The sequence below is a fragment of the Bradyrhizobium sp. B039 genome, from assembly GCF_038965675.1.
Taxonomy (GTDB): Bacteria; Pseudomonadota; Alphaproteobacteria; order Rhizobiales; family Xanthobacteraceae; genus Bradyrhizobium; species Bradyrhizobium diazoefficiens.
In genome coordinates this window covers 6,710,282-6,766,411 of sequence record NZ_CP152416.1, presented here as the reverse complement: position 1 = coordinate 6,766,411, position 56,130 = coordinate 6,710,282, and the positions used below count along the sequence as shown (strand labels likewise).

Annotated in this window: 53 protein-coding genes and 1 pseudogene (2 of these 54 only partly in view); 42 read left to right on the top strand and 12 right to left on the bottom strand. The window is 64.8% G+C overall.

Annotated elements, in window-relative coordinates:
- From hflK to AAFG50_RS32125, 4 genes are all read left to right on the top strand, one after another.
- On the top strand, positions 1 to 930 hold the 3' portion of the coding sequence (hflK, locus tag AAFG50_RS32140; RefSeq protein ID WP_028176174.1) for an FtsH protease activity modulator HflK. Its footprint begins 213 nt before the window's first position; only the last 930 of its 1,143 coding nucleotides appear in the window; the start codon falls outside the window, past its left edge; its stop codon occupies positions 928 to 930.
- Positions 927 to 1,823, top strand: a complete 897-nt coding sequence (locus tag AAFG50_RS32135; protein WP_011089248.1) for a protease modulator HflC — start codon at positions 927 to 929, stop codon at positions 1,821 to 1,823. The genes hflK and AAFG50_RS32135 overlap by 4 nt, the downstream gene beginning before the upstream one ends.
- A gap of 74 nt (positions 1,824 to 1,897) precedes the next feature.
- Positions 1,898 to 2,104, top strand: a complete 207-nt coding sequence (locus tag AAFG50_RS32130) for a DUF2065 domain-containing protein (RefSeq protein WP_011089247.1) — start codon at positions 1,898 to 1,900, stop codon at positions 2,102 to 2,104.
- Between the two features lie 143 nt (positions 2,105 to 2,247).
- The gene (locus AAFG50_RS32125) at positions 2,248 to 3,771 is read left to right on the top strand and encodes a Do family serine endopeptidase (RefSeq protein ID WP_011089246.1); all 1,524 of its coding nucleotides are present in this window, start codon (positions 2,248 to 2,250) and stop codon (positions 3,769 to 3,771) included.
- Between the two features lie 140 nt (positions 3,772 to 3,911).
- Here AAFG50_RS32125 and serB read toward each other — a convergent pair whose 3' ends face one another.
- The gene (gene serB / locus AAFG50_RS32120; RefSeq protein ID WP_011089245.1) at positions 3,912 to 4,817 is read right to left on the bottom strand and encodes a phosphoserine phosphatase SerB; all 906 of its coding nucleotides are present in this window, start codon (positions 4,815 to 4,817) and stop codon (positions 3,912 to 3,914) included.
- A gap of 11 nt (positions 4,818 to 4,828) precedes the next feature.
- Between serB and miaA the strand changes: the two genes are divergently transcribed.
- The 11 genes and pseudogenes from miaA (at position 4,829) to AAFG50_RS32065 (ending at position 19,085) form a co-directional block, all read left to right on the top strand.
- Positions 4,829 to 5,785 carry a tRNA (adenosine(37)-N6)-dimethylallyltransferase MiaA gene (gene miaA / locus AAFG50_RS32115; RefSeq protein ID WP_028176173.1) on the top strand — a complete coding sequence of 319 codons (957 nt, stop codon included), beginning with the start codon at positions 4,829 to 4,831 and terminating at the stop codon, positions 5,783 to 5,785.
- Positions 5,786 to 6,218: 433 nt separating this feature from the next.
- The gene (locus tag AAFG50_RS32110; RefSeq protein ID WP_011089243.1) at positions 6,219 to 7,994 is read left to right on the top strand and encodes an acetolactate synthase 3 large subunit; all 1,776 of its coding nucleotides are present in this window, start codon (positions 6,219 to 6,221) and stop codon (positions 7,992 to 7,994) included.
- A 4-nt stretch (positions 7,995 to 7,998) separates the two neighbouring features.
- Positions 7,999 to 8,979 (top strand): threonine dehydratase, encoded by a 981-nt coding sequence (locus AAFG50_RS32105; protein ID WP_028176172.1) that lies wholly within the window; start codon positions 7,999 to 8,001, stop codon positions 8,977 to 8,979.
- Between the two features lie 151 nt (positions 8,980 to 9,130).
- The gene (ilvN, locus tag AAFG50_RS32100; protein WP_011089241.1) at positions 9,131 to 9,673 is read left to right on the top strand and encodes an acetolactate synthase small subunit; all 543 of its coding nucleotides are present in this window, start codon (positions 9,131 to 9,133) and stop codon (positions 9,671 to 9,673) included.
- 3 nt (positions 9,674 to 9,676) lie between these two features.
- Positions 9,677 to 10,386: pseudogene (locus tag AAFG50_RS32095) on the top strand (class I SAM-dependent methyltransferase).
- A gap of 49 nt (positions 10,387 to 10,435) precedes the next feature.
- Positions 10,436 to 11,311 carry an EamA family transporter gene (locus AAFG50_RS32090; RefSeq protein WP_028176171.1) on the top strand — a complete coding sequence of 292 codons (876 nt, stop codon included), beginning with the start codon at positions 10,436 to 10,438 and terminating at the stop codon, positions 11,309 to 11,311.
- Positions 11,312 to 11,318: 7 nt separating this feature from the next.
- The gene (locus tag AAFG50_RS32085) at positions 11,319 to 11,921 is read left to right on the top strand and encodes a LysE family translocator (RefSeq protein ID WP_028176170.1); all 603 of its coding nucleotides are present in this window, start codon (positions 11,319 to 11,321) and stop codon (positions 11,919 to 11,921) included.
- A gap of 133 nt (positions 11,922 to 12,054) precedes the next feature.
- Positions 12,055 to 13,074 (top strand): ketol-acid reductoisomerase, encoded by a 1,020-nt coding sequence (gene ilvC / locus AAFG50_RS32080; RefSeq protein WP_011089237.1) that lies wholly within the window; start codon positions 12,055 to 12,057, stop codon positions 13,072 to 13,074.
- Positions 13,075 to 13,430: 356 nt separating this feature from the next.
- Positions 13,431 to 16,814 (top strand): PAS-domain containing protein, encoded by a 3,384-nt coding sequence (locus tag AAFG50_RS32075; RefSeq protein ID WP_231166562.1) that lies wholly within the window; start codon positions 13,431 to 13,433, stop codon positions 16,812 to 16,814.
- A gap of 51 nt (positions 16,815 to 16,865) precedes the next feature.
- A complete protein-coding gene (locus tag AAFG50_RS32070; RefSeq protein WP_028176168.1) occupies positions 16,866 to 17,966 on the top strand; it encodes a DUF2336 domain-containing protein in 1,101 nt (366 codons plus the stop codon).
- Between the two features lie 267 nt (positions 17,967 to 18,233).
- Positions 18,234 to 19,085 (top strand): SDR family oxidoreductase, encoded by an 852-nt coding sequence (locus AAFG50_RS32065; protein WP_028176167.1) that lies wholly within the window; start codon positions 18,234 to 18,236, stop codon positions 19,083 to 19,085.
- Between the two features lie 7 nt (positions 19,086 to 19,092).
- Here the strand turns inward: AAFG50_RS32065 and AAFG50_RS32060 are convergent, their stop codons facing one another.
- Complete coding sequence (locus AAFG50_RS32060) at positions 19,093 to 19,713, bottom strand: hypothetical protein (protein ID WP_039185779.1); 621 nt, start codon at positions 19,711 to 19,713, stop codon at positions 19,093 to 19,095.
- Positions 19,714 to 19,819: 106 nt separating this feature from the next.
- Between AAFG50_RS32060 and AAFG50_RS32055 the strand changes: the two genes are divergently transcribed.
- Positions 19,820 to 20,473: a TetR/AcrR family transcriptional regulator gene (locus tag AAFG50_RS32055; RefSeq protein WP_039185776.1), complete on the top strand. Its 654-nt coding sequence runs from the start codon at positions 19,820 to 19,822 to the stop codon at positions 20,471 to 20,473.
- Between the two features lie 180 nt (positions 20,474 to 20,653).
- The gene (locus AAFG50_RS32050; protein WP_028176164.1) at positions 20,654 to 22,366 is read left to right on the top strand and encodes a sulfatase-like hydrolase/transferase; all 1,713 of its coding nucleotides are present in this window, start codon (positions 20,654 to 20,656) and stop codon (positions 22,364 to 22,366) included.
- A gap of 190 nt (positions 22,367 to 22,556) precedes the next feature.
- Here AAFG50_RS32050 and AAFG50_RS32045 read toward each other — a convergent pair whose 3' ends face one another.
- The gene (locus AAFG50_RS32045) at positions 22,557 to 24,116 is read right to left on the bottom strand and encodes a glycine betaine ABC transporter substrate-binding protein (protein WP_028176163.1); all 1,560 of its coding nucleotides are present in this window, start codon (positions 24,114 to 24,116) and stop codon (positions 22,557 to 22,559) included.
- The gene (locus tag AAFG50_RS32040; protein ID WP_028176162.1) at positions 24,113 to 24,895 is read right to left on the bottom strand and encodes an ABC transporter ATP-binding protein; all 783 of its coding nucleotides are present in this window, start codon (positions 24,893 to 24,895) and stop codon (positions 24,113 to 24,115) included. The genes AAFG50_RS32045 and AAFG50_RS32040 overlap by 4 nt, the downstream gene beginning before the upstream one ends.
- 144 nt (positions 24,896 to 25,039) lie before the next feature.
- Between AAFG50_RS32040 and AAFG50_RS32035 the strand changes: the two genes are divergently transcribed.
- From AAFG50_RS32035 to AAFG50_RS32010, 6 genes are all read left to right on the top strand, one after another.
- Positions 25,040 to 25,858 (top strand): ABC transporter ATP-binding protein, encoded by an 819-nt coding sequence (locus tag AAFG50_RS32035; protein ID WP_011089228.1) that lies wholly within the window; start codon positions 25,040 to 25,042, stop codon positions 25,856 to 25,858.
- Positions 25,858 to 26,646 carry an ABC transporter permease gene (locus tag AAFG50_RS32030; protein ID WP_011089227.1) on the top strand — a complete coding sequence of 263 codons (789 nt, stop codon included), beginning with the start codon at positions 25,858 to 25,860 and terminating at the stop codon, positions 26,644 to 26,646. Before AAFG50_RS32035 ends, AAFG50_RS32030 begins: the two co-directional genes overlap by 1 nt.
- A 176-nt stretch (positions 26,647 to 26,822) precedes the next feature.
- Positions 26,823 to 27,284, top strand: coding sequence for a DUF305 domain-containing protein (locus AAFG50_RS32025; protein ID WP_049832629.1), 462 nt, complete (start codon positions 26,823 to 26,825; stop codon positions 27,282 to 27,284).
- 9 nt (positions 27,285 to 27,293) lie between these two features.
- The gene (locus AAFG50_RS32020; RefSeq protein WP_028176161.1) at positions 27,294 to 28,763 is read left to right on the top strand and encodes a YncE family protein; all 1,470 of its coding nucleotides are present in this window, start codon (positions 27,294 to 27,296) and stop codon (positions 28,761 to 28,763) included.
- A 40-nt stretch (positions 28,764 to 28,803) separates the two neighbouring features.
- Positions 28,804 to 29,322 (top strand): sigma-70 family RNA polymerase sigma factor, encoded by a 519-nt coding sequence (locus AAFG50_RS32015; protein WP_011089224.1) that lies wholly within the window; start codon positions 28,804 to 28,806, stop codon positions 29,320 to 29,322.
- Positions 29,319 to 30,092: an anti-sigma factor gene (locus tag AAFG50_RS32010; protein ID WP_028176160.1), complete on the top strand. Its 774-nt coding sequence runs from the start codon at positions 29,319 to 29,321 to the stop codon at positions 30,090 to 30,092. The genes AAFG50_RS32015 and AAFG50_RS32010 overlap by 4 nt, the downstream gene beginning before the upstream one ends.
- 56 nt (positions 30,093 to 30,148) lie before the next feature.
- On the opposite strand, the gene AAFG50_RS32005 is transcribed toward AAFG50_RS32010, so the two are convergent.
- Positions 30,149 to 30,598, bottom strand: a complete 450-nt coding sequence (locus AAFG50_RS32005) for a cupin domain-containing protein (protein WP_028176159.1) — start codon at positions 30,596 to 30,598, stop codon at positions 30,149 to 30,151.
- Positions 30,599 to 30,737: 139 nt separating this feature from the next.
- Between AAFG50_RS32005 and AAFG50_RS32000 the strand changes: the two genes are divergently transcribed.
- From AAFG50_RS32000 to AAFG50_RS31960, 9 genes are all read left to right on the top strand, one after another.
- Positions 30,738 to 31,763: an ABC transporter substrate-binding protein gene (locus AAFG50_RS32000; protein WP_028176158.1), complete on the top strand. Its 1,026-nt coding sequence runs from the start codon at positions 30,738 to 30,740 to the stop codon at positions 31,761 to 31,763.
- A gap of 29 nt (positions 31,764 to 31,792) precedes the next feature.
- The gene (locus AAFG50_RS31995) at positions 31,793 to 32,497 is read left to right on the top strand and encodes a hypothetical protein (RefSeq protein ID WP_028176157.1); all 705 of its coding nucleotides are present in this window, start codon (positions 31,793 to 31,795) and stop codon (positions 32,495 to 32,497) included.
- Between the two features lie 95 nt (positions 32,498 to 32,592).
- Complete coding sequence (locus tag AAFG50_RS31990; protein ID WP_028176156.1) at positions 32,593 to 33,903, top strand: ABC transporter substrate-binding protein; 1,311 nt, start codon at positions 32,593 to 32,595, stop codon at positions 33,901 to 33,903.
- Between the two features lie 29 nt (positions 33,904 to 33,932).
- A complete protein-coding gene (locus tag AAFG50_RS31985; RefSeq protein ID WP_028176155.1) occupies positions 33,933 to 34,700 on the top strand; it encodes an ABC transporter ATP-binding protein in 768 nt (255 codons plus the stop codon).
- Between the two features lie 3 nt (positions 34,701 to 34,703).
- Positions 34,704 to 35,408, top strand: a complete 705-nt coding sequence (locus tag AAFG50_RS31980; protein WP_028176154.1) for an ABC transporter ATP-binding protein — start codon at positions 34,704 to 34,706, stop codon at positions 35,406 to 35,408.
- A 15-nt stretch (positions 35,409 to 35,423) separates the two neighbouring features.
- The gene (locus AAFG50_RS31975) at positions 35,424 to 36,305 is read left to right on the top strand and encodes a branched-chain amino acid ABC transporter permease (protein ID WP_028176153.1); all 882 of its coding nucleotides are present in this window, start codon (positions 35,424 to 35,426) and stop codon (positions 36,303 to 36,305) included.
- A complete protein-coding gene (locus AAFG50_RS31970) occupies positions 36,302 to 37,321 on the top strand; it encodes a branched-chain amino acid ABC transporter permease (RefSeq protein WP_028176152.1) in 1,020 nt (339 codons plus the stop codon). The genes AAFG50_RS31975 and AAFG50_RS31970 overlap by 4 nt, the downstream gene beginning before the upstream one ends.
- Positions 37,281 to 38,210 carry a polyphosphate kinase 2 family protein gene (locus AAFG50_RS31965; protein WP_011089214.1) on the top strand — a complete coding sequence of 310 codons (930 nt, stop codon included), beginning with the start codon at positions 37,281 to 37,283 and terminating at the stop codon, positions 38,208 to 38,210. Before AAFG50_RS31970 ends, AAFG50_RS31965 begins: the two co-directional genes overlap by 41 nt.
- Positions 38,207 to 39,244: a patatin-like phospholipase family protein gene (locus AAFG50_RS31960; RefSeq protein WP_028176151.1), complete on the top strand. Its 1,038-nt coding sequence runs from the start codon at positions 38,207 to 38,209 to the stop codon at positions 39,242 to 39,244. The genes AAFG50_RS31965 and AAFG50_RS31960 overlap by 4 nt, the downstream gene beginning before the upstream one ends.
- 361 nt (positions 39,245 to 39,605) lie before the next feature.
- On the opposite strand, the gene AAFG50_RS31955 is transcribed toward AAFG50_RS31960, so the two are convergent.
- A complete protein-coding gene (locus AAFG50_RS31955; RefSeq protein ID WP_028176150.1) occupies positions 39,606 to 40,490 on the bottom strand; it encodes an MBL fold metallo-hydrolase in 885 nt (294 codons plus the stop codon).
- Between the two features lie 704 nt (positions 40,491 to 41,194).
- Here AAFG50_RS31955 and AAFG50_RS31950 point away from each other — a divergent pair.
- The 6 genes from AAFG50_RS31950 to AAFG50_RS31925 all read left to right on the top strand — a co-directional run bounded on the left by AAFG50_RS31950 (position 41,195) and on the right by AAFG50_RS31925 (position 47,909).
- On the top strand, positions 41,195 to 43,534 hold the full coding sequence (locus AAFG50_RS31950; RefSeq protein ID WP_028176149.1) for a mechanosensitive ion channel domain-containing protein: 2,340 nt from the start codon (positions 41,195 to 41,197) through the stop codon (positions 43,532 to 43,534).
- A gap of 102 nt (positions 43,535 to 43,636) precedes the next feature.
- Positions 43,637 to 44,635, top strand: coding sequence for a tripartite tricarboxylate transporter substrate-binding protein (locus AAFG50_RS31945; RefSeq protein ID WP_011089210.1), 999 nt, complete (start codon positions 43,637 to 43,639; stop codon positions 44,633 to 44,635).
- Between the two features lie 381 nt (positions 44,636 to 45,016).
- Positions 45,017 to 46,612, top strand: coding sequence for an NAD-dependent malic enzyme (locus AAFG50_RS31940; protein WP_011089209.1), 1,596 nt, complete (start codon positions 45,017 to 45,019; stop codon positions 46,610 to 46,612).
- Between the two features lie 332 nt (positions 46,613 to 46,944).
- Positions 46,945 to 47,463, top strand: coding sequence for a septal ring lytic transglycosylase RlpA family protein (locus tag AAFG50_RS31935; protein ID WP_011089208.1), 519 nt, complete (start codon positions 46,945 to 46,947; stop codon positions 47,461 to 47,463).
- Between the two features lie 101 nt (positions 47,464 to 47,564).
- The gene (locus tag AAFG50_RS31930) at positions 47,565 to 47,729 is read left to right on the top strand and encodes a hypothetical protein (RefSeq protein ID WP_166466032.1); all 165 of its coding nucleotides are present in this window, start codon (positions 47,565 to 47,567) and stop codon (positions 47,727 to 47,729) included.
- 51 nt (positions 47,730 to 47,780) lie between these two features.
- Positions 47,781 to 47,909 carry a hypothetical protein gene (locus AAFG50_RS31925; RefSeq protein ID WP_256380424.1) on the top strand — a complete coding sequence of 43 codons (129 nt, stop codon included), beginning with the start codon at positions 47,781 to 47,783 and terminating at the stop codon, positions 47,907 to 47,909.
- Between the two features lie 84 nt (positions 47,910 to 47,993).
- Here the strand turns inward: AAFG50_RS31925 and AAFG50_RS31920 are convergent, their stop codons facing one another.
- From AAFG50_RS31920 to AAFG50_RS31910, 3 genes are all read right to left on the bottom strand, one after another.
- Positions 47,994 to 48,299 (bottom strand): hypothetical protein, encoded by a 306-nt coding sequence (locus AAFG50_RS31920; RefSeq protein WP_028176148.1) that lies wholly within the window; start codon positions 48,297 to 48,299, stop codon positions 47,994 to 47,996.
- A gap of 143 nt (positions 48,300 to 48,442) precedes the next feature.
- Positions 48,443 to 48,715, bottom strand: coding sequence for a hypothetical protein (locus AAFG50_RS31915; RefSeq protein ID WP_011089206.1), 273 nt, complete (start codon positions 48,713 to 48,715; stop codon positions 48,443 to 48,445).
- A gap of 130 nt (positions 48,716 to 48,845) precedes the next feature.
- Positions 48,846 to 51,536: an alpha/beta hydrolase fold domain-containing protein gene (locus AAFG50_RS31910; RefSeq protein WP_028176147.1), complete on the bottom strand. Its 2,691-nt coding sequence runs from the start codon at positions 51,534 to 51,536 to the stop codon at positions 48,846 to 48,848.
- A 262-nt stretch (positions 51,537 to 51,798) separates the two neighbouring features.
- On the opposite strand from AAFG50_RS31910, the gene AAFG50_RS31905 reads away from it, so the two are divergent.
- Both AAFG50_RS31905 and AAFG50_RS31900 read left to right on the top strand, forming a co-directional pair.
- Entirely contained in the window at positions 51,799 to 51,975 is a 177-nt protein-coding gene (locus AAFG50_RS31905) for a hypothetical protein (RefSeq protein WP_231166561.1), read from the top strand.
- Positions 51,976 to 52,126: 151 nt separating this feature from the next.
- Positions 52,127 to 53,608 carry a carboxylesterase family protein gene (locus AAFG50_RS31900; RefSeq protein ID WP_028176146.1) on the top strand — a complete coding sequence of 494 codons (1,482 nt, stop codon included), beginning with the start codon at positions 52,127 to 52,129 and terminating at the stop codon, positions 53,606 to 53,608.
- Between the two features lie 7 nt (positions 53,609 to 53,615).
- Here the strand turns inward: AAFG50_RS31900 and AAFG50_RS31895 are convergent, their stop codons facing one another.
- Positions 53,616 to 53,795, bottom strand: a complete 180-nt coding sequence (locus AAFG50_RS31895; protein WP_028176145.1) for a hypothetical protein — start codon at positions 53,793 to 53,795, stop codon at positions 53,616 to 53,618.
- Positions 53,796 to 53,953: 158 nt separating this feature from the next.
- Here AAFG50_RS31895 and AAFG50_RS31890 point away from each other — a divergent pair, with 158 nt between their 5' ends.
- Both AAFG50_RS31890 and AAFG50_RS31885 read left to right on the top strand, forming a co-directional pair.
- Entirely contained in the window at positions 53,954 to 54,757 is an 804-nt protein-coding gene (locus tag AAFG50_RS31890) for a class III extradiol ring-cleavage dioxygenase (protein ID WP_028176144.1), read from the top strand.
- 474 nt (positions 54,758 to 55,231) lie between these two features.
- Positions 55,232 to 55,489, top strand: coding sequence for a helix-turn-helix domain-containing protein (locus tag AAFG50_RS31885; RefSeq protein ID WP_074076694.1), 258 nt, complete (start codon positions 55,232 to 55,234; stop codon positions 55,487 to 55,489).
- A gap of 25 nt (positions 55,490 to 55,514) precedes the next feature.
- Here the strand turns inward: AAFG50_RS31885 and AAFG50_RS31880 are convergent, their stop codons facing one another.
- Positions 55,515 to 55,775: a SemiSWEET transporter gene (locus AAFG50_RS31880; RefSeq protein WP_011089200.1), complete on the bottom strand. Its 261-nt coding sequence runs from the start codon at positions 55,773 to 55,775 to the stop codon at positions 55,515 to 55,517.
- Positions 55,776 to 55,820: 45 nt separating this feature from the next.
- Positions 55,821 to 56,130 carry the 3' end of a glycogen synthase GlgA gene (glgA, locus tag AAFG50_RS31875; RefSeq protein ID WP_028176141.1) on the bottom strand. The gene runs 1,148 nt beyond the window's last position, so the window shows 310 of its 1,458 coding nt (coding positions 1,149-1,458); its start codon lies off the right edge, out of view; its stop codon occupies positions 55,821 to 55,823.

Genomic DNA, 56,130 nt, shown 5'->3' with positions numbered 1-56,130 from the left:
TCGGGCTTCTTCCGCGTGCAGTCCGAGGAGCGCGGCGTCGTGCTGCGCTTCGGCAAGCATGTCCGCACCGTGGATCCGGGCCTGAACTATCATCTGCCCTATCCGATCGAGACAGTGCTGCTGCCCAAGGCGCTGCGCGTCAACACCATCTCCATCGGCATGACGCTGATCGACGATCCGGCACGGCGCGGCCGCTCCATTCGCGACGTGCCCGAAGAGAGCCTGATGCTCACCGGTGACGAGAACATCGTCGACGTCGACTTCACCGTGCTATGGCGCATCAAGCCCGACACCGGCGGCGTCGGCGACTTCCTCTTCAACATCCAGAACCCCGAAGGCACCGTGAAGGCGGTCGCCGAGAGCGCGATGCGCGAGGTGATCGGCCGCTCGCAGATCCAGCCGATCCTCACCGGCGCGCGCAACGTCACTGAACAGGGCGTGCAGGAACTGATCCAGAAGACTCTGGACAGCTACGGCGCCGGCATTCAGATCAGCCAGGTGCAGATGCAGAAGGTCGATCCGCCGGCGCAAGTGATCGACGCCTTCCGCGACGTGCAGGCGGCACGCGCCAATCTCGAGCAGCTGCAGAACGAAGCACAGACCTACGCCAACCAGGTGGTGCCGCAGGCGCGCGGACGTGCGGCGCAGATCATGCAGGCCGCCGAAGGCTACAAGGAGCAGGCGGTTGCCGAGGCCAAGGGCCAGAGCTCGCGCTTCCTGAAGGTTTACGAGGAATACAAGAAGGCGCCCGAAGTGACGCGTGAACGGATCTATCTGGAGACGATGGAGCGCGTGCTTGGCGGCGCGGACAAGCTCGTCTATGACGGCGGCCCCTCGGGCCAGGGCGTTGTGCCCTATCTGCCGCTGGGCGAATTGACGACGAAGCGGCCGCCCGTCGCCGGTCAGCAATCGAGCGGAGGCAGCCGATGAGGTCTCCGGTCACAGGTATCGTCACCCTCCTCGGGCTCCTGCTCGTCGTGATCGTCGGCTACATGTCGCTATTCACGGTGCAGCAGACCGAGCAGACCATCGTGCTTCAGTTCGGCAAGCCCGTCGACGTCGTCACCGATCCTGGTCTGCACTTCAAGGCGCCGTGGAATTCGGTGATCAACATCGACAAGCGGATCCTCGATCTGGAGAACCCGTCGCAGGAAGCGATCGCATCCGACCAGAAGCGGCTCGTGGTCGACGCCTTCGCGCGCTACCGCATCAAGGACGCGCTGCGCTTCTATCAGAGTGTCGGCTCGATCCAGGCTGCCAACATCCAGCTCACCACGCTCCTGAACGCGGCGCTGCGCCGCGTGCTCGGCGAGGTCACCTTCATCAACGTGGTGCGCGACGACCGCGAGAAGCTGATGCTGCGTATCCGCGACCAGCTCGATCGCGAGGCCGACGGTTACGGCATCCAGGTCGTCGACGTCCGGATTCGCCGCGCCGACCTGCCGGAGCAGAACAGCCAGGCGGTCTACCAGCGCATGAAGACGGAACGCGAGCGGGAAGCCGCCGAGTTCCGGGCGCAGGGCGGCCAGAAGGCGCAGGAGATCCGCTCCAAGGCCGACCGCGAGGCGACCGTGATCGAGGCGGAAGCCAGATCGCTGGCTGAGCAGACCCGCGGCGTCGGCGACGCCGAGCGCAACCGCCTGTTTGCGGAAGCCTACGGCAAGGATGCCGACTTCTTCGCCTTCTACCGGTCGATGACGGCCTATGAGAACGGGCTGAAGTCGAACGACACCCGCTTCCTGCTGCGGCCGGACTCGGATTTCTTCCGGTTCTTTGGTAACCCGTCCGGCAAGGCGGCGACCGCGACGCCGGCAAAGCCGTAAGCTAGACAAGGGCGGCGGCAGGTCTGGCCGCCCTTCGTCCAGACAAGAACAGCACCACGGGAGGTTCCAATCCGATGAGGTCCATTGCGTTCGCCGACTTCCTCATCGGCTTAGGCATCCTGTTCGTGCTGGAAGGCTTGATGTTCGCGGCGAGTCCGAACTGGATGCGCAAGGCCATGAAGAGCGCCATCGCCACGCCGGACAACGTCCTGCGGGCGGTCGGGATCGGTTCGGCTGTGGTCGGCCTGATCCTGATCTGGGTGATGCGGCGCCCGATTTAGGCCTCGCGCCAACGCCAAAGTGAAGGCAAGGGACCGGTTTTCGCCGTATTATCCGGGTCTTGAGGCCCGTGAAGCTCCGCGCTTGCGCCGTCCCCCCGTTCGAGCGCAGTCTTGACGCCGAATCCCTTTTTCTGGAGATCACAATGACCGCTGCCATCATTGCCCCGTCCCGCTTGCGCCATCGTGCGCGACTTGGCGTGAGAATTGGGCTGGCCGCGCTCGCCGTCAGTGCTTTCGGCGCGTTCGGCACGCCAGCTCAGGCGCGCGGACCGGAGGGCATCGCCGACGTCGCCGAGAAGGTGATCGACGCGGTCGTCAACATTTCGACCTCGCAGACCGTCGAAGCCAAGGGCGGCGGCAGCAACACCATGCCGCAACTGCCGCCCGGCTCGCCCTTCGAGGAGTTCTTCGACGACTTCTTCAAGAACCGCAGGGGTCCCGGCGGCCCCGGTGGCGGCAAGGGCGGCGACAACGGCCCGCCCCGCAAGACCAACTCGCTCGGCTCCGGCTTCATCATCGACACATCAGGCGTCGTCGTCACCAACAACCACGTCATTGCGGACGCCGACGAGATCAACGTCATCCTCAACGATGGCACCAAGATCAAGGCCGAGCTGGTCGGCGTCGACAAGAAGACCGATTTGGCCGTGTTGAAGTTCAAGCCGACGAAGCCGCTGGTCGCGGTGAAGTTCGGCGATTCCGACAAGCTGCGTCTCGGCGACTGGGTGGTCGCGATCGGCAACCCGTTCAGCCTGGGCGGCACGGTGACGGCCGGCATCGTCTCGGCCAAGAACCGCGACATCTCCTCGGGTCCCTATGACAGCTACATCCAGACCGACGCCGCCATCAACCGCGGCAATTCCGGCGGTCCGCTGTTCAATCTCGATGGCGACGTCATCGGCGTCAACACGCTGATCATCTCGCCATCCGGCGGCTCGATCGGCATCGGCTTCGCCGTGCCGTCGAAGACGGTCATGGGCGTCGTCGACCAGCTCCGCCAGTTCGGCGAATTGCGCCGCGGCTGGCTGGGGGTGCGCATCCAGAGCGTCACCGATGAGATTGCCGAGAGCCTCAACATTAAGCCGCCGCGCGGCGCGCTGGTTGCCGGCGTCGACGACAAGGGCCCGGCCAAGCCGGCCGGCATCGAGCCCGGCGACGTCGTCGTCAAGTTTGACGGCAAGGACGTCAAGGACCCGAAGGATCTCTCCCGCGTCGTCGCCGACACAGCGGTCGGCAAGGAGGTCGACGTCATCATCATCCGCAAAGGCCAGGAGGAGACCAAGAAGGTCACGCTCGGCCGCCTCCAGGATCCCGACAAAGTGCAGGCCGCGGTGAAGACCGACGAGCCCGCGCCCGAGAAGCCGGTGACGCAGAAGGCGCTCGGCCTCGATCTCGCCGTGCTGAACAAGGACCTGCGCACGCGCTACAAGATCAAGGACAGCGTCAAGGGCGTGGTCGTCACCAATGTCGACGCCAATTCCGACGCCGCCGAGAAGCGCCTGTCCGCCGGCGACGTCATCGTCGAGGTGGCACAGGAGGTCGTCTCCAGCGGCGCCGACATCCAGAAGCGGGTCGACCAGCTCAAGAAGGACGGCAAGAAGTCGGTGCTGCTGCTGGTCTCCAACGCCGACGGCGAGCTGCGGTTCGTGGCGCTGAGCGTGCAGTAAGGGGCGATACGCCCCGCACTCAACTGTCATGCCCCCGCGAAGGCGGGGCATCCAGTACGCCGCGGCCTCTCGGTTCTAGCCGCACTGTCTCTGGAATACTGGATCGCCCGCCTGCGCGGGCGATGACAGCGGGGAGGAGGCTACCCCTCGACAAACTCCTCGCGCCGATACCCCTGCGCATAGAGCAGCGCGGTGAGATCGCCGTGGTCGATCTTTGCAGCAGCCGCAGCGGCCACCGCCGGCTTGGCATGATAGGCCACGCCCAGTCCCGCCGCCTGGATCATCGCCAGATCGTTGGCGCCGTCGCCGACCACGACCGAGTCGACGTCGTCGAGATCGAACGACTCCATCAAATCCACCAGCGTCGCGAGCTTGGCCGCGCGGCCCAGGATCGGCTCCTTGACCTCGCCGGTGAACTTGCCGTCGCGCACGATCAGCTCGTTGGCGCGGTTCTCCTGGAAACCGATCCTGGCGGCGACCGCGCTCGTGAACAGGGTGAAGCCGCCGGAGACGAGGCAGGTATAGGCGCCGTGCGCCCGCATGGTCGCGACCAGTGTGCGGCCGCCCGGGGTCAGCGTGATGCGCTTTTCCAGCACCTCGTCGACGACACTGGCGGGAAGGTCCTTCAAAAGCGCTACGCGCTCGCGCAGCGCCGGCTCGAACTCGATTTCGCCGCGCATCGCGCGTTCGGTGATGGCGGCGACATGGGCCTTCATCCCGACGAGATCGGCGAGCTCGTCGATGCATTCCTGGCCGATCATGGTGGAATCCATGTCGGCCAGAAAAAGCTTCTTGCGCCGGACGCCGGCTGGCTGCACGACGATGTCGATCGGCAGGTCGCCGCGAAGCTCGCGCAACCGCTGTTCGATGGCGTGACGGTCGCCTTCGAGGTTACTGTCGGCGCCGAAGGGAATGTCGACCGCAACCCCGTCGAACAGCCAGTGCGCAGGCGTCGCTTGAGGCAGCACGGCGCGGGCGCCGTCGACGATGGTAGAGTCGAGCGCGGGACTATCGGGATTGCAGATCAGCGTGGCGACCAGGGACATTTGAGGTTTTCGTGAGCGAGGGGCAAGTCGGCAGAAGGCCTATTGGCAAGGCCGTGCTTATCGCAGGCCCGACCGCCAGCGGCAAGTCGGCGCTGGCGCTCGAGCTGGCGCTCGCCGCCGGTGGCGTCGTCATCAATGCCGATTCCATGCAGGTCTACCGCGACCTGCGCATCATCACGGCGCGCCCCACACGGGCAGACGAGGCGCTCGTGCCGCATTACCTCTACGGCCATGTCGATGCCGCCGTGAATTTCTCGGCCGGTGCCTGGGTGAGCGATGCAGCCAAGGCGCTCGAAGGGGCGCGAGCCGAAGGCCGCCTGCCGATCTTCATCGGCGGCACCGGACTTTATTTCAAGGCGCTGACCGCGGGCCTCTCTGTGGTGCCGCCGATCCCTGCCGAGGTGCGCGAAGACGTGCGCGCGCGGCTGGAGCGGAACGGCGTCGAGGCGCTGCATGCGGAACTCGCGGCCCGCGATCCGCGTGCGGCCGGGCGATTGAACCTGCGTGACCGCACGCGGATCGCGCGCGCGCTCGAAGTGATCGAGGCGACCGGGCGCTCGCTGCTGGACTGGCATCAGGAGGGCCAGCCGCCGCTGTTGCCCAGGGACAGTTTTCACGCGGTATTTCTCGCCCCCGGGCGCGACGAGCTCTATGCCCGCATCGATGCCCGATTCGACGCCATGCTCGGCGCCGGCGCCTTGAGGGAGGTCGAGCGCCTCGCCGCCCGGCAGCTCGATCCGCTGCTGCCGGCGATGAAGGCCCATGGCGTGCCGGCCCTGATCCGGCATTTGCGCGGTGAACTCAGCCTGGACGAGGCGGCCACGATCGGCCGCGCCGACACCCGCCATTACGCCAAACGGCAATTCACCTGGTTCCGGCACCAATTGCCGGAGTTCGAATGGGTGAAGCCGGAGGAGGCGAGGGGCTGGCTCGCGGCGATCGCGAATGCGGCGCAGGACGAGGGTTGAGGCCTCCTATGCGCTGTCATTCCGGGGCTCGCGAAGCGAGAACCCGGAATCTCGGGATTCCGGGTCTGGTCCTGCGGACCATCCCGGAATGACGGCGTAGGCGACGTGCTTTTGCGCCGGGTTCCCCGAATTTACCTCTCGCCGAACCCTGGGAACACCGCTACACTGCCAAAATCGCGCGGGGACGGCCGCATCGCCTTGACATCCGGGCTTTGGCCGCTATGTTTCGCGCAACCTTTGGGAAGCCGGGCGCCTGCCATGCGTAACATTATTACCAAACTCCTTATCGCCGTCGTACCCAGGCACACCGCCGGGGATGGCTAGCTGCCATCCACATGACAGGCGGTGTGCATGGGCCCTCTTCGGGGCCTTTTTTATTTCCCGAACCCGACACGAATGAAGCCGCTGGCAACAGCGCATCCGGAGCAAGCCAATGAGCGACAAGAGCCACGATCCGAACCAGATGACCGGCGCCGCGATGATCGTTCGCGCGCTCATCGATCACGGCGTGACCGACATCTTCGGCTATCCCGGCGGCGCGGTGCTTCCGATCTATGACGAGATCTTCCAGCAGAGCGAGGTCCAGCACATCCTGGTCCGGCACGAGCAGGGCGCGGGCCACGCGGCCGAGGGCTATGCGCGCTCGACCGGCAAGCCAGGCGTTGCGCTGGTGACCTCCGGTCCCGGCGCCACCAACATGGTGACGCCGCTGACCGACGCGCTGATGGACTCGATTCCGCTGGTCTGCATCTCCGGCCAGGTGCCGACGCATCTGATCGGCAACGATGCGTTCCAGGAATGCGACACGGTCGGCATCACGCGTCCCTGCACCAAGCACAACTGGCTGGTGCGCGACGTCAACGACCTTGCAAAGGTCCTGCACGAGGCGTTCTACGTTGCGACCACGGGCCGTCCGGGCCCGGTGCTGGTCGACGTGCCCAAGGACGTGCAGTTCGCGACCGGCACCTATCATCCGCCGCGCAAGTCCGACGTTCACCGCTCCTACGCGCCGCGCGTGAAGGGCGATGCGACGCAGATCCGCAAGGCCGTCTCGCTGCTCGCGAACGCCAAGCGTCCCGTGATCTACAGCGGCGGCGGCGTGATCAATTCCGGCCCGGAGGCGACCAAGCTGCTGCGCGAGCTGGTCGAGGTCACCGGCTTTCCGATCACCTCGACGCTGATGGGCCTCGGCGCGTATCCGGCGTCGGGCAAGAACTGGCTTGGCATGCTCGGCATGCACGGCACCTATGAGGCCAACATGACGATGCATGATTGCGACGTCATGCTGTGCGTCGGCGCGCGCTTCGACGACCGCATCACCGGCCGTGTCGACGCGTTCTCGCCGGGCTCGAAGAAGATCCACATCGACATCGACCCGTCCTCGATCAACAAGAACATCCGTGTCGACGTGCCGATCATCGGCGATTGCGGCAACATCCTCGGCGACATCCTCCAGGTGTTCAAGGCGGAGGCGAAGAAGCCGGACGTCAAGGCGTGGTGGCAGCAGATCGCGCAGTGGCGCGCCCGCAACTCGCTCTATTACAAGAAGAGCAACGACATCATCCTGCCGCAGCACGCGATCCAGAGCCTGTTCGAGGCGACGCGCGGCCGGGATACCTACATCACGACCGAGGTCGGCCAGCACCAGATGTGGGCGGCGCAGTTCTACGGCTTCGAGGAGCCGCATCGCTGGATGACGTCGGGCGGGCTCGGCACCATGGGCTACGGCCTGCCTGCCGCGGTCGGCGTGCAGGTGGCGCACCCGGACAGCCTCGTCATCGACATCGCAGGCGATGCCTCGGTGCAGATGACGATCCAGGAGATGTCGACGGCGGTCCAGTACGAGCTGCCGATCAAGATCTTCATCCTGAACAATCAGTACATGGGCATGGTGCGGCAGTGGCAGCAGCTGCTGCACGGCAACCGCCTGTCGCATTCCTACTCGGAGGCGCTGCCGGATTTCGTCAAGCTCGCGGAAGCCTATGGCGGCGTCGGCATCCAGGTCCACAAGCCTTCAGATCTCGACGGCGCCATCCAGGAGATGATCTCGGTCAAGCGCCCGGTGCTGTTCGACTGCCGCGTCGCTGCGCTCGAAAACTGCTTCCCGATGATCCCCTCCGGCAAGGCGCACAACGAGATGCTGTTGCCGGAGCAGGCGAACGACGAGGCCACGGCCAAGGCGTTCGCGGGCGGCAAGGCGCTGGTGTGACGTCATGTTCGACCTGAAGGAGCTCGAGCGCGCACTCGACATTGTGGGGCAGGCGATGCCGGCTACGCCGGCGCACGCCTGGCCGCTGCTCGCCCAGCGTCTCGGCACCGAGGTCGTCGTCAAGCACGAGAACCACACGCCGATCGGGGCCTTCAAGGTGCGCGGGGGCCTCGTTTATCTCGATCGGCTCAAGCGCGAGCGGCCGAATACGCCGGGCATCATCTCGGCGACGCGCGGCAATCACGGCCAGAGCCTGGCGTTCGCGGCGAGCCGCCACGGCGTGCCTGCGGTGATCTATGTGCCGCGCGGCAACTCGGTCGAGAAGAACCGGGCGATGAAGGCCTTTGGCGCCGAACTCGTCGAGCATGGCGAGGATTTTCAAGCGGCCGCCGAGGAGGCGCAACGGCGCGCCCAATTTACCGGCCTGCACATGGTGCCGTCGTTCCATCCGGATCTCGTGCTCGGCGTCGCCACCTATGCGCTCGAACTGTTCCGGACGGCGCCAGATCTCGATGTTCTCTATGTGCCGATCGGGCAGGGCTCTGGCATCTCCGGCTGCATCATGGCACGCGACCTCCTGGGCCTGAAGACCGAGATCGTCGGCGTGCAGTCGACCGAAGCGCCGTCCTATGCGCTGTCGTTGGCGGCCGGCAAGATCGTGACGACGAAGACCAGCAACACGCTGGCCGACGGCATGGCAACGCGCATTCCCGACGCAGACGCGTTCGCGCTGATCCGGAAGGGCGCCTCGCGCATCGTGCAGGTCACCGACGACGAGGTCGCCGCCGCGATCCGCGCCTACTGGACTGATACGCACAATCTCGCCGAAGGCGCCGGTGCCGCCGCGCTCGCCGCGGCGCTTCAGGAAATGACAAAACTCTCGGGCAAGCGCGTCGGTCTCGTGCTGTCCGGCGGCAATATCGATTTCGACCTGTTCAAGCGATGGGTGATGGCGGATGCGCCGCCCCAGAGAGTGGTCGCGTGATGACTCCAGCATTTGCCAAGAGCTCCGCTGTCATCGTCCGGCTTGACCGGACGATCCAGTACGCCGCGGCCGTCGTGGGAATCTCGGCGCCGGTGGTTACTGGATGCCCCGCCTTCGCGGGGCATGACATGGAAGAATAGAGGGGACGACAATGAACCAGCCCGCATCGGCCTATTTCATCGAGGATCGCCACGATCCCAACGAGACGCATACGCTTTCGGTGCTCGTGCAGAACGAGCCCGGCGTGCTCGCGCGCGTCATCGGCCTGTTCTCCGGGCGCGGCTACAACATCGAGAGCCTCACGGTCTCGGAGACCGAGGCGCAGAAGCATCTGTCGCGCATCACCATCGTCACCACGGGCACGCCGATGGTGATCGAGCAGATCAAGCACCAGCTCGACCGCATGATCCCGGTCTACCGCGTTGTCGACATGACCCAGACCAAGCGCTCGATCGAGCGCGAACTGGCGATGGTGAAGGTGCGCGGGCAGGGCGAGCACAGGGTCGAGGCGCTGCGCCTGGCGGATGCGTTCCGCGCCCGCGTGATCGACGCCACCACCGAGAGCTTTGTGTTCGAGATCACAGGCAATACGGACAAGATCAATCAATATATCGACCTGATGCGCCCGCTCGGCCTTGTCGAGGTGTCGCGCACGGGCGTTGCCGCGATCGGCCGCGGGCCTGAAGGGATGTGAACCATGCTGGCGCGCGACTGGTACTACAACGAGCGGAACCGGATGGGCATCGAGCCCGCGGTGGCGTCGATCTACGACAGCCACGACGATGCCGATCTGCGGGCGCGCGCCGCCCTGAAAATGCTCGGTGTCCAGCGCGGCTGGCGCATCGCCGACATCGGCTGCGGCAACGGCGTGCTCGCCACCGAAGCTGCGCTGATGGGCGCCGAGGTCGATGCCATCGACATCTCGCCGGCGATGCTGGCGCTCGCCGAGATCTATGCCCGGGACCGCAAGGCGCCCGTGCGCACGCAGTCGGCCGGCCTGCTCAGCTTCGCCTACCGGCCGGAATCCTACGATCTGATCGTCAGCGAGTTCACGCTGCATCATCTGCCGGATTTCTGGAAGGTGGTGGCGATGTCGCGGATCTTCCGCGCGCTGAAGCCGGGGGCGAGCTTCTATCTGCGCGACATCGTCTATGCCTCGATGCCCGACGCGGTCGAGCGCGACGTCGAGCAGTGGGCAGAATTCCAGATCAAGAACCACGATTTCTCGCGCGAGGGCGTGGTCACGCATATGCGCGACGAATATTCCACCTTCGGCTGGGTGATGGAGCGGATGCTGTCCGATGTCGGCTTCACGCTGGTCTCGGCCGACTATCACGCGCCGATGCACGGCACTTATCTGCTGCGGAAACCCAATCCTTCCACGTAAAGGCCGGCGAGCAAGGCTAGACCAGAACAAGAAACAGGGCTGCACGACAGGGCAGAACCGGAAACAACAATGAAGCCGGCCGACATCCTCATCGCCCTCCTGGTGGCGATCATCTGGGGGCTTGCCTTCGTGGCGAGCCGGATCGCGCTCGACGAGTTTTCGCCGGAACTGATGACGGCGATGCGCTTCATTATTGCTGCGGTGCCGTGCCTGTTCATTCCCAAGCCGAAGGTCGCATGGTCGCTGCTGATCGCGATCAGCTTCACGCTGTTTCTCGGCCAGTTCCTGAGCCAGGCCTATGGCATCGCCCATGGCGTGCCGGTGGGGCTGACCAGTGTCGTCGTGCAGAGCCAGGCGCTGTTCACGATCGGCTTCGCCGCGATCGCCTTCGGCGAGCGGCCGACACAAGTGCAGACGCTCGGCATCGTCATCGCCGCAGCGGGCCTGCTGATGATCTGCGGCACCGTCGGCTACGATTTCAGCGTTGCCGCCTTTGCGGTGCTGATGATCTCGCCGATCAGCTTTGCCATCGGCAATCTGCTGCTGCGCGGCGCTCGCGGCGTGCCGATGTTCGATCTGTTCGCCTGGCTGTGCGTCGCCTCGGCCGTGCCGCTGTTCGTGCTAGCGCTGATCGCCAACGGGCCGGCGTCGACCTGGACGTCGCTGATGCACATGTCCCTGACATCGGCGCTCTGCATGCTGATGCTCGGCGGCATTTCCACCAGCATCGCCTATTGGCTGTGGGGCCGCCTCTTGCGCGACTATCCCGCGGCCCAAGTGGTGCCATTCGCGCTGCTGGTGCCGTTCGTCGGCTCCGCCGCCTCCAGCATCGTATTCGGCGAACGGTTCGGCCCGCTGCGCCTCGCCGGCATGCTGACCGTGATCGGCGGAATCGCCGTGATGGTGCTGGCGAGGCGTCCGCAAATCCTGCCGAAGACGGCGTGAGGTGAACATGGCCTACTCGCTCTTCTATGCCTTCCTCGCCTTCATGGTGGTGATGTACTTCACCCCCGGGCCGAATAACATCATGCTGCTGGCGTCGGGCCTGACCTATGGCTTCCGCCGCACCATCCCGCACATCGTCGGCATCGTCATCGGCTTTGCCTTCATGGTCGCCACCGTCGGCGTCGGGCTCGGCACCGTGTTCCTGGCCTATCCGATCCTCCAGACCATTCTGAAATATGCCGGGGCGGTCTACCTGATCTATCTTGCCGCCGTGATCGCCATGTCCGGCCCGACCAAGCCGGGCGAGGAAGATGGCCGCGGCCCGATGACCTTCTGGGGCGCGGCCATGTTCCAATGGATCAACGCCAAGGGCTGGGTGATCGTGATCGGCACCATCACCGCCTATGCGGCGATTGCCCGGTTTCCCATCAACATCGTGATCCAGACCCTGATCAGCCTGCTCGTCGGCACGGTCTCGACCGTGGTCTGGGCGCTGTTCGGCACTGCATTGCGGCCGATCCTGACCTCCGAGCGGCTGGTCCGCGCCTTCAATATCCTGATGGCGATCCTGCTGCTGGCCTCCCTCTACCCCGTTTTCATGGATGCATGATGTCGCGGATTTCCATGCAGAAACGGGTTTCCCTCAGGGCTGAAAATGCTCTAGACAGCCCCCGAAATCCGCAAATTTCACCCTTCGGACACTGACCATCGGCCGATTTCGGCCCTGAACGAGGAAACGACCTATGCGTGTTTATTACGATCGCGACGCCGACCTGAACCTGATCAAGGGCAAGAAGGTCGCCATCGTCGGCTACGGCAGCCAGGGCCACGCCCATGCGCTCAACCTGAAGGATTCCGGCGTCAAGGAAGTCGCCATTGCGCTGCGCAAGGACTCGAGCTCGGTTAAGAAGGCGGAAGCTGCCGGCTTCAAGGTGATGGATGTCGCCGAAGCCGCCAAATGGGCCGACCTCGTCATGATGCTGACCCCGGACGAACTCCAGGGCGATATCTATCGCGAGCACCTGCACGACAACATGAAGAAGGGCGCCGCCCTCGTGTTCGCCCACGGCCTCAACGTCCACTTCAACCTGCTCGACCCGCGCGCCGACCTCGACGTGCTGATGATCGCGCCGAAGGGCCCCGGCCACACTGTGCGCTCGGAGTATCAGCGCGGCGGCGGCGTGCCCTGCCTGATTGCGATTGCCAAGGATGTCTCGGGCAACGCCCACGACCTCGGCCTGTCCTACGCCTCTGCGGTCGGCGGTGGCCGCGCCGGCATCATCGAGACCACCTTCAAGGAAGAGTGCGAGACCGACCTGTTCGGCGAGCAGGTCGTGCTCTGCGGCGGCCTGGTCGAGCTGATCAAGGGCGGCTACGAGACCCTGGTCGAAGCCGGCTACGCCCCGGAGATGGCCTATTTCGAGTGCCTGCACGAAGTGAAGCTGATCGTCGACCTGATCTATGAAGGCGGCATCGCCAACATGAACTACTCGATCTCCAACACCGCCGAGTATGGCGAGTACGTCACGGGTCCGCGCATCGTCACCGCCGAGACCAAGGCCGAGATGAAGCGCGTTCTCGCCGACATCCAGGGCGGCAAGTTCGCCCGCGACTGGATGCTCGAGAACAAGGTCAACCAGACCTCGTTCAAGGCGACTCGCGCCAAGCTCGCCGCGCATCCGATCGAGGAAGTCGGCGCGAAACTCCGCGACATGATGCCCTGGATCAAGAAGGGCGCGCTGGTCGACAAGAGCAAGAACTAAGCACCGTCATTCCGGGGGCGTGACGAAGTCGCGCCCCCCGGAACTCGATCCATATTCACCAGCTTCCGGGGTCTGCATCGAGCAGTCCCGGTCTGAAGCGGCCAGGCGATGTCCGCCTCGCACCGGTGTGATCTCGCTGATCGTGCGCGCCGCTCCCCCCGCGCGGCGCGAAGCTCCGGCCGAAACCGACCTCGGTTTTGCAGCAGCATGGATGTTTTTCAGCGCTCCCCAAGTATTAGGGCACCGTTGCTGACCTGATTTCCGTACGACTACGGGATCGAATTGCGATAGGCAGATCAACCAAATCTTAGCGCGGCCGAGCGAGGGTGAGCCATTGCTCGTATTGCAGATGGACAATGCTGAACGCTTGGCGAAGGCTGGCCGGATCGCCGGGATCGTCCGTCACGATCCTGGGCTTGCTGTTTTCGCTCGTTGTCGTCGCCCTGTTTCTCGTTGATCTGGGCATCCGTTATCGAGAAGCGGTCGCATCAGCGAAAACCGACGCGCTCAATCTCTCGGCCATTCTTGCCGAGCATGCCGCGGTGACGTTCGAAGACATCGATCGAGTGCTGCTCGAGGCGCAGGCGATCCGCAAGGGCGCCTTGTCCGGAATATACGCCGATCCCGGTGCGGCCAATGCCGCGTTGCGTCAACTGGTCAAGAGCTCGTCGATTCTCGTCGCGGTCGGCTGGACCGATGCGTCCGGCGCGGTCGTTGCGCATTCCTACGAGCACGCGCCGCCGCGCAGCAACATCTCCGACATGTCGCACTTCATCGCGCAGCGCGATGGCGCCGGCACCGGATTGTTCGTTGCGCCACCCTATCGTTCGGCCGGCGGCGACAAGTGGTTCAGCGCGGCGTCGCGCCGGTTGAACAACCCGGACGGGAGCTTTGCGGGCATCGTCACTGCACCGCTCGATCAATCTTTTCTCCTCAAGATCTACCGCAAGATAGATCTGGGGCAGGACGGCTCGGTCGTCCTGCTCCATCGCGTCGGGCGGATCCTGGCGCGCGTTCCGGAACAGAGCAACGTTTTGGGCATGTCGGTTGCGGGCGGCCCGCTCTTCACCCAGTATCTGCCGGTCTCCGAGTCGGGCTCATACGAGCTCACCAGCCCCGTCGACGGCGTCACGCGCATCGCAGGGTACAAGGCCGTGTCCGGCCTGCCGCTGGTTCTGGTGGTGACTTACTCGCGTAGTTACGTATTGCAGCCGCTGTACCGGCATCTCTACACCTTCGGCCCGCTGGCTGCCGCGATCGTCACCATTATTCTGATCGGCACATTCCTGCTGCGGCGGCAAACGAATGCGCTTGCGGCTGCGAGTGCCCGGTTCGATGCTGCGTTGAGCAACATGCCGCATGGGCTCAGCATGTTTGACGCCGACGAGAGGCTATTGGTCGCCAACAGCCGTTACCGCGAGATGTATGATCTCACGGAGTCGCAGGTCGAACCTGGAACGCCGCTCAGCAGCATCGTCGGCCACTACAAGGCAACGGGAGCCGAACTGGACGCGGAGGAATTCCTCGAGGGCGCAAAGCACCGGGCGCCGCGGATACTCACGCTTGCCGATGGCCGGATCATCTCGATCCTGCGAACGCCCATGGCCGATGGCGGCTGGGTCGCGACTCATCAGGACATCACCGAGAGGCGGCGAGACGAGATCCTGCTGGCCGAAAATGCCGCCGAGCTGAAGCTCATCAACACGCGGTTCGATGTCGCGATCAACAACATGAATCAGGGCCTGTGCCTGTTTGACGCCGATAAGAACCTGGTCGTCTCCAATAACCGTTACCAGCAGATGTACGATCTGCCGGACGAACTGGTACAGCCAGGCACGCCGCTGCAGCGGATATTGCAGCACTATGCGGATCGCGGTGAAACCAGCTCGCTTTCGGTCGACCAGCATGTCCAGATCATGCCGACCCAGCGACAGCAGGACTACGCGTTGAAAGACCACCGCCAGATCCTGATCCAGCGCAAGCCGCTGCCGGACGGCGGCTGGGTTGCGACGCACGAAGACGTCACCGAGCAGAAGCGCGGCGAGCAGATGCTGGCCCAGAAGGCAGCGGAGCTGGAGGCGATCAATATGCGCTTCGATGCTGCCCTCAACAACCTGTCCCAGGGGCTCTGCATGTTCGATGCTGACCAGAGGATCGTGGTCTCGAACGCGCGCTATGCCGAAATTTATCATCTGAGCGGCGATCAGATCGGGCCAGGCACTTCGCTGGCGCAGATTCTCGAATATCGGCGCGAAAAAGGGACGTATTTTGCCGACGTCGCGCCGGACGTCTATCTCAGCCAGAACGTGAAGCAGCTGAGCGAGATCCGGGAACTTGCCGACGGCAGGGTGGTCGCGATCGCGCGCCACATGATGCAGGATGGCGGCTGGCTCACGACCCACGAGGATATTACCGATCGGGCGAGAAACGAGAAGCGTATCGCCTATCTGGCGCAGCACGATCTGCTCACGGGTCTTGCGAACCGCGCCGTGTTCTCCGAAAAGCTCGACGATGCTGCAAAGCGGTCGCAGCGTCATGGCACGACGTTCAGCGTGCTGATGCTGGATCTCGACAGGTTCAAGGCCGTCAACGATACGCTCGGTCACGCCGCGGGCGACCAGTTGCTGGTCGAGGTTGCGCGGCGGCTGAGTTCGTCGTTGCGGGATACCGATGTGCTGGCGCGGCTCGGCGGTGACGAATTCGCGATCATCCAGGAGAACGAAAAAAATCAGAGCGAGGGCGCGATTGCTCTCGCTCTGAGGATCATCGGCCTGATCGAGCAACCCGTCGATCTTGACGGCCATCGCGTCAGCGTCGGCGCCAGCGTCGGCATCGCCTTCGCGCCGGAGCACGGCGCCGACGCCGAGACGTTGCTGCAGAAGGCGGATGTCGCGCTCTACGCGACGAAGTCTGCCGGCCGAAACGATTTCCGCATCTTCCAGCCCGAAATGACGGAAGCTGCGGACACACAGAAGTCGATGGAAGGCGAACTGCGGGAAGCGATGGCCCGCAACGAGTTCGAGCTGCACTACCTGCCGGTGATCGACGCCAGAACGCGCGCGATGACGGGCCTGGAATGTTTCGTGCGCTGGCATCACCCTTCGAAGGGTGTGCTGGCGCCTTTCCTGTTCCTCGGTGTCGCCGAGCAGGCCGGACTGATGGTGCCGCTCGGTGAATGGATATTGCGACAGGCCTGCCTGGACGCGGCTGCCTGGCCAGCGCACATCAGGGTCGCCGTCAACATGAGCGCCGCCCAGTTCCACAGGAGCAACGTGCTCGACGTCGTCCTGTGCGCGCTGGTCGAGTCGGGATTGTCGCCCGAGCGGCTCGAACTCGAAATACCGGACGCTGCGCTCCTGGACGGGAATCTTGCGGCCCACCTGCTGACGGTCCGGCAACTGAAAAACCTCGGTGTCGGCGTCGTCCTCGATAATTGCGGTGTAGGCTATTCCGCGGCGAGCTACCTCCAGAGCTTCCCATTCGACAAGTTCAAGATCGACCGCGCGATCGTGAAGGACTGCACGACGCGAAGGGATTGCGCCGCGGTCATTGCCTCCGCGGTCGCATTGGCGCGCGGTCTCGGTGTCGCCACGGTCGCCAAGGGCGTCGAGACCCCTTCGCAATTCGAGGCTCTTCAAGCAGCGGGCGTGGACTTCGTCGAGGGATACCTGTTCGGGCGACCCGTGCCGAACTCTGAAATCAGTTTCGATTTGCCGTTGCCGGCACAAAACGTCGCGTGATCTCATGACCTCCGTCGGAACGCAGGCAACTCAACCCCAGGGTCACGAGAGATGAATTTGGCGAACGGCCTGATCGATCAACTCGAGATCGCGCTGGCGAGCCCGGAACTGTCGAAGCGCGCCGAGCTTCTGCGTCAAGTCGCCGATCTCTTCGTGTTGGGCTCGGGCAAGTTCAGCGACGTGCAGATCGATCTGTTCGACGAGGTGATGAGCACGCTTCTCAAGAATATCGAATGCACCGCGCGGGCGACCTTCGGGGGCCGGCTTTCCAGATTGCCTGACGCGCCACTACGGACGATCCGCTTGCTGGCGTTTGACGATGCGCCCGAGGTGGCCGCGCCGGTGCTGGAGCACTCACCACGGCTCGACGAGGTGACGTTGGCGGAGAACGCGCGGACCAAGAGCCAGGATCACCTGCTGGCCATCGCCGGCCGCAGCCAGTTGACGGAACCCGTCACCGACGTCCTGGTCGAACGCGGCAACAGCGACGTCGCGGTGCGGACAGCCGGTAACGGTGGGGCCAGGTTCTCGGTCCAGGGAATGTCCCGGCTCACCGGCCGGGCCCGGGACCATGGCGCGCTCGCCATCTGCATCTGGGCTCGCCCCGATATCCCGCGCGCGAGCTTGCTGAAATTGTTCGTCCATGCGTCCGAGATGGTGAGGCGCAAGCTGGAGGCGGCCGATCCGCGCCAGGCGGCGCTGATCCGGAGTGCCATTGCGGAGAGCTCCGATGAGCTTCATACGATGGCCCGGGCAGGCTCGAGCGAACATGCCCGGGCGTTGGCCGAGGTGAGGTCGCTACATTCGGGTGGGCAACTCGACGAGGCACGCGTGCTCGACTTCATCGGCGAGCGGAGCTTCGACAAGACCGCCGTCGCGCTGTCGCTCATGAGCGATCTGCCGATCGGAGCGATCGAGCGTGCGCTGGTCCGCTCCGAGCCCGAGCAGATTCTCATTCTTGCGAAGGCGATCGGTCTGTCCTGGGACACGACGAAGGCGATCTTGACGTTTCAGCCCGGTTCACCCCACGAGGCGAAAGAACGATTGGAGCAGTGCTTTGCAAGCTTCCTCCGGTTGAAGCCAAATACCGCGAAGGCCGCGCTCCAATTCTACCGGCTCCGCGAGCGGGCCGGCCAGGGTCCTGTCCACTAGCGGACGCGAACCCAAACCACATTCCTGGTCTCGCGCCGTTTTTCAGATTTTTTCAGAATTTCGCGATCGCCAAAAGCTCGGCGCCTTCAGAGACAAGGATTCGGCTCTTCATCCGCCTTTTCAAGGCGCAAACAATCTCATTTCCCGACGTTCGCGCGCCGCTTCATCCTAAGAACCGACATCTGCCGCGCCTGCTTGAGAGCTGGGCGGCATTGCGCACCGGTGCCTTCCTCCTGCATGATCGCGGGAACTTTTGGGGGAATGACCATGCGATCTGTCGTCGTCACCGGCGCGTCCACGGGCATCGGCTGGGCCATTGCGAAATTCATGGTCGGGCACGGCTATCGCGTGTTCGGCAGCGTCCGCAAGCAGGCCGACGCCGACCGGCTCACGGGTGAGTTCGGCGCCAACTTCACGCCGCTCTTGTTCGACGTCACCGACGAGGCGGCGGTCCTCGCTGCTGCGCGAAAAGTCCGCGAGGCGCTGGGCGGCGAGACGCTGGCCGGCCTCGTCAACAATGCCGGTGTCGCCGTGGCCGGTCCCGTGCTCGAATTGTCGGCCGATGATTTCCGCCGCCAGATGGACATCAACGTCATCGGCCCAGTGATCGCGACGCAGGCTTTCGGGCCGCTGCTCGGCGCAGACCCGTCGCTGAAGGGGCCGAAGGGGCGGATCGTGATGATCAGCTCGGTCGCAGGCAAGAACGGCAATCCGCTGTCGGCGCCCTACTGCACCTCCAAGCACGCGATCGAGGGCCTTTCTGAGAGCCTGCGCCGCGAGCTGATGCTGTTCGGCATCGACGTCATCATCGTCGCCCCCGGCGCGGTGAAGACGCCGATCTGGAGCAAGGCCGAGGAGATCGATCTCTCCGTCTACAAGAACTCGCCCTATCTGCCGGCGCTCAACAAGGTCATGGCGTTCATGATGGCGCTCGGCGCGAAGGGCCTGCCCGCCGAGCGCATCGCCGAGATCGTGTTCGAGGCGCTGACCGCGGCAAGCCCCAGGGTGCGCTACCAGATCACACCGGATCCGCTGCGCCATCTGATCGGTGCATTGTTGCCGAAACGGACGGTCGATCGAATCATCGCCAAGCGGCTGGGGTTCCTGCCGCAGGGCTGATCGACGTTCAGTTCGCTTCGGCCGTCTGTCGGTGCGGATGGGCCGCCATTGCGATCAGCCGCAGCGCCATCACGGCGAGCAGCGGAAGGAGGAAGGCGGCATAGAGCGGCATCGCCGGCACGCGCTTGCCGAACGACACCATGAACTGGAGCCAGAGGTAATAGCCCCCTGTGAGGTGCAGCGCGCGCCAGGCGCGGGGCCCGAGCAGCGCGGCGGTGCGGTCGAACGAGGTCGCGCTCATCGCGATGATGAAGGCATAGCCGATGCCGCCGAAGATGTAGGAGGCGGCCGAGGTCGCCTCCGCAAAGCCGGCCGGATCCATGTTGGCGAACGCGACGATCGCAACCGCGTGGATTGCGTGGGAGGCCGCGAAGCTCAAGCCCAGATAGCGGCGGTTGCGGCGCTGCCAGCGCGTCCAGGCATTGGGCCAGAGCCGGGCGAGAGCCGCGGCGCTGAAGGCGAGACAGAACAGCATGAGCGAGCTGCGCGCGGTGAAGCGGATCACCATCTGCACGCCCTCGATCTCGAACTGCCGCATCGAGGCGATCCACAGGCTGAGGACGATCAGGCTGAGGGTGAGGGCGGCCAGCAGCCTCCAGCCTTCGAGCCAGCTTTGACGTTGTGACATGATGGTTTCCTCCCTTATGTAATCATCGATTACATTTATGGCCGGCATATCCGTCAATGGTGTAATCGCTGCTTACATTCACGTTCGGGTGATGCTAGAAGGCCCGATGCCCGCCCGTCAGACCTCCAGGCCGCGCGCGCGCCGCCAAACATCCCAGGCCCGGCCGTACCACCACGGCGACCTTCGCCGCGTGCTGATCGATGCTGCGCTGCAACTGGCGGCCGAAGGCGCCGAGGTCTCCGTGCGCGAGGCCGCGCGCCGGGCCGCGGTATCGCCGGGCGCGCCGTTCCGGCACTTCCCCAACCGCGACGCGCTGATGGCGGCGGTGGCCGGGGAGGCGCAGCGGCGCTTTCGTGCGGAGATCGAGAAGGCGCTGGGCGAGGCTCCGGCCGCCGATCCGCTCGGCCGCTTCCGCGCCTTCGGCCTTGCCTATCTGCGCTGGGCGATGCGCAATCCCGCACATTTCGAGATCATCTCCACGGGGCGCTATTTCGCCCATGGCAGCTCCGCGGAGCTGACGCGCGACAATGCCGAGCTAATCGCCCTGACGGAGCAGATGCTGGCCGAGGCGGCGGAGCAGGGCCTGCTGCCGTCGGCCGACCTCAAGCGCATCCAGATCGCCGGTCGCGCCCTGGTCTACGGTTTTGCCCGGATGAATCTCGATGGCCACTTTCCGCGCTGGGGCGTGGAGGAGGGGGAGGTCGAGCGGATGGCGGAAGGGGTCATCGACCTGTTCATCGCCGGGATTGCCAAGCGCTAGCGTCGCCCGCCGCTAGGAATAAGCGAAGGTCGGATCGCGGCGCGCGTTGCCTGTCCTTGACTGTTCCGTTACAGTTTTATGACACGGTGCAGGCTTCCGGCTGCGCCGGACGCCCTAGTCGCCTTCGGGCCGGCCAGACGGCTAGGATCATCGTGCCGGACCAGCTGTTGCGTGTCGTCGATGGCGTCCGCGCCCAATCCAGGTCCTTCTGCCACGACTGCCGTGCTGGCGAGCGTTGCCGCGCTCGGCATCTGGCGGCTGCTCGCGGTCGCCGCGCCGCATCTGGCGGCCCTCGCGCTGATGTACGAGACCGAGACCGATTTCGGCTCGCGCCTCTCCTTCGCGCTCGCCTGGGGCATCCTCAATTTCTTCTGGATCACACTGCTGCGCCGGCCGGCGCTGTCGGGCGCGCTGTCGCTGACCTTGGTCGTCGTGCTGGTGCTGCTGTCGCGGCTCAAGCACGACGTCGTGCAGATGACGGTCAACTTCATCGACCTGATGATGATCGACCGCGACACCGTCGCGTTCCTGTTCACGATCTTCCCGAATTTGCGCTGGTCGGTGATCCTGGCCGGTCTCGTCACGCTGCCGCTGATGTACGCGCTGTGGTGGCTCGATCCGTTCCGCATCCGGCGCCTGCCGGCGCTCGCCTGCAAGCTCGCTTGTCTCGCCGCGCTGGTCGGCTATTCGCTCTATCATCCGGACGAGGCCTGGCGGGGGTATTACGACGACGGCTATCTCTCGAAGTTCTTCCGCTCCGGCGTCAGCGCGGTGTCCGACTTCGCGCAGTACGGCTTCATGGAATCGGCCGCCTCGACCAACGAGCGGCTCAACATGCCGCTGGTGGACGCCTGCCATCCCACGGGCCGCCGGCCGAACATCATCATGATCCATGATGAATCGAGCTTCGACATCCGCGCCGCCCAGGGCATCAAGGTGCCGCAGGGCTATGGCAGCCACTTCAAGTCATGGGATGGCAAGCAGCGCACGTTTTTGGCCGAGAGCAATGGCGGGCCGAGCTGGTTCACCGAATACAACGTGCTCGCCGGCCTCTCCTCGCGCTCGTTCGGCCGCTTCGCGTATTTCGTGACGCGCATCGCAACGGGCCGCGTCGAGCGCGGCCTGCCGCTGGCGCTGCGCCGCTGCGGCTACGACACCCTGTCGCTCTATCCCGCCTATGGCGGTTTCATGGGCGCACGCAGCTTCCAGATGACGACCGGCGTCGAACGCTTCCTCGATTCCAAGGACCTCGGCGCCAAGGACGTCGAACCGGACTCGTTCTTCTACGACAAGGCGCTCCGGTTGATGGGCGAGCGGACGCCGAACAAGCCGCTGTTCACCTTCATCTATCTCGGCGCCAATCATTTCCCCTGGGAGACGCGCTTCCGTCCCGATTTGCTGCCGAACTGGCGCGCGCCGGGCAATGTGGCGTCCATCGACGAATATCTGCGCCGGCAGGCGATGAGCGCCGAGCAGTACAGGGCTTTCGTCGCGGGGCTGAAGAAGACGTTTCCCGGCGAGCCCTTCCTGATCGTGCGCTATGGCGATCATCAGCCCGAGTTTGCGCCGAACATCCTCGAGCCCGGGCTCGACGAAGGCGCCATCGGCAAGAAGCTCGACGCCTACGATCCGCGTCTCTACGCGACCTACTACGCGATCGACGCCGTCAATTTCGAGCCGGTCAGAAGCGAGGCCGTGATGGACACGATCGACGGGCCCTATCTGCCGCTGGTGATCCAGGAAGCCGCCGGCATCCCGCTCGACCCGTCCTTCGCCGTGCAAAAGGACATCATGCTCCGCTGCACGGGCATCTTCTACGGCTGCAAGGACGGCGCCGAGGCGCGGCGGCTCAACCGGCTGCTGATCAATGCGGGGATGATCCGGGGGCTGTAGCGCTCTGACGCGTTTTGCGAGGGGGCGTTTCTTGGAGCGTCCATGTCTCTCCAATGTCGTCCTGGCGAAGGCCAGGACCCATACCGCGTGATCTATCAAATCGAGCGAGCTGCTAGTACCGTCCACATAACCAAGCCTTGGGAATGGGTCCTGGCCTTCGCCAGGACGACACCGAATAAATAGCACAGGCCTACCGCCCGCCCACCTTCCCCCACAGCCACTTCGCCACCGCATCCGGCGACGAATTCGCGTCGTTGCCGCTGGCGCGCAAATTGGCCTCGCGCATGGTGGCGATGTCGATCTTGCCGAGCAGCGGTCTGAGCGCGGCCTGCAATCGCTCGTCGCCGGCGCGCTTGGGTGCGAGCAGCAGGATCGCATCGTAGGGCGGGATCGCGTGCCTGGGATCGTCGAGCACAACGAGGTCGTATTTCGCGATCAGCCCGTCGCTGGTGTAGCCGGCGATGACGTCGACCTCGCCGCTGGCGACCGCCGCATACATGAAATCCGGCTGCATCTGGCGCTGGGCGCGGAATTGAAGGCCGTAGGCCTTTTGCAGCGCCGCCCATTCGGGGCGCGAGAAGAATTCGTAGTCGCCGGCAATCGATAGCGCCGATGCGTGCGCGGCGAGATCGGCGATGGTGCGGATGCCAAGCGCCTCGGCGCGCTTTTTCGGGATCACCAGCGCATAGGCATTCTCGAAGCCGAGCTCGCCGAGCAGGGTGATGTTCTCTTTCGTGAGGGCTGTCTTCAGCTCCGCGAGCAGTTCGGCGCGCGGCTTGATGTCGGTGCGATGCAGCTGGTTGGCCCAGAGCGTGCCGGAATAATCGACATAGAGATCGATGTCGCCCGCCTTCAACGCCCCGAAGATCACGCTCGAGCCGAGGCCCGAGCGCGCCGTGGCCGACAGGCCGGCCGCCTGGAGGCGATCCCTGAGCAGGGCCGACAGCACGTATTGCTCGGCGAAGGTTTTGGCGCCGACGACGTAGCCCTGCGACGAGCGGCCCATCGTCGGCACCAGCGTTGCGGCGACCAGTGCCGCGATCCCGACCGCGCCGAACCCGGTGCGCAGGCGGCTGCGGCGGCGCAGGCCGCTCTCGATCAGGCCGAGCAACTGATCGACGGCGAGCGCCAGCAGGGCGGAGGCAAGGCAGCCGAACAGCACGAATACCCAGTTCTGGGTCTGGAGCCCGGCAAAGATGTAGTTGCCGAGGCTGGTCTGCCCGATCGGGGTCGAGAGCGTCGCGGTGCCGATCACCCAGACCGCGGCGGTGCGGATGCCCGCCATCATCACCGGCAGCGCCAGCGGCAGCTCGACCAGGACGAGCGACTGCCGCGCGGTCATGCCGACGCCCTCAGCGGCTTCGATCAGCGCCGGGTCGATGCCGTTCAGCCCGGTGATGCCGTTGCGCAGCACCGGCAGCATCGAATACAGCGCCAGCGCCAGCATCGCCGGCAGGAAGCCGAACGCCGAGAAGGAGATTCCGAACCAGGCGAGCGTCAGGGACGCCGCCGCCAGCAACAACGGATAGAACAGCGCGAGCAGCGCCAGTCCCGGCACGGTCTGCACGATGCTGGCGAGCGCGAGCAGGATGCCGCGCGGCGCCGGGCGGTTGCGTGTCAGGATCGCCAGCGGCAGGCTGACGGCGAGGCCGAGCGCCAGCGCGGCCAGGCTCACCCGCACATGGTTGCCGAGATAGTCGGGCAGATGCGACAGCGCCTCGCCCCAGCGTGGATCGGTGAAGAGGCTCATGCCGCACCGCTCTGCGGCAGCAGCGCGTTCAGCCGCTCGACCTGGCGCCGCGGCGTGCGCAGCAGCTCCAGCACATAGGTGTCGGTGCTCGTGGAGAGCTCCGCGGGTGTGCCCTGCGCGAGCAGCTTGCCGCCGCGCATCACCGCGATGCGGTCGGCGAGCAGGATCGCCTCAGTCATGTCATGCGTGATCATGACTGTGGTCAGGCCGAGCCTGCGATGCAGCGAGCGATAGTCGTCGCCGAGCGCGTCGCGGGTGAGGGGATCGAGCGCGCCGAACGGCTCGTCCATCAGCACGATGCGGGGCTTTGCCGCGAGCGCCCGCGCCACGCCGACGCGCTGGCGCTGGCCGCCCGAGAGCGCCTCGGGCAGCCGGTCACGATGCGCGGCACGGTCGAGCTGCACGAGCTCCAGCAATTCGTCGACCCGCGCTGCGATATCCACTGCCGGTGCGCCCAGCAGTTTCGGCGTGATCCCGATATTGTCGGCGACGGTTAAGTGCGGGAACAGCCCGCCGCTCTGGAAGACGTAGCCGATCCGGCGCCGCAGCGCGACCGGATCGACGTTTTGCACGTCCTCGCCCTCGACCGTGATGGTGCCGAGATCCGCCTCGATCAGCCGGTTGGCAAGCCGCAGCAGCGTGGTCTTGCCCGAGCCCGAGCCGCCGACGATGGCCACGAACTCGCCCTCGGCGATGTCCAGCGACACGTTGTCCACGGCCTTGAGGGAGCCGAAGCTCTTGGTGACGTGGGAATAGCTGATGGCGGGCTTGGAAGGCATCAGGACGGGGCTCACTCTTCCTTACCCTCCCCCTCCAGGGGAGGGTGAAGGAGGCGACGAAGCCCATGCGTAGCACGCTTGGCGGGTTGATTGAACTTGGCCGCGCAAGCGGTTAAGGCATCGGACCAAATTCGGAGGGAACACATGACAACGCCCACGGCAGTGGCGCTGGAAGATGCCAAGGTTGCGTTCCGGCTGGGGGACGGACGGGTCTATACAGCGGTGGAGAAGGCGCATCTTTCGGTCGCGCAGGGCGAGTTCGTCGCCATCGTCGGCCCGACCGGCTGCGGGAAATCGACGCTGCTCAACGTCGCGGCCGGGCTGCTGAAGCCGGCGGCCGGAAGCGTCAAGATCTTCGACCGGCCGCTCGCGGGGCTGAACCGGGATGCCGGCTATCTGTTCCAGGCCGATGCGCTGTTCCCCTGGAAGACCGCGCTCGACAACGTCGCGATCGGGCTCGAGATCAAGGGTACGCCGCGCGCCGAGGCGCTGCCGCGGGCGCAGAAATGGCTGACGTCCGTGGGCCTCGGCGCCTTCGCGGGCCGCTATCCCCACATGCTCTCGGGCGGCCAGCGCAAGCGCGTGGCGCTGGCGCAGGTTCTGATCCGCGATCCCAAGATCCTGCTGATGGACGAGCCGTTCGGGCCGCTCGATGCACAGACCCGCCAGGTGATGGGCAATCTGCTGCTCGATCTCTGGAACGCCGACCGCAAGGCGGTGCTGTTCGTGACCCATGATCTCGAAGAGGCGATCGCGCTCGCCGACCGCGTCGTGATCATGTCGGCGGGGCCGTCCTCGCGCATCATCGGCGACTGGCGCGTCGGCTTGCCGCGCCCGCGCGACATCTTCGAGGTGCGCCTGGACAAGGAATTCCATGCGCTCCACCGCGAGATCTGGAGCGTGCTCAAGGACGAGGTGATGAAGGGCTACGCGCAATCCACCCAAGCGGCGGAGGCGGTCTGATGTCGCGCCCGACGCTGCTTGCGTTGCAAGTCCTGGTCGCAGTCGTCTGCATTGTGCTGTGGCAGGTGCTGTCGACCGTCCCCGTGTTCGGCAAGATCGTGCTGCCGCCGTTCTTCTTCTCCAACCCGTTCGACGTGTTCAGCCAGATCGTGAAGTGGTTTGCCTCCGGCGTGATCTGGAAGCACCTCGGCATCACGCTCGCGGAATCGATCCTCGCCTTCGTGATCGGATCGCTCGGCGGTGTGCTGATCGGCTTCTGGTTCGCGCGCCAGCCGCTGGTCGCCGCGGTGTTCGACCCTTACGTGAAAATGGTCAACGCCCTGCCGCGCGTGGTGCTGGCGCCGATCTTCGCGCTGTGGCTCGGCCTCGGCATCTGGTCCAAGGTCGCGCTCGGCGTGACGCTGGTGTTCTTCATCGTGTTCTTCAACGTCTATCAGGGCGTCAAGGAGGTCAGTCGCACCGTGCTCGACAATGGCCGCATGCTCGGCATGAGCGAGCGGCAGCTGATGCAGCACGTCTATTGGCCGTCGGCGCTGTCCTGGATGTTCTCCTCGCTGCACACCTCGGTCGGCTTCGCCGTGGTCGGCGCCGTCGTCGGCGAGTATTTGGGATCGGCGGCCGGCCTCGGCTATCTAATCCAGCAGGCCGAAGGCGTGTTCGACGTCGCCGGCGTGTTCGCCGGCATGTTCGTGCTGTCGGCCTTCGTCATCCTGATCGACTTCGGGGTCACGCTGGTGGAGCGGCGCTTGCTGGTGTGGCGGCCAACAGCGTTGGATGGACGTGGCTAGCCGCCGCGTTGTCCTGCTGACATTTATGTGATTGACCGGCCGGAATAGAACGCGCGCCCACGCGTCATACCCCCATGCAACCACCTGCATGGGAGTTCAGGATGCACCGGTCACAGTTTCATCGCCTCGTTGCGGCGCTCGCAGGCAGATGCCGATGGCCAAGGCCCGGCCTTGGCATGGCACTCATCGGCGCACGCATTCTCGTCGCCTTCGCAATTCCTCCGCTCGTATTCGCGCATGAAGCCCATCCGGCCAACCCGCCGGCTGCGCTGAGCGCGGAGGAGCGTGCGTTCCTGGAAGAAAACGAATCCGCCATGGCCAAGATGATGAACGACATGGCTGCCAAGCCGACGGGCGACGTCGATCGCGACTTCGTCGCGATGATGAATCCGCATCATCAGGGTGCGATCGACATGGCGGTCATCGAATTGCGCTACGGCAAGAACGAGCAGTTGCGGCGCATTGCCCAGGAAATCATCGTCGACCAGATGCAGGAGATCGCGGCCATGAAGCTCGCGATCGGCGAACCGGCAACCGATACGACGCCCGCTCCGACCCAGCCGCCGTCTGGCCCCGTTGCAAGCGTCCATCATCACCCGGGCATGCAGATGGACATGTCCGCCGGAATGAAGAAGTAGGAGTGCCACATGAAGACGTCGAGAAGCAGCATCGGGAAGAGCATCTTCCTGGCGGCCACCATGCTTGCAACCGGTTCAGCCGCATGGGCAGGGCAGGCGCCTGGTGCGCTGTCCTCACCCGATATTCCGATCAGCCATCACGACCGCGTCTATGCCGCGGAGCAGTTCTCGAACACGGTCTCGGTGACCGACCCGGTCGACAACAAGCTGCTTGGGGTGATCCGGCTCGGCGACCCGCAGCCCGGCAATTTCAGCCCGCTCTACAAGGGCCAGGTTCTCGTGCATGGCATGGGCTTTTCGCCCGATCACAAGACGCTTGCCGTGGTGTCGATCGGCTCAAACTCGGTCACCTTCATCGACACCGCGACCAATGCGGTCAAGCACACGACCTATATCGGGCGGTCGCCGCACGAGGCGTTCTTCACGCCGGACGGCAAGGAGGTGTGGGTCACCGTTCGCGGCGAAAACTACATCTCCGTGATCGACCCGCACAGCTTTGAGGAAAAACGCCGCATCACCACCCCCAGCGGGCCGGGCATGCAGATGTTTTCACCGGACGGCAAATACGCCTACATCTGCTCGTCCTTCAATCCCGAGACCGACGTCGTCGCGGTCGCCGAGCACAAGATCATCGCCAGGGTGAAGCAGGAGAGCCCGTTCTGCCCGAACATCGCGGTGACGCCGGATGGAAACCAGGTGTGGTTCACGCTGAAGGATACGGGCAGGACGCAGGTGTTCAACGCCAGGCCGCCGTTCAACCCGATCAGGACGATCGATACCGGTCCGATCACCAACCATGTCAATTTCGCGCACACTGCCAGGGGGACATTTGCCTACGTCACTATTGGTGGCCTGAACCAGGTGAAGGTGTTCCGCACCGACGACTTCTCGCAAGTCGCGACGATCCCGGTCGGCAATCTGCCGCACGGCGTCTGGCCGTCCGGTGACGGCACGCGCATCTATGTCGGGCTTGAGAACGCCGACGCGCTCGCGGCGATCGACACCGCAACCAACAGCGTGGTGGCGAATGTCCCGATCGGCCAGGCGCCGCAGGCCATTGCCTACGTTCCGGGCGCGGCTCCCAATCCGGATGACCACCAGAACCTGCAGCTCCTCGGCGTTGCCGGCAAGGTCGCTCATCTCGCGCTTGCATCCAGGGACGGTTCGAAGGACGGAAAGGCGCCGACCAGCGTCTCGCTGTTCGATCAGGGCCTGATCCAGATCTTGCAGGCTTCGGTGACGGGACTTGAGCCCAGGCAGAAATATGTGCTGGCGCTGGCGGAACGCAGTGACGGAAGCGGCCCGCTACAGCCATTGGCGGCGTTCATGACCAATCCGGCCGGATCGGCCATCGTCAACGCGGCCGGCCCGATCCGGCAGATCGTCGATCAGTCCGCCGTGGCTGGAAAGCGATATCTGGTGATCGCCTCCGGAGACGCGGCCGGGCCCGGCGAGGCGGTCCAGATCGAGACGCAATGACGCACCGTCGGGCGGCAACGAAGAGCAGGCGGAGCGCCTCATGAAGGACATGCTGGTTCAGGTCGAGCCACTGATCCCCGCGCTCCGCCGCTATGCGCGCGCCCTCGTACGCGATCGCGCGGCCGCCGACGATCTGGTTCAGGATTGCCTGGAGCGGGCCGTCGGCCGCTGGCACCAGCGGCGCGACGGCAGCGTGCGCGCCTGGCTGTTCACGATCCTCCACAATCTGGCGGTCACTCAATTTCGCCAGACAACAGCGCGGGGCAGGCATATGCCGATCGACGATGCCGGCGAGCGCGAGCTTGTCAGTGCGGCAGCGCAGGAGCACAGGCTGATCTATCAGGATGTCCTGAACAAGCTTGCGAGACTGCCGCAGGAGCAGCGGGCTGTGTTGTTGCTTGTTGCAGTCGAGGATCTTTCCTACGCCGCCGCCGCGGACGTGTTGAACGTCCCGGTCGGGACAGTGATGTCGCGCCTGTCGCGTGCGCGGGAGCGGCTGCTGCAGGAGATGGACGGCGTTGCACCGGGGAACGTCGTGGCATTGCGGAGCATGAAATGAGCCAACGGCCGATCACGGAAGACGATCTCCACGCCTTTGTGGACCACGCGCTCGAGCCTGAGCGTCGTGCGGAGGTCGCATCCTATCTGGACGATCACCCGGATGTCGCCGGGCGCGTCGCGGCCTTTGCCGCCCAGCGCGAGCAGTTGCGCAGCGCGCTGGCGTCAATCGCCGATGAACCATTGCCGGCCGAGTTGAACCTGTCGCACATGATCGAGAGCCGGAAGCGGCGCCCTCTGCACGCATGGTGGGCAATCGCGGCGCTGTTGCTCCTGAGCATCGGCGGTTTCGGCGGCTGGACCATGCGCAGCCTGCTGCAAGAAGGTTCGAACGGTCTGTCTGCGCTGGCCCAGGAGGCCGCCTACTCCTATGGCGTCTATGCGCCCGACCGCGTGCGGCCGGTCGAGATAAGAGCGTCCGACAGTGCCGAGCTCACGCAATGGGTCTCCAACCGGCTGAAGCAGCCGGTCAAGGTGCCGGATCTTTCCGTGTCCGGCTATCGGCTGATGGGAGGTCGTCTCGTTGCGACCTCGCACGGTCCGGCCGCGATGTTCATGTACGACGACGATCGCGGCGATCGCCTTGTCGTGCTGACGCGCCCGATGAGCCGCGGTGGACAGGATACGCCGATGCTGCCGCAATCGACCGGTGATGTCGCGGGTTTCGCCTGGGCGGACGGCGGCATGGGCTATACGCTCGTCGGCGAGCTTCCGACGGACACGCTCAAGCCGATCGCGAACGAGATCAGGAAGCAGGCGCGCCCGATCTAGCCGGGACATTCAGTGGACGGGCCCGCGCGTCGCGCGAGCCCCGGCAGCGCGAATGCTCAATCCAGCAGCTTGGTATCGTCGGGCGCCTGCGGCGGCGTCTTGATCGCGATTGCCTTAACCTGGCCGCTGATCGGCTTAGTGCCGCCATGCGGCGTGCCCTTGGGGATGATGACGAGGTCGCCCGGCTTCACCGTGACCTCCTTGTCGCCGAGCCAGATCGTCCCGGTCCCGTCCAGGATGTACTGGATTTCGTTGGTGTTGGGATGCAGGTGCTTGGGCACATTGCCGACCTGGATCGAGATGGTGGCGCCGTCGGCGCTTGCGAACATCTTGGAGCGATAGCCGACGTTGTTGGCGGGCCCGAGCGCGTCGCCTTCCATCTCGCCGGTATGGATGATCTGCGCGGTGACGTTCTCGGCGGCCAGCGCCGGCCGGAGCAACTGGTTTGCGCCGCATCCGGCGGCAAAGGCGGCGGCGATCGACAGTCCGGCAGCAAGGCGATTCATGGATGATTCTCCCCATCAGGAATTGTTCTTGTTTGGCCATGCTATTGCGCCCAAAGGCTGATGGCGAGTCGCACTTAGGCAGTGCTTCTCAAGCCGGTCCCGCTGCTCTATGGTGCCGCCGGCCGAACGGAGGAAACCAATGAAGAACACGATTGCCAGGCTCGCCGGCGCGCTGCTCGCGCTGACGCTCACCACCGGTCTTGCCGCGGCGCAAAGCAAGGTGACCATCGCGGTCGGCGGCGGCTCCTGCCTATGCTATCTGCCCACGGTGCTGGCCAAGCAGCTCGGCGAATACGACAAGGCCGGCCTCAATGTCGAACTTGTGGACCTCAAGGGCGGTTCGGACGCGCTCAAGGCCGTGCTCGGCGGCAGCGCCGACGTGGTCTCCGGCTATTTCGACCATTGCGTCAACCTGGCGGCCAAGAAGCAGGAGCTCCAGGCCTTCGTCGTCTATGACCGCTATCCCGGCCTCGTGCTGGTGGTTTCGCCCGCGCACACGAACGAAATCAAGTCGATCAAGGATCTCGCCGGCAAGAAGGTCGGCGTCAGCGCCCCCGGATCCTCGACCGACTTCTTCCTCAAATACATGCTCAAGAGGAATGGCCTCGATCCCGCCGGCACCGCCGTGATCGGCGTCGGCCTCGGCGCCACCGCGGTGGCCGCGATGGAGCAGGGGCAGATCGACGCAGCCGTGATGCTGGATCCCTCCGTCACGGTGCTCCAGGGCAGCCACAAGGATCTGCGCATTCTCAGCGACACCCGCACCCAGAAGGACACGCTTGAGACGTTCGGCGGCGAATATCCGGGCGGCGCGCTGTATTCGACCGCGGCCTGGGTCAACGGCCACGAGAAGGAGACGCAGGCGCTCACCAATGCGATCCTCGCCACGCTGGCCTGGATTCACTCGCACTCGCCTGAGGAGATCATGGCGAAGATGCCGGAAGAGACCGTCGGCAAGAACAAGGACCTCTATCTCGCCGCGCTGAAGAACACGATCCCGATGTTCTCCGAGACCGGCAAGATGGACCCGAAGGGCGCGGACGCCGTGCTCGCCGTGTTCAGCGTCGGCTCGCCCGAGGTCGCCAACGCCAAGATCGACGTCAGCAAGACCTTTACCAATAGGTATGTCGAGCAGGCCAAGAAGACCACGGGGAGCGCCAAATAACTGACGCGAAGGCGCGGTAACCAGGCTTCATGACGTCCCCGGTCATTCATCGCGTGACGACGCTTGATCTCGCCGTGCGGCCGATCATCTGGCCGTTCGCCGAGGAACGGCGCGCCGAGATCGCGGCGCACTTTGCCGAGAAGCAGCGCGAGCGGCCGAAAATCTGGAACGGCCGCGTCCTGCTCGGGCGCGATGCCGTGTTCACGGACGGCCATCTCGCCGCGACCTATTTCGAGACCGATTTCGCGAGCTTCCTCGCCTGGCGCGACTGGGGCTTCCCTGACACCGCCGTGTTCAACGGTTTCGGCATGGGCGCGCTGCGCGCCTCCGACGGCGCCTTCGTGATGGGCGAAATGGCGCAGCACACCGCCAATGCCGGCCGCATCTATTTCCCCTCCGGCACGCCCGATCTCGACGACGTCAGGGACGGTGTGCTCGACATTCCCGGCAGCGTCGTCCGCGAGCTCGCCGAGGAGACCGGCCTGACCGCGGCCGACTACGCGGCGGAAACCGACTGGCACTGCGTCGTCAGTGGCCATGCGATTGCAATGATTCAGATAATCAACCTGGGCATGCCGGGCGAGGCGATCCGTGCCCGGATCGAAGCCAATCTCGCGCGCGAGACCGAACCTGAGTTGTCGGCCATTCATCTCGTGCGCGGGATGGATGATCTCACACCTACCATGCCGCGATTTGTCACGGCCTTCGTCGCGCAGCAGTTCGCCTCGCGCTGACGCGCGAGGCTTGACATCGCTGCGCGCAGCCCATGTGATGGGCGAAAAAGCAAAAGCAAGAAGAATGCAATGCACAATCGTCCAGGGAGGTTTAGATGCGCCTGCGCATGGCTGCCCGCTTGGTACGGGGGCTGATGGTCGCGATATCAGCGACGGGCTTGGCGGTCTCCGCCCAGGCCCAGGAGAAGAAGATCAAGATCGGCGTGGTGTTCGACCTGACCGGCCCGCTCGCGGGCGGCGGCTCTGAGCTCGGCTATATCGGTGCAAAGATCATCCTCGACCATTTCGCCAGGACCGGCGTCGAGGGCTACAAGGTCGAGGCGGTCTATGCCGATGCGCAGAGCAAGCCCGACGTCGCCATCAACGAGTCCGTCCGCCTGCTCGAGCAGGAGAAGGTCGACATGGTGCTCGGCTTCTTCTCCTCGGCACAATGCGTGCCCGTAGCCGCGCGTGTCGAGCAGCTCAAGAAGTTCATGTGGATGACGACCTGCATCTCGTCTGCCGTGTTCAACGAGAAGGGCTACAAATACGTCTTCCGTCCGCAGGCGAGCGGCGACCAGTTCGGCATGATGACGATGGATTTCATCGCCCAGAATGCCAAGGCGAAGTTCGACAAGGAGCCGAAGGATCTGCGCGTCGCCATCATCCATGAGGACGGCGCCTATGGCGTCGACGTCTCCAGGGGTAACGAGGCGGGCGCCAAGAAGGCCGGCTTCAACCTCGTGATCAAGGAAGGTTATTCGGCGACCGCGCCGGATCTCTCGGCGCTGGTGACCAAGCTGAAGCGCGCCAAGCCCGACGTGATCTTCCACACCGGCTACAACCCCGACATCACGCTGCTGCTGCGGCAGGCCCGCGAGCAGGGGCTGAAGTTCGGCGCGCTGATGGGGCATGGCGCGGGCTACGGCGTCTATGAGAAGCTGAAGGAGGGCATGGGCGCGGATGCCACCTACATCTTCAACACCGACCCGATCTCGATCTGGCTCGCCAACCAGAAGACCATGGATCCGAAGCTTCCGCCCGTGATCAAGATGGTCGGCGAGGAGTTCGACAAGATCAGGCCCGGCGTCGCCATCCGCTCCGCCCATGTCGGCATCGGTGCGTCCAACACTTATGTGTTCATGAGCGATGTGCTGCCGCGCGCGATCAAGAAATACGGCGGGGTCGATCCCGACGCGCTGCGCAAGGCGGCGCTCGACACCGACATCCCCGAGGGCGGCACCATGCTCGGCTTCGGCGTCAAGTTCTACGGCGAAGGCACGCCGATGGCGGGGCAGAACGAGCGCTCGTTCCCCGTCGTGATCCAGTATCTCGAGGACAAGTCCCATGTGGTGTGGCCCAAGAGCCAGGCGCAGCGCGAGGCCGTGCTGCCACTGCCGAAGGGCACCACCTACAGCAACCAGTAGCGCAACACGCGAAGAAACGGAGAGCTTTGGTGTTGGAAGTCAGCGGGCTGGTGAAGCGGTTTGGCGGCTTCACCGCCGTGAACAACGTGTCGTTTCGGGTCGACCAGGGCGAGATCCTCGGCCTGATCGGTCCCAACGGTTCGGGCAAGAGCACGATCTTCAACATGCTCTCCGGCACGCTGGCGCCGACCTCCGGGTCGATCCTGTTCGCCGGGCACGAGATCGCGGGCCTCGCGCCGCACCGGATCATCAACCGCGGCATCGGCCGCACCTTTCAGATTCCGCGCCCCTTCCGCCGCCTGACCATCTTCGAGAACGTCGCGCTCGCCGGCTTCTACGGCCAGGGCCGCCACAGCCGCGTCAAAGCTGAGGAGGCGGCCGAGCGATCGCTGGCCATGGTCGGCCTGCCGACCGACCGCCATGCCAGCGTCGACGGCCTCGGCGCTGCCGGGTTGAAGAAGCTCGAGCTGGCAAAAGCGCTCGCTACCGCGCCAAAACTGCTGCTCGCCGACGAAAGCCTCGGCGGCCTTGACGAGACCGAGATGGACCAGGCCGCCGACATGCTGCGCAACATCCGCGACGAGCTCGGCATTACCATCATCTGGGTCGAGCACATCATGGGCGTGTTGATGCGGGTGGTCGATCGCGTCATGGTGCTCGATCACGGCGAGAAGATCTCGGAAGGGTTGCCGAGCGCGGTCGCAGGCGATCCGCGCGTCATCGAGGTCTATCTCGGCACCGATGCCGAGACCACGCAGGCCGCGGCCGCCGAAGCGCGCCGCCGCGCGGGAGGCTAGCCGATGCTGGAGCTGCGGTCCGTCAACGCCGGCTACGGTACGTTCCAGGCGCTGTTCGACGTCGATCTCGACGTGAGGGCCGGCGAGGCGGTCGGCGTCATCGGCCCGAACGGCGCCGGCAAGACCACCCTGATGCGCGTCATCTCCGGCCTGATCCGTCCCTCGCGCGGTTCGATCAGGATGGAAGGCGTCAACGTCGTGGCGACGCCGCCGCACAAGATCGTCAGCCTCGGCATTGCACATGTGCCGGAGAACCGGCGGCTGTTTCCGCAGCTCACGGTCGACGACAATCTGAAGATGGGCGCCTTCATGAAGGAGGCGCGCGGCCACTATGCCGAGCGGCTGGAGGTGGTGTTCGACCTGTTTCCGCGCCTGAAGGAGCGCCGCCACCAGATGGCCGGCACGATGTCCGGCGGCGAGCAGCAGATGTGCGCGATCGGGCGCGCGCTGATGTCCAATCCAAAACTACTGCTGCTCGACGAGCCCTCCGCGGGACTTGCGCCGGTCGTGGTGCAGCAGGTGTTCGAGCTGGTGAAGCGAATCCGCGCCCGCGGGCTGACGGTGCTGATCGTCGAGCAGAACGTGCAGCAGGTGCTCCGGGTGGTCGACCGTGCCTATCTGATCGAGGCCGGCACGATCCGCAGCTCAGGCACTTCGGCCGAGATGCTCGCGAGCGACACGGTCAAGGAAGCGTATCTCGGGGTGTGAGGGGCGGGCAGGGGCATGCAGGCATTCCTGGACATTTTCGACATCTACCTGCTGGAGGCCGTGATCAACGGTATCCTGCTCGGCGGCGTGCTGGCGCTGCTTGCGCTTGGGCTCAATCTGATCTTCGGCGTCATCGACGTGACCTGGATCTGCTATGCCGAGCTCGTGATGATCGGCATGTACGCCATGTATTTCATGGTGCAGTATTACGGCGTCAGCTATTTCATCGCGGCGCCGTTCACCATTCTTCTGGTCGCGCTGCTCGGCGCCGCGCTGCATTACCTCGTGATCGCGCCGCTGCTCACCGCGCCGCCGATCAACCAGTTGCTCGCAACCGGTGGCGTGCTGTTCGTGCTCCAGAGTTTTGCGACCGTCGCCTTCGGCATTGACTTCCGCAATCTCGGCATCCGCCTGCCGGTGCTCGCCTTCGGCGACATGAATTTCAGCTACGCACGACTCCTGTCGTTTCTGGCTGCGCTGGTCGGCATGGTCGCCGTCTACCTGTTCATGACGCGCACCTTCACGGGAACCGCGATCCGCGCGATCTCGCAGGACCGGCAGATCATGGCGCTGATGGGCGTCGATACGAAGAAGCTCTACCTCATCACCTCGGCGCTCGGCGGCGCGCTCGCAGGCCTCGCCGCCTGCCTGCTGGTGCTGCAATACGACGTGCACCCCTTCGTCGGCCTGTCCTTCGGGCCGATCACCTTCCTGATCTGCGTGCTCGGGGGCCTGGGCAATTTCATCGGCGGCTTCATCGCCGCCTTCGTGTTCGCCGAGATCATCTCGCTCGGCGGCCTGTTCTCCGACCTTGAATGGGGCTATGTGCTCGCCTTCGCCTTCTTCATCGTCATGATGTTCATCCGGCCCGCGGGCCTGCTTGCGAGGCGCCGATGACGGGGCAGGGGCGGCTTGCGGCATGGGCGGTGGGACTGGCGGCGCTGGTCGCGCTGCCCTTCGTCTATCGCGATCCCTATCATCTGCACATCCTGGTGCTGATCCTGATCTGGTCGTTCGCCTACACGTCCTGGTCGATGATGGGGCGGTTCGGCCTGGTCTCGCTCGGCCATGGCGGCTTCATGGGCATCGGCGCCTATGTCACCGCGCTGCTGTGGAATCATCTGGGCTGGTCGCCCTGGATCGGCATTCCCATCAGCATGGTTGCGGCGGGTACGCTGGCGCTGATCGTCGGCTATCCCTGCTTCCGCTTCCGCATCACCGGTCACTATTTCGTGCTGGTGACGCTGGCGCTGTCGGGCATCGTGCTCCAGGTCATCACCGCCACACGTGACTATACCGGCGGCTCGCTCGGCTACACGCCGAACCGCGCCTCGGGCAACAAGCTGCTGGCGCTGCAATTCGACGACAAGACGACCTGGTACCTGATCGCGCTCGGGGTCTGGCTGTTCGGCATCGTGGTCTGGCACTGGGTCGACCGCAGCATGAGCCGCTACGCGCTGGAGGCGATCTCGGAGGACGAGGACGCCGCGGCCGCCGCCGGCGTCGACGTCACCGCGGAGAAGCTGAAGATCACGCTGCTCAGCGCGCTGATGACGGCGCTCGCCGGCGCCATCTACTGCCAGTACCAGATGTTCATTACGCCCGACACGGTCAGCGGCATCGCGGTGTCGCTCCAGATGGTGTTTGCCGCCATCGTCGGCGGCCTGTTCGTCTCGCTCGGTCCGACCTTCGGTGCCGTCATCACGATCCTGCTGGCGGAGAGCTTGCGCATCGGCTTCGGCACCAAGGCGGTCGGCTGGGACAATCTCGTCTACGGCGTGCTGCTGGTGCTTTTCATCATATTCCTTCCCAAGGGTATCCTTGGTAGCGTGCTCGACCGACTGAAGCCGCAACGCAAGGTGCCCCGCGCCCATGAACAAGAAGCCGTCCAGATCGCTCGCCCAGGAACTTGACCGTTACATCACGCCGTTCCGCTACGACGGCTCGGGCAAGTTTCACCTCAAGGCGCACAAGACCAACGAGAAGGGCGATCTCGACAAGGAGAGGGCGCAGGAGATTCTCGACGCCAACAAGAAGCGGCTGATCGAGTTCCAGGAGAAACTCTACGCCCAGGACCGCTGGTCGGTGCTGATCGTGTTCCAGGCCATGGACGCGGCCGGCAAGGATTCCGCGATCAAGGCGATTTTCGAGGGCATCAACCCGCAGGGCTGCGATGTCCACGCCTTCAAGGCGCCAAGCAGCAAGGAGCTCGACCACGACTTCCTCTGGCGCCACGTCACCGCGCTGCCGGAGCGCGGCCATATCGGCATCTTCAACCGCTCGCATTACGAGGAGTGCCTGGTGACGCGCGTGCATCCGGAGATCCTCGCCAAGGAGAAGCTGCCGCAGAAGCTCGTGACCAAGAACATCTGGAAGGAGCGGTTCGAGGACATCTCCGCCTTCGAGCGTTACCTCACGCGCAACGGCACCGTGGTGTTGAAGTTCTTTCTCAACCTGTCCAAGGACGAGCAGCGTCAGCGCTTCCTCGACCGGCTGGAGGAGCCCGCCAAGCAGTGGAAATTCTCCATGGACGACATCAAGGAGCGCGCGCTGTGGCCGCGCTATCAGGCGGTCTATCAAGACATCGTTCGCCACACGGCAACGCCGCATGCGCCGTGGTATGTCGTGCCCGCCGATCACAAATGGTTCGCGCGCGTCGTGATTGGCTCGGTGATCAACGCCGCGCTCGAAAAGCTGGACCTGCGCTTTCCCCGCGCCGACAAGGCCTCGCTGGAGGAGTTCGAAGAGGTGCGCAAGGCGCTGGAGAAAGAAGCGACGGGAAGCAAGAAGCAAGCAAAGTGACAGCCAACCGGACCGCGGACCGCAAGACCGTCAACTTCGCGCTCCAGGGCGGCGGCGCGCACGGCGCCTTCGTCTGGGGCGTGCTCGACCAGGTGCTCGAAGACGGCAGGTTGGCGATCGAGGCGGTCAGCGCGACCAGTGCCGGCGCCATGAATGCGGTGGCGATGGCCTCCGGCATGGCGCACGGCGGCGCGGAGGCCGCGCGGGAGAGCCTGCACGCATTCTGGTACGAAGTGTCGCGTATGGACATGGCGTACGATTTGATGTCGCCGCTGAACCAGTGGATACAGGCCCTGAGGCTGCCGCCGGAATATCATCCGGTCCACGCCGTCATCCACACGCTGACGCACACGCTGCCGCCGGGCCTGCTCAATCCCTTTCATTTCAATCCGCTCCGCTCGCTGCTGCAGCGCGTGGTCGATTTCGACCGGCTCAATTCCTCGCCCGAGGCGCCGCAGCTGTTTCTCAACGCCACCAACGTTCGCACCGGCAAGATCAAGGTATTCCAGAGCCCGCTGCTCACCGCGGAAACCGTGCTCGCCTCGGCCTGCCTGCCGCCGTATTTCCAGGCCGTCGAGATCGACGGCGAGCATTATTGGGATGGCGGCTATCTCGGCAATCCCGCGATCTATCCGTTGATCTACCGCAAGGGCAGTCACGACGTCATCATCGTGCAGGTCACGGCGATCCGGCGCAACGAGCTGCCGACCAGTGCAGCCGATGTCCTCCACCGCATCAACGAGATCAGCTTCAACTCGTCCTTGATGCGCGAGATGCGCGCGATCGCCTTCGCCACGCGGCTGATCGACGACGGCGAGCTCGACAGCAGCAGGCATAGCCGCATGTACATACATTGGATTGGCAACGACCAGTTGATGTCGCAGCTCGGCACGGCCACGCAGTTCCACCCCGAATGGAGCCTGTTGTGTCGCCTGCGCGACGAGGGCCGCGAGGCGGCGCGAAGCTGGCTGGCGCGAAACTTCGACCAGATCGGAAAGTCCTCGACGGTCGACCTGGCAGACATGTTTCTCTAGGCCAGCCGAGCCGGTCATCGAAAAAGTACGAAAACAACCCCATGCACAGTAGCCGGTGCCAGTGGAATCAATGGCTTGGCGAACGGTCGCTGTTGTTCGGATTTAAAGATGTCCGTTTGACCCGTCGGGCAAGACAGGGGCATGATGTCATCATCGCCGCAGACCGGGCCGGGCGGGCAAAGCGACCTGTCTGCCGCAGGTCGTAGCTGCGATCTCTGATCTCGTAGGGTGGGCAAAGGCGCCCTTGCGCCGTGCCCACCGTCTCTCCACGATCGCGGCTGGCATGGTGGGCACGCGACGAGCCGCGCCTTGCGCGTCTCGTTGCTTTGCCCACCCTACGAGTTTCTCCGCAAGCGGCTTGCTAGTACCCGCGGCCCCACCAGTAGCAGAAGCGCTCGACATTGGCGGGCAGCGCGGTCTCGTAATTCGCCCACTTCTCGTATTTCGGCAGCTTCACTTCCTTCATCGCGGTATCGATGCATTTGCCGGCGTCCGCCGCCTTCTTCACCTCGGCGGAGAGATCCTCCATGTAGGCGATGTCGTCCTCGACGTCCTTCTTGGTGCCGAGCCGCCCGCCGGCATTGGGGTGGCCGGGGATCATCCGCTCCCAGTCGAGCGACGCCAGCTTCTTCAGCGAAGCGATATATTCCAGCGGCGAGACATTGTCGGGGATGTTGCGGAACTGGACGGACTCGATCGGCGCGAAATCGACCACGAAGACGATCTTCTCCTTCGGCAGCCGCATCACCAGCGAATTGTCGGAATGGTTGCGGCCGACATAGTTCAGCTCCAGCGTGGTGCCGCCGAGCGTGATGCTCTTCTTGTCGTCCACCACCTGATCCGGCATCACGACGTCGGCGAGCAGCGCATTCTGCTTCTTCAGCTCGAGCAGGCGCTCCTTGGTCCGCCGATGCGCGATGAAGGTGGCGCCGAGATCCTTGAATGGCTGGCCGCCGGCGATGTGGTCGTAGTGATGATGGCTGTAGACGACGTATTTGATCGGCTGGTCGGTGACCGCCTTGATCGCGTCGATATAGGGCTTGGCGGGTCGCAAGTAGGAGATCGGGTCGGTTGCGATCACGCCCTTCGGCGTCACCACGAACATCGACTGATGGCCGCCATAGCGGAAGATGTAGACATTGTCGGTGCCGTCGACCTTTCTGGTGGAGGTCTGCGGCGGGGTTTGCGCGAATGCCGATCCGGTCACGAGGGCAGCGAGAACGGCCATGCAAGTCAATGCTTTCATCTCTGGCTTTCTGGAAATAATGAGGACGGACAATCTCTTCGATACAAACGCTGCTGGAAGGGATTTATTCCGTCGCCTCATGCGACCAATCTGTCGCGGGAACGGCCTGGAACACGCCCTCAAATGTGATTTCAAAGCCATTGATCCTGCTTGACAGTTCTATGTCACGGGAGGAGCATGACGTTGGTCGCGAATACGCGACGCGCAACGTCCACCTCATGAGCAAGGGGAGGTCTATGACACCACCTCCGCAGATCCAGCCGCGTTAAGTGCGATGGAGCTCGTTCGGACTATCGCATAGCGGCAGAAACCGCGAACGGCACGCCGGGTCAAGGTTTAGAGGGCTCCATCAGTGAGGCAAGGCCCCTACCTGCCCGGCGCTGTGCTTCGCAGAGCGATTGGCATCACGCTTCATTTCTCCTCCTCCTCCTCCTCACCGTCGTTCCGGAGCCATCCCGGAATGACGGGAGAGGTTTTGGCGTGAGCATCGTGCTGTATCGACGCGCGCCCGCGAGCCGGTATTTCGCCGTGTCGGAAACGGGGTTCCTGCTTCCTGCATCGCGGCAAATGCCAAGAGAATGTCGCCTCCTTGGCCAACTTCCGACACAGCGCCGGGGCGAATAACGACCATCCGACATGACGCACGTGCTTCGGCGGTGACGGCCCCGTCGCCGCCTGCGCATTCATTTTTTCAAGGAATCCTCGTGTCGCATAAGCTTGCCTCGGCGCTCCTCGCAGCGCTCTTCCTCGCCATCTCATCTCTCTCCGGCGCCCAGGCCGAGGCGCGTGCGCCGGCGACCAAGGGTGCGGCCACGCTGTCGCCGGACGAGGCCAGGCGCGCGCTGGAGACGCTGCAGGACGACCAGAAACGCGCGCAGATGATCGACACGCTGCGCGCGATCGCGAATGTATCAGGTCAGCAGCAGCCTGCGCCGTCCGCGCCCGAGCAGAAATCGCCGATCCCGCTTTCGGCCGATGGCCTCGGTGCGCAGCTCCTGCTCACCGTATCGGAGCAGATCGGCGAGATCTCGGGCGAGATCGCCGGCGTGGCGCGGACGCTCACGCACTTCCCGGCCTTCTATTACTGGATCATGCGAACCGCGAACGATCCCGCGGCCTACAACCTCCTGATCGAGATCGCCTGGAAGCTCGCGCTGGTGCTCGGCTGCGCCCTCTCCGCCGAGTGGGTGATCTTTCGTCTGATCCGCCGTCCGGTCGTGTTCCTGGAAGGTCGCGTGCCGCAGGCCGCGCATCTGCCGGCGCAGGCGCTGCCCATTGCAGATCCGCCGTCATCGGTGACCGATGTCACCCCGGAGCCCGAACTGCACAAGCGCCGCCACAGTCTCGTGCGGATCTGGCAGGTCGTGCTGCGGCTGCCCTTTGTGCTGGCGCGCCTGGTGTTCGAACTGCTTCCCGTGTTCGTCTTCGTGGGCATCGCCACCGCGCTGCTCGGAACGGAGATCGGCGAGCCCACGACCGTCCGCCTCGTGATCCTCGCGGTCGTCAACGCCTATGCGTTCTCGCGCGGGCTCATCTGCGTGGTCCGTGCGCTGGCGGGGCCGTCCGGCCTGTTTCCGGTTCGGGCTGAGACCGCGGCCTATATCGAGATCTGGGCGCGCCGCATCGTCGGCGTCGGCGTCTCCGGCATCGCCTTTGCCAATGTGGCGCTGCTGCTCGGTCTGCATCGCGCCGGCTACGCCGCGCTGCTGCGCATGGTGATGCTGGTCGTGCATCTCTTCGTCGTCGTCATCATCCTGCAATGCCGCCGCCAGGTCGCCGAAGTCATTCGCGCGCCCGCCGAGCGGCCGGGGATTGCGGCGCGCCTGCGCAACCGCATCGCCGGTGGCTGGCATTATCTTGCGATCGCGCTCGATCTTGCGCTGTGGGCGGTGTGGGCGCTGAACATCCGCAACGGCTATGCGCTGCTGCTGCAATATTTCGTCGGCACCATCGCGGTGGCGCTGATCACGCGCGTTGCCATCATGCTGACGCTGGGCCTGATCGACCGCGGCTTCCGCATCAAGCCGGAGATCCTCCAGCGCTTTCCGGGGCTGGAAATCCGGGCCAACCGCTATCTGCCGCTGCTGCGCAAGATCGTGTCCAGCGTGATCGCCTTCATCGGCTTCGTGGCCGTGCTCGAAGTCTGGGGCGTGGACGCCATCGTCTGGTTCTATGGCGGCCAGATCGGCGGACGGCTGATCTCGGCCGTGGTGACGATCGGCGTTGCCGTATTCGTCGCTGCGGCTATCTGGGAGATCAGCAACGCGCTGCTGGATCGCCAGATCAATGCGCTGTCCCGCGACGGGCACTACGCCCGCGCCGCGCGCCTCCGGACCTTCCAGCCGATGCTGCGCACCGCGCTGCTCTGCGTGATCGCCGCCGTCGTCGGCCTCACGGCGCTCAGTGAGATCGGCGTCAATGTCGCCCCGCTGCTCGCAGGCGCCGGCATCGTCGGCATCGCCATCGGTTTCGGTTCGCAAAAACTGGTGCAGGATCTCATCACCGGCCTGTTCCTGCTGTTGGAGAACACGGTGCAGGTCGGCGACAATGTCAGCGTGTCGGGGCTCTCAGGCGTCGTCGAGAACGTCTCGATCCGCACCATCCGCCTGCGCGCAGGCGACGGTGCCGTGCACATCGTGCCGTTCAGCGCGGTCACGACCATCACCAATGCCAGCCGCGGCGCGGGCAATGCGTCCGTCAGCGTAAACGTGGCCTACAAGGAGGACACCGACCGCGCCGGCCAAATCCTCAAGGACATCGTCGACGAGATGCGCCGCGAGAGTGAATTCCGCGCGCTGATCCGCGGCGACCTCGAGCTCTGGGGCGTCGACAAGGTCGATGGCGCGATGGTGTCGATCGTCGGCCAGATCCGCTGCACCGAGGCCGGGCGCTGGCCGGTCCAGCGCGAGTTCAACCGCCGCATGAAGCAGCGCTTCCAGCAGAACGGCATCGAGGTCGCATCGGCGACCCAGACCATTCTGATGCACGTCGCGCCGCCGGCTGACAGTGCCGCAAACCTCACGCCGCGGCGAGCCGCAGGATAACGGCTCGACAAACTTCCCCCTTGCCTCCACTCCTCCGGCAGCGTTCACTCCGGCTCCAGCGCGCTGACAACATGCGGGCGGCAAAAAGGGTGGGAGAGAACGATGCGGGGGCTGTGGGCCGGATTGCGCGGTCACCTGATCGTCATTGGCGTGTTGATCGGATGCGCGGCAGCGGCCGCGCCGGCAGGCGCCCAGCCCTTTCCATCGCGCCCCATTACGCTCGTGGTGCCGTTTGCAGCGGGCGGGCCGACCGACACGCTGGCGCGCATCCTGTCCGAGCGGATCGCTGCCGAGCTGCACACGACGGTGGTGGTCGAGAACGTCGCCGGCGCCTCCGGCAGCATCGCGGGCGCCCGCGTCGCGCGTGCAACCCCTGACGGCACGACGATCACCATCGGCCATTGGGGCACCCATGTGCTCAATGGTGCCATCTTCAAGCTGCCCTACGACGTCATCGCCGATTTCGAGCCGGTCGCGGCGATTGCGATGGGGACGCAGCTCATCGTCGGCCGGAAGTCGCTCGAGGCCAACAATCTGAAGGACATGATCGCGTGGCTGAAGGCCAACCCCGGCAAGGCCACTGCCGGGACGGCCGGCGCCGGCACCGGCGCCCATGTGGCCGGCGTCTTCTTCAAGGAAAGGACCGGCACCGACTTCCAGTTCGTGCCCTATCGCGGCGCGGGGCCCGCAATGATCGATCTCGTGGCAGGCCAGATCGACATCATGTTCGATCAGGCCTCGAACTCGCTGCCGCAATACAAGAACGGTGCGATCAAGGCGTTCGCCGTGACCTCGCCGACAAGGCTAGCATCCGCACCTGATGTTCCGACGGTCGACGAGGCGGGCCTGCCGGGCCTCTACATCTCCTACTGGCACGGCATCTGGGCACCAAAGAACACGCCGAAGGACATCATCACAAAGCTCAACGCGGCCATCGTCGCCGTGCTCGCTGACGCTTCCGTCAAGCAGCGCTTTGGCGAATTGGGGCAGGAAATTCCACCGCGGGACCAGCAATCGCCTGCGGCACTCGCCGCCTTCCAGAAGGCCGAGACCGAGAAATGGTGGCCGATTGTGAAGGCCGCCGACATCAAGCCGGAGTAGCGTGTCGCCTCGTAACACGCCCTCATCCTGAGGAGCCTGCGAAAGCGGGCGTCTCGAAGGATGGCCGCAGGCGAGATCGGGGCCTTCATGGTTCGCCAGGCGATGCAAGGCATCGTCCGGAGACACGCGTGCCGCGCTCCTCACCATGAGGGACAAGAGCCTTGCGGTGTTAACCTTTGCCTCGCGCTTGATCTGCGAGCTGCACTAAAATTCTCGCTGCGGTGCGAGATCATAATCGACACATGAACTTCCTATGTCCTTGATCTCCGGGGAGCGCTGGCCGACAATGCTTGCAGTTCAATAAGAAACTCCTTGGGGGAATTCGTGAATAGACCTGCCCGGGTCGCTGCCCAGTCGCCATCGTCCGATCAATCGCACGGCATGACGCTGCTGCGCGATCCCTTGCTCAACAAGGGCACCGCCTTCACTGAGGCGGAGCGCGCCGCGCTCGGCCTGCGCGGCCTCTTGCCGCCCTGCGTGCTGACGATGGAGACGCAGGTCGATCGTGTGCTCACCAATCTGCGTATGCTGCCGACTGATCTCGAAAAATATGTCGCGCTGAATGCGCTGCATGACCGCAACGAGGCGCTGTTCTTCCGCGTCGTCGTAGACAATATCGACGAGATCCAGCCGATCATCTACACGCCGACCGTCGGGCTCGCCTGCCAGAAGTACGGCCTGATCTTCCAGCGGCCGCGCGGCATGTTCATCTCCTCGCGCGATCGCGGCCAGATCGCGGAGATCCTGAAGAACTGGCCCTATCCGGCCAGGCTGATCGTGGTCACCGATGGCGAGCGCATCCTGGGCCTCGGCGATCTCGGCGCCAACGGCATGGGTATTCCGGTCGGAAAGCTCTCGCTCTATTCGGCCTGCGCCGGCGTGCATCCCGAGCATTGCCTGCCGATCGTGCTCGACGTCGGCACCAACAATGAAGAGCTGTTGAACGATCCCTATTATCTCGGCCTGCGCGAGCGGCGGCTCACCGGCGAGGCCTATGACAGCTTCGTCGACGAGTTCATGGTCGCCGCGCGAAAGACGTTCCCGGGTGTGCTGATCCAGTTCGAGGATTTTGCCAATCACTCGGCGTTCAAGCTGCTGCACAAATATCGCGATGAAGCCTGCGTTTTCAACGACGACATCCAGGGCACCGCGGCGGTGGCGCTTGCCGGCCTGTTCTCAGGCTTGCGCATCTCCGGCGGCAAGCTGAAAGATCAGAAGATCCTGTTCCTCGGTGCGGGCGAGGCGGCGACCGGCATCGCCGATCTCGTGGTCTCCGCCATGATGGCCGAGGGCGCCACTGAGGCCGAGGCGCTCCGCCGCAACTGGCTGGTGGATTCCCGCGGCCTCGTCGTCAGCGGCCGGGATGGTCTGTCCGGCCACAAGCTCCGCTATGCGCATGCCGGCCAGGCGCCGATCTCCGACTTCCTCACCGCGATCAAGACGCTGAAGCCGACGGCGATCATCGGCGTCGCCGCGGTCGGCGGCGCCTTCACGCCCGACGTGCTCAAGGCGATGGCCGGGCTCAACGAGCATCCGATCGTGTTCGCGCTGTCCAACCCGACCTCGAAGGCGGAATGCTCGGCGGAGGATGCCTATCGCTACACCGAGGGCCGCGCGCTGTTCGCCTGCGGCAGCCCCTACGACCCGGTGAAGCTCAATGGCCGCACCTTCGTGCCGCGCCAGGGCAATAACTCCTACATCTTCCCCGGCGTCGGCCTCGGCGTCATCGCCACCCGCTCGCGTCTCGTCACCGACGAGATGTTCATGGCCGCCGCCCATTCGCTCGCCGATTGCGTCGGCAAGGAAGACCTCGCGCAGGGCAGCCTCTATCCGGCACTCCCCCGCATCCGCGAAGTCTCGGCCCGCATTGCCGCCGCAGTGGCAGACGTTGCCTATCAGCGCGGGCTCGCCGACGGCCCCGCGCCCAACGACGTGAAGGCTCTGGTCCAGTCGCAGATGTACGAGCCGAAATACTGAGGCGAACGCGCGGAGGCGGCCCCTCGCTCCCTGTAAGAACGAAAGAGAGGATGGAGGGGCGGATCAGGCAACGCGCAGCATCGTCCGGCGCGATCCGGGTGACGGACAAGTGTGAGGCCGATCCGGACGGTACTCAACCGGGGGCGCGCCCGATCGCCCAGCGCGCCGTATCAAGCTGATTTCTCGCTGATTTGTCCCGATTCAGGACACGCCAGTGTGGTGGAATCGTCACAGCCGGTTGGGAAAAAGCCCTGGCCTCAGGCCCGCTTTTGTTCCGACAAGGTTCTGCCCTCATTGCCCACCGAACTTGAGGCCGTTCGGAGGGGCGTATCATGTCTCGCTTTGCACGTGCCGAAAGTGCCCGGATTTCCCCCGCGACCTCGTGCCGGTTGCTGCTCGCCATCATTGGTGCGGCCTCGCTTGCCGCCTGCGCGCAATCTCCGGTCGGCCGCCAGAAGGCCGATCTCGCCGGCACCGGCCGGCAGGCCGCAATCGAGCGGCCGCATCGCGTGGCGGCGTTGCATCCACGGCCGATCAGCCGGGCGCGTGTCCCCAACGGTGATGACAAGCGAACCGCCTCACATGGCGTTGCCAGCTTCTATTCGGATACGGAGACCGCGAGCGGCGAGAGGTTCGACAAGAACGAATTGACCGCGGCGCATCCCAGCCTGCCGTTCGGCACGAAGCTGCGCGTCACCGATGTTTCCTCCGGCCGCTTCGTGACCGTCAGGGTCAACGATCGCGGGCCCTATGTTCGCGGACGCGTGGTCGACATCTCGCCTTCTGCGGCCGAGGCGCTCGGCATGGTGGACAAGGGCATCGCCAATGTCAGGCTCGACGTCGTGCGGTGAGGGGCGATTCATCGATGCGAGCCGCCGCTTAACCGTCTGTTAGCCGCTTCTCAAGCACCATGGGTGCCCAAACAATTCGGGGCTTTTGGGGAGGCGGGCGCTTGAACACGATCCAGTATCTCGAAGATCAGGCCGCGCGTGCCGAGCGGCTCGCCAAACGGATCACGGATACGCTGACGATCGAAAAGCTCCTGGCCTTCGCCGACGAACGCCGCCGCGAGATCGAGGTCATCGCCGGCAAGTATCGGCGCGCTCAACCCTCATAAACCATGCTCTGAGCGCATTCGCCCTCACTGCAGCGCTCGGAACTTCCTCTCATGTCCCGCGTCATGTCCGTGATGCAAGAGGAGGAGAGAGCCATGGGTTTTGGACGAGGTGCTTTGCTTTGGTTGCTTGGCGTGCCGCTGCCGATCATTCTGCTGCTGGCATTGTTCTGGCATCACTGAGGTTGCCACACGAAAAAGCGCCGCGGAAGCGGCGCTTTTTTTGTTGCCTGCGAATTGCGGCGTATCAACAACGATAACGCGCGATCAGGTGTGGCTCTCGACGAAATCGCTGAGATAGTCGGGCAGCGTCACGCCATCGATGTCGCATCGCGCCCGAATCTCGCCGGCGACGTCGGTCGAGATGTCCTTCATCCAGTGTTCGAGCGTGTTGAACGAGATCACCTTGATCGGGTCGTTGAAGCAGCCGGCGACGAGCTCGCCGATCGTGGTCTCTAGATCGCTTCGCTCGACGCGGATTTCGGTCGCCTCGTCGCGGCGATCGATCACCACGAACAGGGTCTGGTCTGCGCCATAAGGCACGACCGTGGATGGCACGCCAGGTCTCGGCATCTTGGACACTCACGCCTTGGCTTCCGATCTCCGTTAACGGGAAAAACCGGAAGAAGGTTCCTATGTGTGGGAAAAGCTTGTCGTGCACGTGCAGCCTTGGCACGTGCAGCCCTGGCACGCGCAGCCCTGGCGTCTGCACGCAATCAGAGAAATTCTCTCAGGCGCGATAGCTCGATGACGTGCTCGGGCGAGAGGATATCCGTGACCAGCGGCGGCTGCGCCGCCGTGCGGATCTCATAGAGATGCCGGGTCGCCGCCGGCTTGTCCATGAACGCCGAGATGCATTCGTCGAGCGTGCCCTCGCTTACCTGGTAGGACTCGCGGTCCGGCCGGCGCTGGTTGGCAAGTGACGGCCATTTATACAGCGCAGCACGTGCGCCGAAATCGACCTTTGAATCCGCAACCACGTCCCCCATCGCCTCGCCTCACGCAAAAAGAACCCCAGCGCGCAGACTTGCGCTCCGGGGCCCATACCTATCGCTGCATCTCGATGCCACATGTCTCAACGCGGCGGCCGGGAAAAGGTTCCCGGCTGCCTTGTCGCGACTAGCTCGCGGCCGCTGCGATTTTGTGTCCCGGGCTGGTGTGACCGTGGCTGTGCTCGTCGCCGAGGCTGACCTCCGGCGGAAGCCCGGCAAAACGCCGCAGGGCCTCGGCCATCTGCACCCGGCCTGGCACTCCGGTGATCACCACGTCGACCATCGCAAAGGACGAGTGGAATTGGCCGCGCGCCTTGAGCTGCTCGACCGGGACGCCGGCAGCGGCCATCGCTTCGGCATAGGCGATGCCTTCGTCGCGCAGCGGATCGAACTCGCAGGTGACGACGAAGGCCGGCGGCAGGCCCGCGACCTTGCCGCGGAGCGGCGAGACGCGCGGATCAGTACGGTCGGCCGGCGAGCAGTAGAGGTCCCAGAACCAGTACATCAGCGAGCGCGTCAGGAAGTAGCCGGTCGCATTGTCGTTGTAGGAGGAACGATCGAAGTCGCAGTCGGTGACCGGGCACACCAGGAGCTGGCCGGCGATATCGGGCCCGCCGCGATCGCGCGCGAGCTGGCAGGTGACGGCGGCGATGTTGCCGCCGGCGCTCCAGCCCGCGACCAGCACCGGGCCCGGCTTGCCGCCGAGCTCGGCGGCGTGCTCGGCGATCCAGCGCGTCGCCGCATAGCCGTCCTCGGCCGCGGTGGGGAAGCGATGCTCCGGCGCGTGGCGATAGCCGACGCTGACGAACATCGTCCCGGTTCGTCGCACCATGTCGCGGCAGAACGGATCGTCCGACTGCTCGTCACCGAGCACCCAGCCGCCGCCGTGGAAATAGACCACGACCGGATGTGGCCCCGGGGTTGCCGGCTTGTAGACACGATAGGGAAGCGGGCCGTCGGTGCCCGGCAGCGTTCCGTCGACGACATCGCCGATCGGTCGTCCCGCCGGACGGCCCTTGTTGAACTCGTTGACGAAGGCGCGGGCGCCGAGCGCGCCCATCGACTCGATCGGTGGCAGGTTCAGCGTTGCCAGCAGGTTCAGCACCAGCCGCACATCCGGCTGCAGCCGCACCACCTCGCCGTCATTGCACTGCGCGGCGACATTGGGGCCGGTGAGCTTGAACCCGAGCATGCCGCGGCTGACGACCTCATCGCAGATGCTGCGGTAGGGACCGACACCGCCGGTATAGGGCATCAGGCCCTGCACCTTGCCGGGAACGTTCGCGCCCGTGTACCAGGTGTTGGCGAGCCGGTGCAGCGTCAGCATCGAGCAGTCGGCCATGTGCTGGCCCCAGCCGGCCTGCGCCGTCTCGGTCGGCTCGATGGTGGTGAAGCCGGCATCGCGCAAAGCCCTGAGCCGGTCCACGACCCAGTCGACATGCTGCTCGATCGACACCGCCATGTTCGACAGGACCGACGGGCTGCCCGGACCGGTGATCATGAAGAAGTTCGGGAAGCCCTCGACCGTGAGCCCGAGATAGGTCTGCGGCCCCCGGGCCCAGACATCCGATAGCGACTTGCCGCCGCGCCCGGTGATCGGATGCACCGCGCGGATCGCGCCGGTCATGGCGTCGAAGCCGGTCGCGAACACGATGACGTCGACGTCGACGCTGCGCCTGGCCGTCGTGATGCCGGTTGCGGTGATCGCCTTGATCGGCTCCTGGCGCAGATTGACCAGCGTGACGTTCGGCCGGTTGTAGGTCGCGTAATAGTTGGTGTCGAGGCAGGGGCGTTTTGCACCGAAGGGATGGTCGTGCGGCATCAGTGCCGCCGCCGTCTCGGGATCCTTCACGGTCGCCGAGATCTTTTCGCGGATGAGGTCGCAGATCAGCTTGTTGCCGTCGACGTCGACCGCCTGGTCGGCCCAGAGCTGGGTGAGGATATAGACGAGATCGCCTTTGCCCCACGCCTCCTCGAACCGTGCGCGGCGCTCGGCATCGCTGAGCTGCCAGCTGACGGCCGTCTGCTGCGGATAGGGCACGCCGGCCATCGACTGGCGCGCCTGCTCACGATAGGCCGCGCGGTCGCCTTGCAGCAGGCTCATGCGGTCGGAGGGCGCGGGGCCGTTGTGCGCCGGCAGCGCGAAATTCGGCGTGCGCTGGAACACGGTGAGATGCGCGGCCTGTTCGGCGATCAGCGGGATCGACTGGATGCCTGACGAGCCTGTGCCGATCACGGCGACGCGCTTGCCCGCAAGATTGACGCCGTCATGCGGCCAGCGGCCGGTGAAATAGACTTCGCCTTTGAAGTCCTTGACCCCGTCGATCTCCGGCGGCTTTGGCGCGGAGAGGCAGCCCGTGGCCATGATGTAATGGCGACAGGAGACCGGCGCGCCATTGTCGGTGGTGAGCTGCCAGCGCTCAGCCGCCTCGTTCCATTTGGCTTCGGTGACCTTGGTCCCGAAGCGGATGTCGCGGCGCAGCTCGTAGCGGTCGGCGACGAAGCCGAGATAGCGCAGGATCTCGGGCTGGGTCGCGTATTTCTCCGACCAGGTCCAGGCCGCCTCGAGTTCCGGATCGAAGGTGTAGCTGTAGTCGATGGTCTGGATGTCGCAGCGCGCGCCGGGGTAGCGGTTCCAGTACCAGGTGCCGCCGACATCGCCGGCCTCTTCAAGGGCGACGGTCGTGAAGCCGGCCTGGCGCAGGCGATGAAGCAGATAAAGGCCGGCAAATCCGGCGCCGACCACCGCAACGTCGACTTGCTGGGCTGTTCCACTGGCCGCTTTGGACTCGCGTGCGGCGACCATTGCGTCAGGCATGGCATTCCTCCCGTGTATTTTGTTTTGCCGGCAGGCTAACGCTGCAGGCTCGGCTTGTCATCAGGACAAGTGCAATCTTCGGTAGTCGATCGCGGCTTGATTTTGGCCGCGCGAAGGTTGCGGCGATACACGCACCGCGATGCACAATCGCCGGGATTGTCCGGTCTAATCAGACCACATCCTTCTGTGTATGCTTGCGATTACAAGCCACGCGTACCGACCGGGCGTCATGACAGAGTTGAGTGAGCGGACGAAAGCGAACATGGACGTCGTCCTGGAGGAGACGTGCCGCCAACTGCCGCATGGCGGCGATCACGACAGCCGCAAATTCATCGCCGAGCGCCTGATCGAGGCGGCGCAGGCCGGTCACTCCACGCTTGGTGAGCTTGGCATCGTCGCGCGGCGCGCGCTGGCGGAGATCATTGCCAAGGGCAGCTAGCCGGAGGCCGTAAATGAGTTGAGCTCTGGCCGCAGCGCAGGTGCGCTCCCTCGCCCCGCTCTCGCGGGGAGAGGTAAGACCGGAGCTTGCTTCTCCGTCAGCCGTAGACGTAACCTTCCGGGGAACTTCTCCGCGCATTGAGATCCCCAAGATGCGGTCCCTGCTTGCGCTCATCGTGGTTTCCGCATTCCTTTGCCTCGCCGGTTCGGCCATGGCCCAACCGGTCGGACAGTTTCCATTCGCGTTGACGCGCGAAGGCCAGATGCTCGGCGGCGTCGAAGGCGAGGTGGCGTTTTTCAAGGGGCTCGCTTATGCAGCGCCGCCGGTCGGCCCGCTGCGCTGGCGCTCGCCGGAGGCAACGGCCGAGAGTTCTGAGATGCGCACTGCCTACGAGTACGGCGCGCCCTGCCTCCAGCCGTCGCTGCCAAAGGCGAGCGAAGATTGCCTCACGCTCAATGTGTTCCGCCCCTTCGGCGTCGACGGCCCGCTGCCGGTGATGATGTTCATTCATGGCGGCGCCTTCGTCGGCGGCACCGCGAACGATCCTATGTTCGACGGCGCGAAACTCGCGCAGGCCGGCCTCATCGTGGTGACCGTGAATTTCCGCCTCGGCGCGCTCGGCTGGCTCACTCATCCGGCGCTCTCGGAAGACGGCTCCGGAAACTACGGACTGATGGACCAGATCGCGGCGCTGCATTGGGTCCACGACAACATCGCGGCGTTCGGCGGCGATCCCGGGAACGTCACCTTGTTCGGCAATGGTGCGGGCGCGACGTCGATCGCGCTGTTGATGCTGTGCGACGAGGTGCGTGGTCTGTTTCAGAAAGCCATCCTGCAATCGGTGCCCGGCCGCGTGCGCCTGCGCTCGCGGCAGGAGGCGGAGGCCTGGGGCCTGCAATTCGTCGCGACGCTCGGACCGGATGCCAAGGAAACCAACGCGCGTGCGATCGGGCCTGCACGGCTGCTTGCCGCCGAAAAGAAGCTGCTCGCGAAAGTCCCGCTCGGCTTTGCGCCGACGATCGATGGAAGCCTCGTGAGGGAAGATATCGCCGCGGGTTTTGCGGCCGGGCATGAAGGGCGGATTCCCCTGATCATCGGCTCCAACGATGACGAGACGGATTTCGACAGCGAACCTGACATCGCCGAGGCGCTTGCATCGTCTGGCACCGCCGTCGACGACCTGCGCAAGCTCTATCCCGACCTCGCCAAAGCTTCGGACCTCGCGGCAAGGTTTTATACCGACAAGGTCTTCTCCGAGCCGGTGAGGCTGCTGGCTCGTCTGCACGCCGCAAGCGGCGCGCCGACCTTCCGCTATCGCTTCGCCTACGTGCCGGAGGCCCGGCGCACCAACCCGGACGGCGGTCACGGGCGGGAATTGCAGTTCATCTTCGGCGTCGAAGGCGTGCCCGGTGCCGGCATCTTCTCACGGCGCGATCGCGAGCTCGCAAGCCGCATGCGCAGCTACTGGATCAACTTCGCCAGGAGTGGCGATCCCAACGGTCCCGACCTGCCACGCTGGGACGCGGCGGCGGGCGGCGATCGCCTGCTGCTGATCACGAATGATCGCACCGCGAGCGGAGACGATCCCTTCGCGGAGCGTCTCGACCGACTCGCAAGTGAGAGCAGAAAATGAGTTGGACTTAGGCCGCGAGCTCGACGCGCGGCGCCGGGCTCAGCCGGTCTTCCTCCAGATAGTCCATCGCGCCGTCCTTCTCGACGGCATAGAACTGCTGGCCTTCCCGCGACTTGTAGGCGGCGCGGACGACGCCGCGGCGGCCCTTGTCACTGTTGACGACGTCCCCCAGCGCAAACTTCCTCATCTCACGTCCTCGTCTTCTGGCCGACTCCTTCGACCATGGCGGGGATTTTGGAAGGCAAATCGTTAACGACTTGCTAACCATAGGGGTTTGCCTATGCTCGCCGCCGGTTGCGCGGGCAGCTCGCACGCGCATGTTGCCAACGAGACGAGCTTTCGCCCATGACGCGATTTCCGACCCTGTTCCTGTCCCACGGCGGCGGCCCCTGGCCGTTCATGGAGGACCGGCGGGTGCAATATGCCAGGACCGCCGAGGAGTTCGGGCGGCTGCCACAGCTTCTCCCCGAGAGACCAAAAGCCGTGCTCGTCATCACCGGACATTGGGAGGCGGACGCCTTCACCGTGTCGACCTCGGCGCATCCGCCGATGGTGTACGACTATTACGGTTTCCCGGAGCATACTTACCGCCTCAAATATCCGGCACCTGGTAAGCCCGAGCTCGCCGCGGAGGTGAAGGCGCTGCTCGCGCGCGCCGGCCTCGATTGCCGCGAAGATGCCAATCAGGGTTTTGATCACGGCACCTTCGTGCCGCTCGGCTTGATGTACCCGAACGCCGACATGCCGATCGTGCTGCTGTCGCTGAAATCGAGCTACGATGCGGCCGAGCACATCAAGGCCGGGCAGGCGATCGCCGCGCTGCGGGACGAAGGTATTCTGATCGTCGGCAGCGGGCTCACCTATCACAACATGCGCGGCTTCAACCGGCCGGAATCCAAGCCGGTCTCCTACGATTTCGAGGCCTATCTGAACGAGGCGATCAGCGCGCCGGATGCGGCGCGCCGCAACGCGATGCTGGTCGACTGGGAGAACGCGCCGAGCGCGCGCCTGGCGCATCCGCGCGAGGACCATCTGCTGCCGCTGATGGTCGCGGCCGGCGCTGCCGGCAACGACGTCGGCCATCGTGTCTTCGTGGACGAGGTCGCAAGCGTCGCGATGGCGTCGTACATGTTCGGTGGTCAGCCTTGAACCGCGCGGCTGCAAGCATCAAGGTTCACGCCGACGTCGCGTCGATCCTGCTGGCATGATCCGTTCCCAGAGCTGTTCGTAACGAGCCCTCACGGCGGGGTGACATTCGCACGCGCCCTCCCGTAGCCATCCGCCCGCCACAGTGCATATGCGGGTGCTTCTGACCGTATCGCTCGATTCACATTCGCGCTATGGTTGTGTCCATTTCTCTAAGATTTTTCCGAAGAAATTGATGGTGCCGGCGCTCCGACAGCATTTTGGGTACTTTTGGCGTATTGGGAGAACCCGTCGCACTGGTGCACGCTGTCGTATTGGTGCCGGGTCTGGCTTTGCAGATCGAAGCTGCTCGCCTTCGCGCTCTCGCACAGCGGAGTGTCGAGTTCCGGGATGGCCTGACGCGTCACAGCCAGGCCCTGTTCGTTCAGGCCCAGCAATCCGTGGGCATGCAATGCATCCCACTCCGTCGAGGCGAGATTGGCGCGATGGCTCTTGCGCGTTCGGGATCTATCCGGCCGCGATCGCTTCAAGCTTACGCAGGAATTGATGGCCGAGATGATCGGGGTTCGCCGGAACAGCGTCTCGTTCGTCGCCCATGCCCTTCAGGAGGCGAACGTCATTCGATTCAGCCGCGGCCACATCGAGATCGTCAACGTCGCCGAGCTCAACAAGGCCACCTGCGAATGCTACCGTGCGGTGAAGTTGCAATACCAGCGGCTTCGTTTTTCCGACTGAACAAGAATCCGAGGCATCAGGAAGCTCAGCCGTATCTCAGCTTCATCACCAGAATGCCGCCGGCGAGCAGCATGGTGACGGCGTTCGAGGCGATCAGCGGCGCGTCGCCGCTGAGCAGGCCGTAGATCAGCCAGAGCGCCAGGCCCAGCACCATGACCAGGAACATGCCGAGCGAGATGTCGCGCGCCGAGCGGGTCTTCAAGACCTTGATGAACTGCGGCGCGTAGGCGACGGTGGTGCAGGTGGCGGCAGCAAAGCCGATCAGCTTGATCAAGAACGGGTCCATGCCGATCCTATAACATGGATTCGGCGTGGGCTCAGCCTGTACGTGCTAGGCGCGGCGCGATTCGATCAGGCTCCGATACAGCGCTGCATAGTCGCCGGCGCGGCTGCGCCAGGAGACGTCGGTCGCAAGGCCGTTTCGTTGCAGCTGCCGCCAGGTCAGCTTGTCGTGGAAAGCCGTGTTGGCCTTGCGCAGCGTGCCGGCGAGGGCATCCGCCGTCACCGGGCCGAACTTGAAGCCGGTGGCCTCGCGGCCGGACGCGTCCGCCTCGCCGATATCGACGATGGTATCCTCGAGGCCGCCGACGCGCGAGACGATCGGCACGGCGCCATAGCGCAGCGCGCAGAGCTGGGTCAGG

Bases quoted from the DNA above. Each gene is read 5' to 3' on its own strand.
- AAFG50_RS31935 (WP_011089208.1), top strand. From the start codon at position 46,945: ATGTCTCGCTTTGCACGTGCCGAAAGTGCCCGGATTTCCCCCGCGACC.
- AAFG50_RS32065 (WP_028176167.1), top strand. From the start codon at position 18,234: ATGCGATCTGTCGTCGTCACCGGCGCGTCCACGGGCATCGGCTGGGCC.
- AAFG50_RS32030 (WP_011089227.1), top strand. From the start codon at position 25,858: ATGTCGCGCCCGACGCTGCTTGCGTTGCAAGTCCTGGTCGCAGTCGTC.
- AAFG50_RS32020 (WP_028176161.1), top strand. From the start codon at position 27,294: ATGAAGACGTCGAGAAGCAGCATCGGGAAGAGCATCTTCCTGGCGGCC.
- AAFG50_RS32055 (WP_039185776.1), top strand. From the start codon at position 19,820: ATGCCCGCCCGTCAGACCTCCAGGCCGCGCGCGCGCCGCCAAACATCC.
- AAFG50_RS32000 (WP_028176158.1), top strand. From the start codon at position 30,738: ATGAAGAACACGATTGCCAGGCTCGCCGGCGCGCTGCTCGCGCTGACG.
- AAFG50_RS31995 (WP_028176157.1), top strand. From the start codon at position 31,793: ATGACGTCCCCGGTCATTCATCGCGTGACGACGCTTGATCTCGCCGTG.
- serB (WP_011089245.1), bottom strand. From the start codon at position 4,817: ATGTCCCTGGTCGCCACGCTGATCTGCAATCCCGATAGTCCCGCGCTC.
- AAFG50_RS31990 (WP_028176156.1), top strand. From the start codon at position 32,593: ATGCGCCTGCGCATGGCTGCCCGCTTGGTACGGGGGCTGATGGTCGCG.
- AAFG50_RS31905 (WP_231166561.1), top strand. From the start codon at position 51,799: ATGGACGTCGTCCTGGAGGAGACGTGCCGCCAACTGCCGCATGGCGGC.
- AAFG50_RS31880 (WP_011089200.1), bottom strand. From the start codon at position 55,775: ATGGACCCGTTCTTGATCAAGCTGATCGGCTTTGCTGCCGCCACCTGC.
- AAFG50_RS31975 (WP_028176153.1), top strand. From the start codon at position 35,424: ATGCAGGCATTCCTGGACATTTTCGACATCTACCTGCTGGAGGCCGTG.
- AAFG50_RS32085 (WP_028176170.1), top strand. From the start codon at position 11,319: ATGGCCTACTCGCTCTTCTATGCCTTCCTCGCCTTCATGGTGGTGATG.
- AAFG50_RS32035 (WP_011089228.1), top strand. From the start codon at position 25,040: ATGACAACGCCCACGGCAGTGGCGCTGGAAGATGCCAAGGTTGCGTTC.
- AAFG50_RS32040 (WP_028176162.1), bottom strand. From the start codon at position 24,895: ATGCCTTCCAAGCCCGCCATCAGCTATTCCCACGTCACCAAGAGCTTC.
- AAFG50_RS31900 (WP_028176146.1), top strand. From the start codon at position 52,127: ATGCGGTCCCTGCTTGCGCTCATCGTGGTTTCCGCATTCCTTTGCCTC.
- AAFG50_RS31945 (WP_011089210.1), top strand. From the start codon at position 43,637: ATGCGGGGGCTGTGGGCCGGATTGCGCGGTCACCTGATCGTCATTGGC.
- AAFG50_RS32050 (WP_028176164.1), top strand. From the start codon at position 20,654: ATGGCGTCCGCGCCCAATCCAGGTCCTTCTGCCACGACTGCCGTGCTG.
- AAFG50_RS32070 (WP_028176168.1), top strand. From the start codon at position 16,866: ATGAATTTGGCGAACGGCCTGATCGATCAACTCGAGATCGCGCTGGCG.
- AAFG50_RS32135 (WP_011089248.1), top strand. From the start codon at position 927: ATGAGGTCTCCGGTCACAGGTATCGTCACCCTCCTCGGGCTCCTGCTC.
- AAFG50_RS31955 (WP_028176150.1), bottom strand. From the start codon at position 40,490: ATGAAAGCATTGACTTGCATGGCCGTTCTCGCTGCCCTCGTGACCGGA.
- AAFG50_RS32015 (WP_011089224.1), top strand. From the start codon at position 28,804: ATGAAGGACATGCTGGTTCAGGTCGAGCCACTGATCCCCGCGCTCCGC.
- AAFG50_RS32105 (WP_028176172.1), top strand. From the start codon at position 7,999: ATGTTCGACCTGAAGGAGCTCGAGCGCGCACTCGACATTGTGGGGCAG.
- AAFG50_RS32090 (WP_028176171.1), top strand. From the start codon at position 10,436: ATGAAGCCGGCCGACATCCTCATCGCCCTCCTGGTGGCGATCATCTGG.
- AAFG50_RS31890 (WP_028176144.1), top strand. From the start codon at position 53,954: ATGACGCGATTTCCGACCCTGTTCCTGTCCCACGGCGGCGGCCCCTGG.
- AAFG50_RS31910 (WP_028176147.1), bottom strand. From the start codon at position 51,536: ATGCCTGACGCAATGGTCGCCGCACGCGAGTCCAAAGCGGCCAGTGGA.
- AAFG50_RS31895 (WP_028176145.1), bottom strand. From the start codon at position 53,795: ATGAGGAAGTTTGCGCTGGGGGACGTCGTCAACAGTGACAAGGGCCGC.
- ilvN (WP_011089241.1), top strand. From the start codon at position 9,131: ATGAACCAGCCCGCATCGGCCTATTTCATCGAGGATCGCCACGATCCC.
- AAFG50_RS32060 (WP_039185779.1), bottom strand. From the start codon at position 19,713: ATGTCACAACGTCAAAGCTGGCTCGAAGGCTGGAGGCTGCTGGCCGCC.
- AAFG50_RS32025 (WP_049832629.1), top strand. From the start codon at position 26,823: ATGGCACTCATCGGCGCACGCATTCTCGTCGCCTTCGCAATTCCTCCG.
- ilvC (WP_011089237.1), top strand. From the start codon at position 12,055: ATGCGTGTTTATTACGATCGCGACGCCGACCTGAACCTGATCAAGGGC.
- AAFG50_RS32005 (WP_028176159.1), bottom strand. From the start codon at position 30,598: ATGAATCGCCTTGCTGCCGGACTGTCGATCGCCGCCGCCTTTGCCGCC.
- AAFG50_RS31925 (WP_256380424.1), top strand. From the start codon at position 47,781: ATGTCCCGCGTCATGTCCGTGATGCAAGAGGAGGAGAGAGCCATGGGT.
- AAFG50_RS31980 (WP_028176154.1), top strand. From the start codon at position 34,704: ATGCTGGAGCTGCGGTCCGTCAACGCCGGCTACGGTACGTTCCAGGCG.
- AAFG50_RS32075 (WP_231166562.1), top strand. From the start codon at position 13,431: ATGCTGAACGCTTGGCGAAGGCTGGCCGGATCGCCGGGATCGTCCGTC.
- AAFG50_RS32010 (WP_028176160.1), top strand. From the start codon at position 29,319: ATGAGCCAACGGCCGATCACGGAAGACGATCTCCACGCCTTTGTGGAC.
- AAFG50_RS31965 (WP_011089214.1), top strand. From the start codon at position 37,281: ATGAACAAGAAGCCGTCCAGATCGCTCGCCCAGGAACTTGACCGTTAC.
- AAFG50_RS32110 (WP_011089243.1), top strand. From the start codon at position 6,219: ATGAGCGACAAGAGCCACGATCCGAACCAGATGACCGGCGCCGCGATG.
- AAFG50_RS32045 (WP_028176163.1), bottom strand. From the start codon at position 24,116: ATGAGCCTCTTCACCGATCCACGCTGGGGCGAGGCGCTGTCGCATCTG.
- AAFG50_RS31940 (WP_011089209.1), top strand. From the start codon at position 45,017: ATGACGCTGCTGCGCGATCCCTTGCTCAACAAGGGCACCGCCTTCACT.
- AAFG50_RS31920 (WP_028176148.1), bottom strand. From the start codon at position 48,299: ATGCCGAGACCTGGCGTGCCATCCACGGTCGTGCCTTATGGCGCAGAC.
- AAFG50_RS31915 (WP_011089206.1), bottom strand. From the start codon at position 48,715: ATGGGGGACGTGGTTGCGGATTCAAAGGTCGATTTCGGCGCACGTGCT.
- AAFG50_RS31970 (WP_028176152.1), top strand. From the start codon at position 36,302: ATGACGGGGCAGGGGCGGCTTGCGGCATGGGCGGTGGGACTGGCGGCG.
- AAFG50_RS32125 (WP_011089246.1), top strand. From the start codon at position 2,248: ATGACCGCTGCCATCATTGCCCCGTCCCGCTTGCGCCATCGTGCGCGA.
- AAFG50_RS32130 (WP_011089247.1), top strand. From the start codon at position 1,898: ATGAGGTCCATTGCGTTCGCCGACTTCCTCATCGGCTTAGGCATCCTG.